48 protein-coding genes and 1 pseudogene (1 of these 49 running past the window's edge) are annotated in these 57,671 nt (G+C 33.5%); 25 read left to right on the plus strand and 24 right to left on the minus strand.

The features are described 5' to 3' along the window. Nucleotides 1-164: 164 nt before the first annotated feature. A complete protein-coding gene (locus tag E0H99_RS09415) occupies nucleotides 165-1,895 on the minus strand; it encodes a hypothetical protein (RefSeq protein ID WP_131994343.1) in 1,731 nt (576 codons plus the stop codon). Between the two features lie 285 nt (nucleotides 1,896-2,180). Here E0H99_RS09415 and dcm point away from each other — a divergent pair, with 285 nt between their 5' ends. Next, a complete protein-coding gene (dcm, locus tag E0H99_RS09420; protein ID WP_131994346.1) occupies nucleotides 2,181-3,419 on the plus strand; it encodes a DNA (cytosine-5-)-methyltransferase in 1,239 nt (412 codons plus the stop codon). Here dcm and E0H99_RS09425 read toward each other — a convergent pair. Continuing rightward, a complete protein-coding gene (locus E0H99_RS09425) occupies nucleotides 3,395-4,159 on the minus strand; it encodes an Eco47II family restriction endonuclease (protein WP_131994349.1) in 765 nt (254 codons plus the stop codon). The genes dcm and E0H99_RS09425 overlap by 25 nt on opposite strands. Nucleotides 4,160-4,362: 203 nt before the next feature. Next, nucleotides 4,363-5,406 (minus strand): site-specific tyrosine recombinase/integron integrase, encoded by a 1,044-nt coding sequence (gene xerA / locus E0H99_RS09430; protein ID WP_131994352.1) that lies wholly within the window; start codon nucleotides 5,404-5,406, stop codon nucleotides 4,363-4,365. 379 nt (nucleotides 5,407-5,785) lie between these two features. Between xerA and E0H99_RS09435 the strand changes: the two genes are divergently transcribed. Beyond that, nucleotides 5,786-6,226 (plus strand): hypothetical protein, encoded by a 441-nt coding sequence (locus E0H99_RS09435; RefSeq protein ID WP_131994355.1) that lies wholly within the window; start codon nucleotides 5,786-5,788, stop codon nucleotides 6,224-6,226. Between the two features lie 144 nt (nucleotides 6,227-6,370). Here the strand turns inward: E0H99_RS09435 and E0H99_RS09440 are convergent, their stop codons facing one another. The 7 genes from E0H99_RS09440 to E0H99_RS09470 all read right to left on the minus strand — a co-directional run bounded on the left by E0H99_RS09440 (nucleotide 6,371) and on the right by E0H99_RS09470 (nucleotide 13,889). Next, nucleotides 6,371-7,615 (minus strand): peptidylprolyl isomerase, encoded by a 1,245-nt coding sequence (locus tag E0H99_RS09440; protein ID WP_131994358.1) that lies wholly within the window; start codon nucleotides 7,613-7,615, stop codon nucleotides 6,371-6,373. A 35-nt stretch (nucleotides 7,616-7,650) separates the two neighbouring features. Further along, nucleotides 7,651-8,778 (minus strand): peptidylprolyl isomerase, encoded by a 1,128-nt coding sequence (locus E0H99_RS09445; RefSeq protein WP_131994361.1) that lies wholly within the window; start codon nucleotides 8,776-8,778, stop codon nucleotides 7,651-7,653. Between the two features lie 13 nt (nucleotides 8,779-8,791). Further along, complete coding sequence (gldI, locus tag E0H99_RS09450) at nucleotides 8,792-9,445, minus strand: gliding motility-associated peptidyl-prolyl isomerase GldI (RefSeq protein ID WP_131994364.1); 654 nt, start codon at nucleotides 9,443-9,445, stop codon at nucleotides 8,792-8,794. A gap of 3 nt (nucleotides 9,446-9,448) precedes the next feature. Then, nucleotides 9,449-10,453, minus strand: coding sequence for a DHH family phosphoesterase (locus E0H99_RS09455; RefSeq protein WP_131994367.1), 1,005 nt, complete (start codon nucleotides 10,451-10,453; stop codon nucleotides 9,449-9,451). Nucleotides 10,454-10,629: 176 nt separating this feature from the next. After that, nucleotides 10,630-12,105 carry a rhomboid family intramembrane serine protease gene (locus tag E0H99_RS09460; RefSeq protein ID WP_131994370.1) on the minus strand — a complete coding sequence of 492 codons (1,476 nt, stop codon included), beginning with the start codon at nucleotides 12,103-12,105 and terminating at the stop codon, nucleotides 10,630-10,632. Nucleotides 12,106-12,187: 82 nt separating this feature from the next. Further along, the gene (locus E0H99_RS09465) at nucleotides 12,188-13,444 is read right to left on the minus strand and encodes a voltage-gated chloride channel family protein (protein WP_131994373.1); all 1,257 of its coding nucleotides are present in this window, start codon (nucleotides 13,442-13,444) and stop codon (nucleotides 12,188-12,190) included. Between the two features lie 34 nt (nucleotides 13,445-13,478). Then, entirely contained in the window at nucleotides 13,479-13,889 is a 411-nt protein-coding gene (locus E0H99_RS09470; protein WP_131994376.1) for a RidA family protein, read from the minus strand. Nucleotides 13,890-14,174: 285 nt separating this feature from the next. On the opposite strand from E0H99_RS09470, the gene E0H99_RS09475 reads away from it, so the two are divergent. Continuing rightward, nucleotides 14,175-14,843: a hypothetical protein gene (locus E0H99_RS09475; RefSeq protein ID WP_131994379.1), complete on the plus strand. Its 669-nt coding sequence runs from the start codon at nucleotides 14,175-14,177 to the stop codon at nucleotides 14,841-14,843. A gap of 130 nt (nucleotides 14,844-14,973) precedes the next feature. Here the strand turns inward: E0H99_RS09475 and E0H99_RS09480 are convergent, their stop codons facing one another. Next, on the minus strand, nucleotides 14,974-15,501 hold the full coding sequence (locus E0H99_RS09480) for a hypothetical protein (RefSeq protein WP_131994382.1): 528 nt from the start codon (nucleotides 15,499-15,501) through the stop codon (nucleotides 14,974-14,976). Between the two features lie 186 nt (nucleotides 15,502-15,687). On the opposite strand from E0H99_RS09480, the gene guaA reads away from it, so the two are divergent. From guaA to E0H99_RS09535, 11 genes are all read left to right on the plus strand, one after another. After that, entirely contained in the window at nucleotides 15,688-17,217 is a 1,530-nt protein-coding gene (gene guaA / locus E0H99_RS09485; protein WP_131994385.1) for a glutamine-hydrolyzing GMP synthase, read from the plus strand. Nucleotides 17,218-17,350: 133 nt separating this feature from the next. Next, the gene (locus tag E0H99_RS09490) at nucleotides 17,351-19,288 is read left to right on the plus strand and encodes a LysM peptidoglycan-binding domain-containing protein (protein WP_131994388.1); all 1,938 of its coding nucleotides are present in this window, start codon (nucleotides 17,351-17,353) and stop codon (nucleotides 19,286-19,288) included. An 89-nt stretch (nucleotides 19,289-19,377) separates the two neighbouring features. Beyond that, the gene (locus E0H99_RS09495; RefSeq protein ID WP_131994391.1) at nucleotides 19,378-19,779 is read left to right on the plus strand and encodes an OsmC family protein; all 402 of its coding nucleotides are present in this window, start codon (nucleotides 19,378-19,380) and stop codon (nucleotides 19,777-19,779) included. 85 nt (nucleotides 19,780-19,864) lie between these two features. Next, complete coding sequence (locus E0H99_RS09500; protein WP_131994394.1) at nucleotides 19,865-20,095, plus strand: DUF3820 family protein; 231 nt, start codon at nucleotides 19,865-19,867, stop codon at nucleotides 20,093-20,095. Nucleotides 20,096-20,253: 158 nt separating this feature from the next. Next, entirely contained in the window at nucleotides 20,254-21,867 is a 1,614-nt protein-coding gene (locus tag E0H99_RS09505) for a CTP synthase (RefSeq protein WP_131994397.1), read from the plus strand. A 56-nt stretch (nucleotides 21,868-21,923) separates the two neighbouring features. Beyond that, nucleotides 21,924-23,828, plus strand: coding sequence for a membrane protein insertase YidC (gene yidC / locus E0H99_RS09510; RefSeq protein ID WP_131994400.1), 1,905 nt, complete (start codon nucleotides 21,924-21,926; stop codon nucleotides 23,826-23,828). A 178-nt stretch (nucleotides 23,829-24,006) separates the two neighbouring features. Next, nucleotides 24,007-24,720, plus strand: coding sequence for a toxin-antitoxin system YwqK family antitoxin (locus tag E0H99_RS09515; protein ID WP_131994403.1), 714 nt, complete (start codon nucleotides 24,007-24,009; stop codon nucleotides 24,718-24,720). 72 nt (nucleotides 24,721-24,792) lie between these two features. Beyond that, the gene (gene mnmA / locus E0H99_RS09520; protein ID WP_131994406.1) at nucleotides 24,793-25,980 is read left to right on the plus strand and encodes a tRNA 2-thiouridine(34) synthase MnmA; all 1,188 of its coding nucleotides are present in this window, start codon (nucleotides 24,793-24,795) and stop codon (nucleotides 25,978-25,980) included. A 133-nt stretch (nucleotides 25,981-26,113) separates the two neighbouring features. Then, entirely contained in the window at nucleotides 26,114-27,730 is a 1,617-nt protein-coding gene (locus tag E0H99_RS09525; protein WP_131994409.1) for a S8 family peptidase, read from the plus strand. Between the two features lie 12 nt (nucleotides 27,731-27,742). Continuing rightward, entirely contained in the window at nucleotides 27,743-28,687 is a 945-nt protein-coding gene (locus E0H99_RS09530; RefSeq protein ID WP_131994412.1) for an NAD(P)H-dependent flavin oxidoreductase, read from the plus strand. Between the two features lie 10 nt (nucleotides 28,688-28,697). Next, nucleotides 28,698-29,108 (plus strand): hypothetical protein, encoded by a 411-nt coding sequence (locus E0H99_RS09535; RefSeq protein WP_131994415.1) that lies wholly within the window; start codon nucleotides 28,698-28,700, stop codon nucleotides 29,106-29,108. A gap of 94 nt (nucleotides 29,109-29,202) precedes the next feature. On the opposite strand, the gene E0H99_RS09540 is transcribed toward E0H99_RS09535, so the two are convergent. Next, nucleotides 29,203-29,643: a DUF4268 domain-containing protein gene (locus E0H99_RS09540; RefSeq protein ID WP_131994418.1), complete on the minus strand. Its 441-nt coding sequence runs from the start codon at nucleotides 29,641-29,643 to the stop codon at nucleotides 29,203-29,205. Nucleotides 29,644-29,736: 93 nt separating this feature from the next. Here E0H99_RS09540 and E0H99_RS09545 point away from each other — a divergent pair, with 93 nt between their 5' ends. Both E0H99_RS09545 and E0H99_RS09550 read left to right on the plus strand, forming a co-directional pair. Further along, nucleotides 29,737-30,378 carry an NUDIX hydrolase gene (locus E0H99_RS09545; protein ID WP_131994421.1) on the plus strand — a complete coding sequence of 214 codons (642 nt, stop codon included), beginning with the start codon at nucleotides 29,737-29,739 and terminating at the stop codon, nucleotides 30,376-30,378. A gap of 138 nt (nucleotides 30,379-30,516) precedes the next feature. Next, nucleotides 30,517-31,326 carry a lysophospholipid acyltransferase family protein gene (locus tag E0H99_RS09550; protein ID WP_131995001.1) on the plus strand — a complete coding sequence of 270 codons (810 nt, stop codon included), beginning with the start codon at nucleotides 30,517-30,519 and terminating at the stop codon, nucleotides 31,324-31,326. 35 nt (nucleotides 31,327-31,361) lie between these two features. Here the strand turns inward: E0H99_RS09550 and E0H99_RS09555 are convergent, their stop codons facing one another. After that, on the minus strand, nucleotides 31,362-31,994 hold the full coding sequence (locus tag E0H99_RS09555) for a hypothetical protein (RefSeq protein ID WP_131994424.1): 633 nt from the start codon (nucleotides 31,992-31,994) through the stop codon (nucleotides 31,362-31,364). After that, nucleotides 31,991-32,494 (minus strand): RNA polymerase sigma factor, encoded by a 504-nt coding sequence (locus tag E0H99_RS09560; protein WP_099714727.1) that lies wholly within the window; start codon nucleotides 32,492-32,494, stop codon nucleotides 31,991-31,993. The genes E0H99_RS09555 and E0H99_RS09560 overlap by 4 nt, the downstream gene beginning before the upstream one ends. Nucleotides 32,495-32,819: 325 nt before the next feature. On the opposite strand from E0H99_RS09560, the gene E0H99_RS09565 reads away from it, so the two are divergent. Further along, entirely contained in the window at nucleotides 32,820-34,124 is a 1,305-nt protein-coding gene (locus E0H99_RS09565) for an NAD(P)/FAD-dependent oxidoreductase (protein WP_131994427.1), read from the plus strand. 272 nt (nucleotides 34,125-34,396) lie between these two features. Continuing rightward, on the plus strand, nucleotides 34,397-35,617 hold the full coding sequence (locus tag E0H99_RS09570) for a 3-oxoacyl-[acyl-carrier-protein] synthase III C-terminal domain-containing protein (RefSeq protein WP_131994430.1): 1,221 nt from the start codon (nucleotides 34,397-34,399) through the stop codon (nucleotides 35,615-35,617). 78 nt (nucleotides 35,618-35,695) lie between these two features. Here E0H99_RS09570 and E0H99_RS09575 read toward each other — a convergent pair whose 3' ends face one another. Further along, nucleotides 35,696-36,757 carry a DUF3810 domain-containing protein gene (locus tag E0H99_RS09575; RefSeq protein ID WP_131994433.1) on the minus strand — a complete coding sequence of 354 codons (1,062 nt, stop codon included), beginning with the start codon at nucleotides 36,755-36,757 and terminating at the stop codon, nucleotides 35,696-35,698. A gap of 110 nt (nucleotides 36,758-36,867) precedes the next feature. On the opposite strand from E0H99_RS09575, the gene E0H99_RS09580 reads away from it, so the two are divergent. Next, nucleotides 36,868-38,328 carry an aminoacyl-histidine dipeptidase gene (locus E0H99_RS09580; protein ID WP_131994436.1) on the plus strand — a complete coding sequence of 487 codons (1,461 nt, stop codon included), beginning with the start codon at nucleotides 36,868-36,870 and terminating at the stop codon, nucleotides 38,326-38,328. A 255-nt stretch (nucleotides 38,329-38,583) separates the two neighbouring features. Here E0H99_RS09580 and E0H99_RS09590 read toward each other — a convergent pair whose 3' ends face one another. The 5 genes and pseudogenes from E0H99_RS09590 to E0H99_RS09610 form a co-directional block, all read right to left on the minus strand. Next, entirely contained in the window at nucleotides 38,584-38,922 is a 339-nt protein-coding gene (locus E0H99_RS09590; RefSeq protein ID WP_131994439.1) for a DHCW motif cupin fold protein, read from the minus strand. A 133-nt stretch (nucleotides 38,923-39,055) separates the two neighbouring features. After that, nucleotides 39,056-39,823: a carboxypeptidase-like regulatory domain-containing protein gene (locus E0H99_RS09595; RefSeq protein ID WP_131994442.1), complete on the minus strand. Its 768-nt coding sequence runs from the start codon at nucleotides 39,821-39,823 to the stop codon at nucleotides 39,056-39,058. Nucleotides 39,824-39,911: 88 nt separating this feature from the next. Next, nucleotides 39,912-41,867 (minus strand): DEAD/DEAH box helicase, encoded by a 1,956-nt coding sequence (locus E0H99_RS09600; protein ID WP_131994445.1) that lies wholly within the window; start codon nucleotides 41,865-41,867, stop codon nucleotides 39,912-39,914. A gap of 205 nt (nucleotides 41,868-42,072) precedes the next feature. Continuing rightward, nucleotides 42,073-42,651 carry a non-canonical purine NTP diphosphatase gene (locus E0H99_RS09605; RefSeq protein ID WP_131994448.1) on the minus strand — a complete coding sequence of 193 codons (579 nt, stop codon included), beginning with the start codon at nucleotides 42,649-42,651 and terminating at the stop codon, nucleotides 42,073-42,075. Between the two features lie 1,311 nt (nucleotides 42,652-43,962). After that, a pseudogene (locus E0H99_RS09610) lies at nucleotides 43,963-44,785 on the minus strand (glutamate synthase-related protein). 200 nt (nucleotides 44,786-44,985) lie between these two features. Between E0H99_RS09610 and E0H99_RS09615 the strand changes: the two are divergent. Beyond that, the gene (locus E0H99_RS09615; RefSeq protein ID WP_240723471.1) at nucleotides 44,986-47,355 is read left to right on the plus strand and encodes a hybrid sensor histidine kinase/response regulator; all 2,370 of its coding nucleotides are present in this window, start codon (nucleotides 44,986-44,988) and stop codon (nucleotides 47,353-47,355) included. Here E0H99_RS09615 and E0H99_RS09620 read toward each other — a convergent pair. After that, a complete protein-coding gene (locus tag E0H99_RS09620; protein WP_131994454.1) occupies nucleotides 47,352-48,137 on the minus strand; it encodes an NYN domain-containing protein in 786 nt (261 codons plus the stop codon). The genes E0H99_RS09615 and E0H99_RS09620 overlap by 4 nt on opposite strands. Nucleotides 48,138-48,305: 168 nt before the next feature. Next, nucleotides 48,306-49,286, minus strand: a complete 981-nt coding sequence (locus E0H99_RS09625; protein WP_131994457.1) for a M20/M25/M40 family metallo-hydrolase — start codon at nucleotides 49,284-49,286, stop codon at nucleotides 48,306-48,308. A gap of 300 nt (nucleotides 49,287-49,586) precedes the next feature. On the opposite strand from E0H99_RS09625, the gene E0H99_RS09630 reads away from it, so the two are divergent. Together E0H99_RS09630 and E0H99_RS09635 are read left to right on the plus strand one after the other, a co-directional pair. Beyond that, nucleotides 49,587-50,849: an aminotransferase class I/II-fold pyridoxal phosphate-dependent enzyme gene (locus tag E0H99_RS09630; protein ID WP_131916893.1), complete on the plus strand. Its 1,263-nt coding sequence runs from the start codon at nucleotides 49,587-49,589 to the stop codon at nucleotides 50,847-50,849. 120 nt (nucleotides 50,850-50,969) lie between these two features. Further along, nucleotides 50,970-51,443, plus strand: a complete 474-nt coding sequence (locus E0H99_RS09635; RefSeq protein WP_131994460.1) for a hypothetical protein — start codon at nucleotides 50,970-50,972, stop codon at nucleotides 51,441-51,443. Nucleotides 51,444-51,528: 85 nt separating this feature from the next. Here E0H99_RS09635 and E0H99_RS09640 read toward each other — a convergent pair whose 3' ends face one another. Next, complete coding sequence (locus tag E0H99_RS09640; RefSeq protein WP_131994463.1) at nucleotides 51,529-52,647, minus strand: GTP cyclohydrolase; 1,119 nt, start codon at nucleotides 52,645-52,647, stop codon at nucleotides 51,529-51,531. Between the two features lie 23 nt (nucleotides 52,648-52,670). Next, nucleotides 52,671-53,606, minus strand: coding sequence for a transporter (locus E0H99_RS09645; RefSeq protein WP_131994466.1), 936 nt, complete (start codon nucleotides 53,604-53,606; stop codon nucleotides 52,671-52,673). A gap of 124 nt (nucleotides 53,607-53,730) precedes the next feature. Between E0H99_RS09645 and E0H99_RS09650 the strand changes: the two genes are divergently transcribed. From E0H99_RS09650 to E0H99_RS09660, 3 genes are all read left to right on the plus strand, one after another. Beyond that, nucleotides 53,731-54,012, plus strand: a complete 282-nt coding sequence (locus tag E0H99_RS09650) for a DUF4834 family protein (protein WP_131994469.1) — start codon at nucleotides 53,731-53,733, stop codon at nucleotides 54,010-54,012. A gap of 48 nt (nucleotides 54,013-54,060) precedes the next feature. Continuing rightward, the gene (locus tag E0H99_RS09655) at nucleotides 54,061-56,466 is read left to right on the plus strand and encodes a YfhO family protein (RefSeq protein WP_131994472.1); all 2,406 of its coding nucleotides are present in this window, start codon (nucleotides 54,061-54,063) and stop codon (nucleotides 56,464-56,466) included. A gap of 63 nt (nucleotides 56,467-56,529) precedes the next feature. Then, nucleotides 56,530-57,671, plus strand: partial view of a glycosyltransferase family 4 protein gene (locus E0H99_RS09660; protein ID WP_131994475.1) — the 5' portion only. Its footprint extends 148 nt past the window's final position; 1,142 of the gene's 1,290 nt are visible here — the first part of the coding sequence; the start codon lies at nucleotides 56,530-56,532; its stop codon lies off the right edge, out of view.

The following is a 57,671-nucleotide window of genomic DNA, read 5'->3' on the forward strand; positions in this document are numbered from 1 at the left end:
CCCCGCGGCTTTGCGCAGTGGCTTGTGATTCAAGACTGAACTCTCCAAACACAAACCCAATTTTGGCGGACAGCGTTTTTTCCGCAGGAAAAAACCAAGCCCAAGCCATTGAGCAAAACCGCTGTTAGGTGCTGGCGTTCTTATCTGTTTCTAAATATTGTTTGTTAGTTGAATACATCTCTAATCAATTTTTTAATAGTTAAGTTTTCTAATTTTGAGGCGATTGGCGAAACGTTATCTTGATTATCTTTCCAGTGCATACCTTCATTGTAAATTATTCCTAATAGATAATGGCTTTCAGGCGAAACAATTCCCATCTCTTCTGCTTTTTCTAATTTTTTTCTTGTCATATGTGTTGCAAGGAATTCATTTCGTGCTTCATCACTTTGAAGTTTATTGTATGCAATTTCTTCAATTTTAACTCTTAACGCACCACAAACAGCGAAAGGATCAAAAGGTTGATTGGCTAAGTATTTTGTTACTTCATCATTCAAATGCTGAACAAAATTGTTGGTTTCGCCCCAAAGTTCACGAATATTTAATGCTCTAAATTCTACTCGTTTGTTTATTGTTCCCAGGTCGAAATGGAGCAAGTATTTATCTACATCAGCCTCAATAGCTGGATTTTTTCGATTTTTCAAAAGATTAATCATACTTTGACTAACCTGAATAGTTGATTTGTCTAAATAATAAACTTTTTGATTACTAAATGCAAAGTTCTTAAAATAGTTTGGGTTTAAATGTGTTAGAATTAAAGGATAAATTCGTTTGCCAAGTGAATTAAACTCCTTTATAAAATTAGTTATGTAATACTGCGCTGCTGTTAAGTTTGCATCATCTAAATAATCAAAGACTTCGTCAATAATTAGAATATTGGCTGACTTCTTTAAATTTCTTTTTGCTTTAAAAAGCATTGAAATAAATGTTAGAATATCTCTTTGTCCGTTAGAAATATGGATAGCTTTTGGAAATTTCACTACAAGGCTTCCGCCTGTTTCACTTGAACGAATATTTTTCCAAGTACAGTTAAAAGTTGTTAGTGTAGCGTCAAATCGTTGTTTATCCAAACGGTAGTTGCTGTGTACACAAGCATTTTTAAAACTATTTTGGTTTTGATTGTAGAGCCAAATCAATTGTATTGCGACTAAGTAACTTTTGGTTTCGGAATTATAACCAATGTCAAATTCATTAATAAGATTTCCAATGCTACTTAGGTAATCAATTTGTTTCAAGTCGTTTAAACGATTATTAGTAATCCAATCAGTTAATACTTCTGCTGTTCCAGCTTGTGCATTAATATCAACAATAATGGCGTTTATTTTTGCTTGAATTCTATCTCCATTTGCTCTAAGTAGTGCTTGAAATAACTCACTTAATTGTTCAACCAATTTTAAGTTTGAGAATACTGCATTAGCGTTTGGTAACACTCTGGAATTTTGGCCAAATCGAGCTTGGCTAACTCTATAAGAATAGTTGAAAGATATATTGGCAGGAATTCTGTCAACCAAAACAACATCCTTTATTTCTAAAGTAGCAGTAGCTCTTCCAAATTGAGAACCTATACCTCTCGGTTTTGTAAGATTATTGATGACGAAACAATCTATTTCATCACTAATTGTGTTTGTTGTATTTGTTGCTTCAAGCGTTCCAATTGTTCCATCTTGTCTTTCATATTCAACTAAGATTCTTGGTAAATTGGCGGCATTTTCTGCGTAAAAGTCATCTTCATTTAATAAAATGCGTCTATTGTTCATTGAATTAAAAGCTGTTGCTAATGAACTTTTACCAAAACCATTGGGTGCAACTAAAAGACTTGGTTTGTTAGGTAAAATGTCTAATTCAAATCTCTTGTTTTGAATTCCTTTGATATTTTCAATTTCAATTACTCTTAGCATGAATTTGTGTTTAAGAATTCTAATTTGCTCATTTGGTATTAGCGATTTCGTGCGCTACGCTTGCACCTAACGTCCCGCCGCTTGGCGAGGTTGGGGACTAAATTAAGATTTAATTTTCGGTTAAACACAAAATTTCCAAATACAAGACCAACTTTAAATTAAGCCTAAAACCCCAATCTAGCCAAACGGCTGTTACCTGATGTTTTTTTTCTTTTCTATTCTGCTTGGTTATTCCGTTTTTTCTTTTAAATTTGTAACCATTGTGTAAGGTTAAACAATTTGGTTATGAATGAATATATGACACTTTCAGAAACTTCTGAATATATTGGTAAAAGTAAGGAAACTTTGAGACGTTGGGATAAAGAAGGTAAATTATCTGCTGTACGTGAGCCAATGAGCAATTATCGTGTTTACAGAAAAACTGATGTTGATACTTTATTTGCAGATTTTTTGGATGAAAATATTCAAGAAACAATTTCAAATTATGTTGAGCCTCAAAATGAATATACCGTTTTAGAACTTTTCGCTGGAGCTGGTGGTTTAGCTGTTGGAATGGAAAAAGCGGGTTTAAAGTGCGTAGCTTTAAATGAAATTGATAAATGGGCTTGTCAAACGTTAAGAAAAAATAGACCAAATTGGAATGTTTTGGAAGGCGACATAAAAACTCATAGTTTTACGGATTATGAAAACAAAGTTGATATTGTAACTGGTGGTTTTCCTTGTCAAGCATTTAGTTATGCTGGAAAAAAATTAGGTTTAGCAGATGCAAGAGGAACTTTGTTTTATGAGTTCGCAAGAGTTGTAAAAGAAGTAAATCCGCCAATTTGTATTGGTGAAAATGTTCGCGGTTTATTAAGCCACGAAAATGGTAAAACTTTACAAGGAATGATTTCAATTTTAGATGAAATCGGTTATAATGTCGTTCCTGTACAAGTTCTAAAAGCAATTAATTTTAATGTTCCTCAAAAGAGAGAAAGATTGATTTTAGTTGGAATTAGAAAAGATATTGATTTAAAATATGAATATCCGAAACCTTATAAGAAAATATATAATCTAAAAGATGCTTTAAAAAAAGGAGATTTGTTTGATTGTGATGTTCCAAAATCAGATGGTTCAAAATATCCAAAAAGTAAAATAGATGTTTTAGAGTTAGTTCCGCCAAAAGGTTATTGGAGAGATTTACCTATAGATATTCAAAAAGAATTTATGGGTGGAAGTTTTCATCTTGGCGGTGGGAAAACGGGAATTGCAAGAAGAATAGGGTGGGACGAACCTTGTTTAACTTTGACTTGTAGTCCTGCTCAAAAACAAACTGAAAGATGCCATCCCGATGAAACTCGACCGTTCACGGTTAGAGAATATGCAAGAATTCAAACTTTCCCTGATGAATGGAAATTTGAAGGTTCTATTGCGCAACAATATAAACAAATAGGGAATGCTGTTCCTGTTAATTTAGGTAAAGAAGTTGGCTATTCAATTATTAAATTTTTGAACAGTTATTATAATTTATCAAAACCTAAATAATAACTATAATTCTCAAAAGTGATTTGATCCAAAATAGTTCGTTTTGATGTTTTAGTTTCGTCTTTTAGTTCATCTATTGCAGAATTTGCTTTTATTGAATCACTTTTTTCAATTGAATTTAGATAATCTTTTACTACAATTGGAATGTTTTTATATAATTTCAAAAGAGCATCTTCTTCACCTGAGAGTAAAGCATAGAATTTGTCGCCTGAAATTTTAAAAACTCTACTATGAGAGTATTCTTTTCCATTAATTATACCTTCCCATTTTTGATTGAAACTTTTTTTAGCTAATATTTGTACTAAATAACAATTTGCTTTTTTATTGTCGTCAGCAAATCTGGCTAGTTTTTGAAATACAGCTTCAGCAAGTCCACTACTCATTGTATTATGTTTATTCTTTATTTCTGCAAACATTGTGTCATTGTTTGCTTTAATATCAAAACCGCTGAATTTTCCAATTTGAAAACCTTCAATACCACCTAATATTTGTTCGTGAAATGTTCCGATAGAATTGTTTATTGATTTATCTATTTGTCGCAAAATTTCAGCTTGTATTAAACTTTCTTCGTCTATTTCGTTGAATGTAGAATCAAAAGTTAGTTTAATAGTATCTACTTTGTTACTATAAAAATTCTTTTTAGTAATGTTGTTTTTAGCTTTTAAGTATGCTTTATGAAGATTTGATACGCAATCTAAAAAGTGTTCATCCGAAATAAAATCTACATACTTATTTTTCATAATTTTTTTTGAAATTGTTTTTCGTTTGCTAAATTATGAATTTAATTTGATTTTCTCAAAAGTTCTAATTTCTGCGATTTTGAGGCAAAATATCAGGTAACTTGTTTATAGGTGTGACAAAATCACACAAAGCCACCCAAATTTGGGTAGATATGTGTGATAATTATCACACAATATTTAATTTCAAATATATTGATTTTTTCTTACAAATCATCAAATGGGCTTTTTATTTGTTGAATACTTTTCGTACTAACGTGCGTGTAAATTTCGGTGGTCTTGCTACTGCTATGACCTAATAATTCTTGAATATATCTCAAATCCGTTCCGCTTTCTAAAAGATGTGTAGCATAGCTGTGACGTAACCAATGTAGTGTAACAGGTTTTGTGTTCCCTACTTTTTGAAGAGCTTGTTTTAAAACGCTTTGTAAACTATATTCAGAATACATTTCTCCCACATTTTGTCCTTCAAAAAGCCAAGTTTTAGGTTTGTAGGCTATATAATATTCACGAAGCATTTTTAATATTTTGGGAGATAATGGCGCTATTCTATCTTTTTTGCCTTTTGCGTTTTTTAGTAACACAATATTTCTTTTAGAATCAATATCTGAGAATTTTAAATTTAAAAGTTCACTTCTACGCAATCCGCAACTGTATATCATACTCAACATTGTTTTGTGTTTAATGTTAGAATGAGCGTTTAGGATTAATTTTACTTCTTCTTTACTCAAAACATTTGGTAAACTTTTGGATCTTTTTGGACGGTGAATGGCATCAACTACTATAAGTTTATTTTGGACGGTTCTATAAAATAATTTTAAAGCATTGACAATCTGATTTTGGTATGAAGCCGAAAGGTTATTTTTTAAAATATAGTCGTTATTGTAGACAATCACATCCTCGTTAGTAATATCAGCAATGGGTTTTTCTCGGTAGAAAACCAAGAATGATTTCAAAGCTTCGCTATAGGTGGTAAGGGTGCTTTCGCTATAGCGTTTAGAACGAAGCCATTGCTTGAATTTTTCTATATGAACAATTCCCTCGGGTGAAGGGAGAGAGTTTGCTAAGGATTCTATTTTAAAGCGTTCTCTGTTTTCGATTGTGTCCGGGATGTGCCAAACTGTTTTTTGCTGGCTCCATCGGGCCCCTTCTATTTGTTTTATGCGGGCAATCAGGTCCTGATTTTTTTCAAAATAAACGGCAATTCTATTTTCGCTTTTGTGTTTTATAAGTTTTGCTGCCCAAGTCATATTGTGTTGGTTTTGTAATTGAAAGATACTGATTTTTTCACAAATATTGTTTTGTTAAGTCAAAGGCTCTTATGTACTGAGGCTTTTTTGCGAGAGGGATAAAAGTGGAAATCTTCCCGATTTTTCTTCGGGAGATTACAGCGGATAGCCCGACCCGCTTTTTTAGTGGGTAACTCCCAAATTGTGAATTTTAGAATCAATAGTAGTATTTGTTATCGGTTAATTTTTAAATAAAATAAGGTAGTGGACTTTGCGAAAAACTTTGCGAACTTTGCGGTCAAATAATACGATATGAAATGAGCATAACGTTAGCTTGGAATAAACACCAATAGCGCTATGTGAATTACATATTCCTTTAAAAAATAAATATAAACTACGTATGAAAATAAATCCAAAAAACGGAATTGACAAGCTCATTTTCGGAATGAAACAAAATGATGTTACCGCTATTTACGGGAAACCAGACAGGAATTACAAGGACGAGGATGATAATGTGATTTTTGCCTACAACAAACTAAAAATGCGTTTGACTTTCTATGTGGAAGAAGAATTCAAATTGGGATATATCGTGGCTTCCAGCCCGGAAATGGAGTTGTTTGGGAATAAAATTATCAATAGAAAAATCAGCGAAGTCAAAAAAGATTTGGCTGCCAAAGGAATAACTAAATTCACTCAGGAAGAATTTGACACGTTCGAAAACTATTTCAATGAGGAATACTGGATTATTTTTCAAACGGAATTTGATGAGGTTGTGAAATTCGAAATTGGTGCTATCATCAACCAAAAAGATGAATTTGACTGGAAATTTGGTAAGAAATAATGGCTCCTAAAAATGGAACGCTGATGACGCGGATAATGGCCAATTTCTATTGGTCTAATCAGTACTTCAAGGGAAATAAATTATAAAAACAAACCCGACAGATTTTGAAGTCTGTCGGGTTTTTTATTTGTAATTTTTTGAAATTTATTGTTTTTGAGCTGCTTGTTTTTCCAGCATTTCCAATTCGAAAATAAGTGTTGTATTAGGAGGAATAACGCTTCCGGCACCTCTTTCTCCATACGCCAAATTTGACGGGATAAAAACCACTGCTTTGTCTCCAAAGGACATGTTCTCTAATCCTTCAATAAATCCTGGAATCATACCGTCTTTTTTTCCTGCTTCAAAAGGGAATGATTGGTAGCCGTTTTGAGCGGCACGGTTTGCATCAAATTTTCCGTAGCTTTTACAAACTTCTTCATAACTGCTGTCAAACAGCGTTCCATCTTCAAAATAACCGGCATAATGAAAATAAAAAGTCGTTCCGTTCGCAGGTTTTACGCCAGTTCCTTTTTGTGTTATTTTGTATGCTAATCCTGATGGAGTAATGGTCGCACTTGCTTTTGTAGTGGCTAAATACGCTTTTTTTGCAGCTACAACAGGACTGTATTTTTCAGTGTATGCTCTTTTGGCTTCAGCTTCAATTGCAGCATGTTTTGCTTTGTTTTCAGCATTAATTAAATCCTGTTTCTTTAGGTCTTCGGATTTATTATTGAAATAATCTGCGAATACTTTTGGCGCATCAAATTTTTTGGCTAAAACTCCTTTTCTAACGATAGTAATTTTAGTAATCACGTCATTTTGAGCAATCGAGTTGACCACATCCATTCCCGCTGTAACATGACCAAAAACTGTATGTTTTGGGTCTAACCAAGAGGTTTCTTTGTGGGTGATAAAAAATTGGCTTCCATTGGTAGCTGGGCCGGAATTAGCCATAGAAAGTATACCGGCTTTGTTGTGTTTTAAGTCTGTAAATTCATCTTTGAAAGCGTATCCGGGACCACCAGAACCGTTTCCGGATGGATCACCGCCTTGAATCATGAAGTCTTTAATCACACGATGAAATTTTAAACCATCAAAGAAAGGTTTTCCTTTTAGTTTTTCATCTGTTACAAAAGTATTTTTACCTTCAGCAAGCGCTATGAAGTTAGCTACGGTAACAGGAGTTTTTTTGTATTCTAATTCAAGTACAATATCTCCCTTGTTTGTGGAAACCGTTGCAAAAATCCCTTCGATTGCTGCAGGTGCTTTCACTACTGGTTTTTTTACCGCTGGTTTTGCCGCAGTTTTTACGGTTGTTGCCGGTTTTTTAACCGGAACAGTTTTCTTTGTAGTTTGAGAATGCAGGTTTAGCATTCCCAGAAATAATAAAAACAGAATTTTAAATTTCATTTTTTAATAATTTAAGGTCTAACTTTTTTAATCTGTTATTGTTGAGGCATTGTTTCCAATAATTCAATTTCAAAAATGATATTAGCGCCTGGCGGAATTACGCCTCCAGCGCCTGCTTCTCCATATCCTAATCGAGATGGAATAAAAATTACAGCTTTGTCTCCAAAAGATAATTTTTCCAGTCCTTCAATAAAACCAGAAATCATGCCATCTTTTTTCCCAGCTTGGAAAGGGATGGGCTGGTATCCGTTTTGAGCCGCTCTGTTTTCATCGTATTTTCCAAAAGTTTTAGAAACACTTGCTACACTGGCGTCAAATAATTCTCCGTCTTCCAGAAAACCGGCGTAATGTATGAAAACATGGGCGCCATTGGCAGGTTTTTTACCGCCGGCTTTCTTAGTGATTACATATTGCAATCCTGTAGGTGTTTTTGTAGCTTTGGCTTTTAAAGTGGTAAAATAAGCGATTTTTTGTTCGCGAACTTCTTTGTATTTCGCGTCGTAATTTTTTTTGTTTTCAGCAGCAATGGCGGCTTTTTTCTTTTGATTTTCAGATTCTACTGAAAAATAATCATTGAATGTTTTTACAGCATTAAACTTTTTGGCGGCTTCACCATTTCTGATGATGGTAATTTTATTGATGTAATCATTTTGTACAATCTTGTTTACAACATCCATTCCTTTTTCTATGACATGCCCAAAAATAGTATGCTTTCCGTCTAGCCAAGGTGTTGCAATATGTGTGATGAAAAACTGACTGCTGTTAGTTGTAGGTCCATTATTGGCCATAGCCAAAACGCCACTTTTATCAAATCTTAAATCTGAAAATTCGTCTTTAAACTTATAACCGGTATCTCCTGATCCTGTTCCTAAAGGATCACCCGTTTGAATCATAAATTCTGGAATTACCCTATGAAATTTTAATCCGTCAAAAAATGGTTTGCCTTTAAGGTTTTTATTAGTGACAAATTCATTTTTCCCTTCTGCTAAAGTCACATAGTTGGCAACGGTTATAGGTGCTTTTTCGAAATCTAATTGTACAATTATTTCCCCTTTATTGGTCTCTATTTTTGCATATAAACCATCAGGAAGATTGTTGTGCTCTTCTTTGCAAGAGTAAAATGAAGCAATAACTAGGAATACGAATAGGATCTTTTTTTTCATTTCTAAATTTAATTTATTGAGTTATAGTGTCTTTGGGTTTTATTACGGCTTCGGTTTCTTGTTTGGCTGGTGCAGGTATTGCTTTTAGTTTGGCTTCACTTTCTTTTTTATACACTGCTTCCGACTTAAAATCACGTAAAGTTACTGTACAAATTAAGGGCTGATTGGTGCCTATTTTTTTGTCGTCACCGTGATAACCATACCCCATATTTGATGGAAAAAGGAAACTTACTTTTTCGTTTTTTCGCATTAGTTTGATACCGTCACGCAATCCCATCATGATATTTTGTTTGTCTACATAATAGATTTGTGGTCTTAATTCTAATTCAGAATAGATAACAGTACCTTTTAAATCTTTTATTTCGTAGTCAAAAAAAGCAACATCTCCTTTTTTTGGAGTAAGGGAATCGATTTCATTTTTGGTCACATAAGTATACCAATATCCTTTTTTGGAAGCGATGTATTTTACATTCGGATTGCTTTTTATTAAAGCTTCAATTTGTGTTTCTTCGTTGGCAACCAGTTTTTTATTGCGTGCGATTGATTTCTTCATGAAGCTCCCGGAAGTCTGTGAAAGAGGCTTTCTGGCATCCTGATGCTGTTTACATCCTGAAACGAGTATGGATAAAAAGAACCCAAATACGATTAACGTACTAAATTTTGACATCTGTTATATTTTTAGCGTTGTTACTAAATCTTCAAATTTTCGGATCGTTTCTTCCATCGATACTTCTGATTTTCCACCGGCAGCATTGCGATGTCCTCCACCATTGAAATGATCTCTGGCAAATTGATTGACATCAAAATCACCTTGTGAACGAAATGAAATCTTGATGATTTTTTCTTCTTTATTTTCGATAAATATAGCAGTAAAAACGATTCCTTTTATACTTAATCCGTAGTTTACAATTCCTTCTGTATCACCTTTTACATAATCAAAAGTATTCAACTCGTCTTGAGTAAGCGTAGTGTAGGCGGTTTTATGTTCCGTAAGCACTTTCATATTTTGAAGTGCTCTTCCCAATAATTGTAATCTTCCAAAAGAGTTGTTGTCAAATAATAAGGTTGGAATCTCCGTATTCTCGACACCTAAATCAATTAATTCAGCGATAATTCGATGGGTTGTTCCTGTTGTTTTTGGAAAACGAAAAGAACCTGAATCGGTAAGGATTCCAGTGTAAATGCAAGTTCCTATAGTTTTATCAATATCTTCTTTTTTTCCAAGAAATAAAATGAAGTTATAAATCATTTCACAAGTAGATCCAAACGAGATATCTGAATAAGTAAATGTTGCATAATCATCTGGTTTTTGATGATGATCTATCATGATAAATGGCGCTTTTAGCTTGGCTAGCACCTGTTCCATTTCACCAGTACGGTGCAAAGCATTAAAATCTAAAGTGAAAATAAGTTCCGCGTCTTCCAGTATCTTAGTACAGTTTTCTTTATCTTTTTCGTATATTTTTATGGTTTCTGATCCGGGCATCCACGCCAGAAAATCAGGAAATTCATTTGGAGAAACCACCACAGGGTGATGGTTGTTTTTTAATAAAAAATGATATAATCCTAAGGTAGATCCCATAGCATCCCCGTCAGGACCGCGGTGTGGGATTATGGCAATCTTTTTTGGAGTTGATAATAACAACTGTATCGCTTGAATGTCTTGTGTTTTCATAGATTGCGAAATTACATTTTTTTAATGTAAAGTTGAAATCATTAACAGGAATTTCACGGATTATTAAAGGCATTATTTTTCTATTTCTCTTTTTTTTGAAATGGTTTCTGGGGTACAGACAATTTCAGTGGGAATCAATGTTTTAGTTTTTTAAATTAGGAATTAAATCCTGGAATCTATTTCTTAGGAGTGCTTTTTATTTTAACAATGATTTTCTGGATCTCATTATTAAGTACTGTCATGTTAGCATCATACTTATCAGTGTTTTCATTTAATTTTTTATAGGCAAGACCATAGAATTCCATCCTTAATTCGCAGTATTCAATTAAAGTTTCATTTTGAAAGTGTATTGCTTCTGGAAGATATAATTTGTCAAGTTGCTTTAGTAGAATTATGTTTTCGTTCCAATAATAAATGCCCCGGTCCTTAATTTTAGACAATGTATTTTCTTTACTGTCACCATAAAAAGACGTGTAAGATTCCAACGCCATTTTCTCCATGTCTGCAAAATCTTGTATTCCTCCTTGATATTCAATAATTTGATAGATGTATACTTTTGAGTTTTTGCTAAGTGTAAATAAACCTACAGTTAGAATTAGTGTTGCCGAAGCGACTACTGAAATTCCAGTTGTTCTGTTTTTAATTAATAAGGCTAAGATTACGCCAAATAATAATCCTGAAAGTAGCCCTCCAATATGTGCTGCTCCATCAATACCTTCTTTGAAACTGCTAGCGATATTTAAGACAATCAAAGTTCCTATTGTTATCAACAGCGAGCTATTTGCTTTTTTGTCAATGGTATTAAACAGGATGGAGACCAATAGAATGCCATACATTCCAAAAATAGCTCCTGACGCACCAGCACTAACAATATTGGTATTGTAATATAAACTGGCTAAGCTTGCTACCAGGCCACAAAAAAGATAAGTTAGCAGGAAATCTCTTTTTTTTAAGTACGATTCTAATAATAAACCAACATACGCCAGCGCATAACAATTCATTAGTAAATGAAAAATTCCTATATGTAGAAAACAAGCTGAAATCAATCGCCACCAGTGATTTCCGATTGTCAAAGGACCGTAGTTTCCACCCCAATCAACAATATCTTGTGTTTTTGGTACAAAGATATTGACTCCCGAAAAGCTCATTAAAAGAAAAATCAGAATGTTTATATTGATGAGAATCGGGGTGATGAAATAATCTTTGGTAGGTATGAATATTGAGAAAAATGAATAAAAGTGGGTGATGCTTCTTGATTCTTCGATCTCTGAATCCTGTTTTGTTGTTTCACAATTTATAAAATCCCTCAGTGAAATTTTGTCTAATGCTAAAATGGATTCCTCTTTTTTTATTTCATAAAATAAATCCAAAAAAGCATCAATGTTCTTTTGATTTCTTCCGCGGTCATAGAGTTGATTTCCATTGCTAAAGCTAGTGATCAAAGGGTCGTGATCCTCTAAAGTAATAACAATGGTTTCATTCCAGGTGTTTAAAACATTTTTTGATTGGGCTTTTAATCCGTTTTCATCTATTTGAGTTAAGTCCCACTGTAGTTTTTTAGTGACTTCAATTGCTATAAAAATAAGCTGCAACTTCGATAAGTTATTCAGAGGAATGTATTGAGAAAAAGTAGAAGGGTTTCCAAAAGCCATACTGTAAAATTAAATTGATTTAGTATTAAGAACAATACTACAAAAAAATAATTTTAAAAATTTAAAAAAAATGATTTACTCTTTACAAAAGTTCTATATTTTTTCTTCTTAATTTTTGATACACCTCGTATTTTGCCCCTTTAACTATTTGAGCATTATAAATCCCCACCGACCCCGAAGTAAAATACGCGATAATACAAGCAATACCAATAAAAATACCGCTTTCTATCCCGAAAAGTTCCATTCCCATAACCGTACACGAAATAGGAGTGTGGGTTGCTCCTGAAAAAACGGCTGCAAATCCCATTCCTGCTAAAAGCGCGATGGGTAAAGGAACTAAAAGCGATAAAGTACTTCCCAACGTAGCACCAACGAAGAATAGCGGAGTTACTTCGCCACCTTTAAATCCTGCTCCGAGCGTAAATCCGGTAAATAATATTTTTAAAATAAAATCATACGAAGCATTTGGATTAGAAAAGGAATCAACAATTGCTGGGATTCCCAAACCAACGTATTTTGTAGTTCCAATACAGTAAATTGTTACTGCAAGAATTATTCCTCCAACGAAAGGACGAAGCGGAGGAAAGGTGATGGTTTTTGAAAATAAATGACCCCAAAAATGCGTGCTCCGAGAAAATAGCATAGCGGCTAAACCAAAAAGTATACTGACTGCAATTATCCAAAATAAGGTAGTGAAATTCATTTCGGGAAGGATTGGAATGTTATAATGTGTATGTTTTACTTGCCAAAATTCAACGGTAAAATAAGCGGTATATGCTGTTAAAAAGGACAAAGGAATGCTTTTATAACTGATTTTGCTGAAATATAGAACTTCCAAAGCAAATATAGCCCCGGCCAAAGGCGTTCCAAAAACGGAAGCAAAACCAGCGCTAATTCCCAGAATGATTAGTGTCTTCCGGTCGGCATTTTCAAGTTTGAAGATTCTTGTAAATTGATCGGCGATTGCACCGCCCATTTGTACTGCTGTTCCTTCACGACCGGCTGAACCTCCAAAAAGATGCGTGATTAAGGTGCCAAAAAGTACTAATGGCGCCATTTTTAAAGGAATTGTTTTTTGAGGATTTTCGTATTCTTCCAGCAACAAGTTATTGCCTTTAACTATAGATTTCCCCCAATAGTAATATCCAAATCCAATTAGCAAACCGCCTATTGGCAAAAGCCAAATAACCCAGTTGTTGTGTTCTCTATATTGTGTAAGCCAATCCAGTGCCACTAAAAAAAATGCTGATGCCGATCCAGAAAAAATGCCTGTCAAAACACAAATGAGAATCCATTTGAGTGTGACAAGCATTATTTTTGTAGTGTTTTCTAAATTCATTACCGGAATTGAAGGAGTGTTTTTTACAAAAGTATTATAATCCCTCTTGAATTAGCGGTTTTTCAGTAGCTATAGCTGTAAATTCGATTTCAACTAAATATTCAGGTGCTACCAGTTGATTAATTCCGTAGAAACCTGTGGTTGGTTTTATGTCTTTAAAAAATTTGGCATGAGCGGTGGCAACTGCTTCAAATGTAGAAACGTCTGTAGTAAATATGCGGGTGCGAATGACATCTTTCATACCTACATTTAGGTCCTCCAAAACTTTTTCTACGCGCTCTAAAATGTTTAGTGTTTGCGCATAAGCATCGTCAGCTTTTACTTTTTCACCATCAACAATGGCGACTGTTCCTGATACTTCAATGATGTTTCCAATGCGTACTGCACGGCAATATCCCATTTTATCTTCCCATGGTGAACCTGTCAATATGTTTTCTCTTTTCATTTTAATTGTGTTTAGGTATTATTTAGCATTGTTTAAATGCAATTTTTGGTGTGGCATAATATTTGCAATTTATAAAAAAAACTGAAATTAAAAACGGTAATTTTTAATTAAAAACTTCAATTTTTGCTGAGAATTGTTAGGATATTATAAGTTCTAAAATGCAATAAATTTAAAAATTGAATGTTATAAATGAAAGTTAAATTATACTATGAATTAGTCATTATATATGATTAGTTTTTTATTTTTAAAATTTTACAAGCACAGTTAAACTAATTTAAAAAAGTTATGAAAAGGATTTTATTTTTAATGATTGCCATAAGTATGTCTTTAAGTGGATATGCTCAGAATGAATTTAGTTCAAAATTTAAACCTATTCCACTTAAAAATAATGCCCCTAAAATTAAAAAAACAACTCCGCCAAAAGCAGAGATTCCTCCTATTAAGACCCCGAATGTATTTAAAAATCCGGAACTTTTAAGCCCGAATCCAAGTCCTTCACTTTCAATAACTCCGGCTACTAATTTTTCAATGACTCCGAAAAATGAATTTATTAATCCAGGGGATGTTTATAGAGATAAATTAAACAAAAAGGAAGACAAATCTGAAGGTCTAGTTTATAGAAAAAATCAAAATTTAGGAAATTTCACAACAGGTTCGCTTACCGCCAAAGTAAGATACAGAGATGCAGCTTATGTTGATGGCGATAAAATTCGCGTGTACTTGAATGATAAAGTTGTTGAATATCAAGTGACTTTGGACAGTAATTTCCAGGGTTTTGAAATAGTTCTGGAAAAAGGATTCAACAAGATAGACTTTGAAGCCTTAAATCAAGGGAGTTCAGGTCCCAATACTGCTGAATTTCAGATTTATGATGATAATGGCGGTTTGATTTCGGCCAGTCAATGGAATCTTGGAACGGGTTTTAAGGCAACTATTATAGTTACAAAAGAATAATTTAACCCGTTGGGTGTAATTAGTTTTTAATGATAATTTTTCGTCAGATCGAGTGATTTTCCACAGAAAAACACTCGATCTGACGTTTTGAATAATTAACCCAACGGGTTGATTTAGTTGTCGTACATGCCTAAAACGGATCAGCAGTAACTTTAAATTTCATATCAGATTTTACAGTAATATCTTGTGCCAAACTTTCTTTGGTAACTACTTTAATTCGTATTTTATAGGATGAAGCTTTTATGTATTTATCTAGTTTTTCTTTAGTGCAAGTTAGATTTATGGTATTTGAAGTCGAATTGATTTCATCCAAATAAGCCAATTCTATTTCATCATTAGCATCTGTTGAGATGTACAAACGAATCGATTTTAGAAAACTGAATGACTTATTGCTAGGATCCGTGATGGTCAATTTTAATTCACTTAATTTCACATCTTTTACTAATTCAGCTTTGGTGTTATTGTTTTCAAAAGTGGAGCTTGAGTTTGTAGTAACATCAGGAGTGATTAGATTATGAGCAGTGCCAAGAGGAAATCCGCTTTCAATTTTAAAACTTGTTTGATTGTCTATTGAAAAAGTCAATAAATCATCAATCACATTGCACGAAGTAATTAAAATCAGTAATGTTATTATTGATACATAAATTTTTGTTTTCATTGTAATGTTGTTTTATTTTAAATTAATTTTTAGAATGTATAAGTTCACTTACGAAAATTATACTGTCTGGGTTTTTTATAGGATTATTTAATTTGATTTTAGAGCAATAATTGAGATTTGACAAATAAAAAGAATATTTTTCAAAAATCAATTTTTCAAATCAAAATATAAAAAGTATTTTTGCGCATGCAACACAACGTACTTATTTTAGATTTCGGATCGCAATATACTCAACTTATTGCGCGTAGAGTTCGCGAATTAAATATATTCTGCGAAATCTTCCCATACAATCATTTTCCGAGTGATTTATCAAGTTATAAAGCCGTAATTCTTGGAGGCAGCCCTTTTTCTGTTAGAGGAGAAGATGCGCCACATCCCGATTTATCTCAAATTAGAGGAAAGCTTCCTATGCTGGCCGTTTGTTACGGTGCGCAATATTTATCCCATTTTAGTGGTGGTGAGGTAGCAGCTTCAAATACAAGAGAATATGGTAGAGCCAATTTGTCTTTTATAAAAGAGAACGAAATTTTCTTTGAAGGTGTTTCTGAGAATAGTCAAGTTTGGATGAGCCATAGTGACAGTATCAAAGGATTACCGACCAATGGAGTAAAGCTTGCAAGTACTCACGACGTGGAATTTGCAGCCTATAGAATTGAAGGTGAAACAACTTATGCCATTCAATACCACCCAGAAGTTTTCCATTCAACAGATGGGTCAAAAATGCTGGAAAACTTTTTAGTAAAAATTGCTGAAGTTCCTCAAAATTTTACACCAAATGCTTTTGTTGAAGAAATGGTGGCAGAATTAAAAGAAAAATTACAAGACGACAAAGTAGTTCTTGGTCTTTCTGGTGGAGTAGATTCTACAGTAGCGGCAGTTTTATTGCATCAAGCTATCGGGAAAAACCTATACTGTATTTTTGTAAATAATGGTTTGCTTCGTAAAAACGAATTCCAAAATGTATTGGATCAATACAAAGGAATGGGGTTGAACGTAAAAGGAGTAGACTCTGGAGATCGTTTTTTATCTCAATTAGCAGGTGTAAGTGACCCGGAAACCAAACGTAAAATTATTGGACGTGTATTTATCGAAGTTTTCGATGATGAATCACACCTTATAGAAGATGTAAAATGGTTGGCGCAAGGAACTATTTATCCTGATGTTATTGAATCAGTTTCAGTAAAAGGACCTTCGGCTACTATTAAATCACACCATAATGTAGGAGGTTTACCTGATTACATGAAGTTAAAAATTGTAGAACCACTTCGCATGCTTTTCAAAGATGAAGTACGTAGAGTAGGGGCTTCATTAGGGATTGATCCAGAATTATTGGGAAGACATCCTTTCCCGGGACCAGGATTGTCAATTAGAATTCTAGGAGATATCACACCAGAAAAAGTACAAATTTTGCAAGATGTAGATAAAGTTTTTATCGACGGATTGAAATCTTGGGGGTTGTACGATAAAGTATGGCAAGCAGGAGCTATTTTACTTCCGGTAAACAGTGTAGGTGTTATGGGTGACGAGCGTACTTATGAAAAAGTGATTGCGCTTCGTGCCGTAGAATCTACTGATGGTATGACTGCTGATTGGGTACATTTACCGTATGATTTCTTGATGAAAGTATCTAATGATATCATCAATAAGGTAAAAGGAGTAAATAGAGTGGTGTATGACATTAGTTCAAAACCGCCTGCAACTATTGAGTGGGAATAATAATGTAGATTTTTGTTGATTTAATCTTTGAACATCATTATTTTTAATGTTCTCTATAAAACGGTATCAGATTTTGGAATAAAATTTGATACCGTTCTGTTATTAATGATTGAATAATTTTATAAATAAAAGGATGAAATATTTTTTTGCGATTTGTATAACGGCTTTGTTTTTTAATTACAGCGTTTTTTCACAAGAAAAAACTACTACACATAAAGTGGAGAAAGGAGAGACAATCAGTCAGATTGCAATAAAGTACAACGTTACTCCATATGATATTTACCAATTAAATCCAGATGCAATAAGTGGTTTAAAACCTAATAGTGTTTTACTGATTCCAAAAAGCGGCGGTAAACAAAAAGTAGCGGTTCAGGCTAAGTCTGCAGCGAAAACGGTAACCCATGAAGTAACGCCAAAAGAGACGCTGTATGGTATCGAAAAAAAATATGGTGTTTCTGACGATGCATTAAAACAAGCGAATCCTTTTTTGGAAAAAGACGGATTGCAAATAGGACAAATCCTTACTATTCCTTCTGGAATCAGACAAAAAAACACTACTCCAGTACAAGTAAAAGTAGTATATCATGATGTTCTTCCAAAAGAAACCAAATATTCTATTGCCAAGAAATATGGTATTACCATTGAAGAATTGGAGAGAAAAAATCCTGAAATAGTTTCGAATTTACCTGTTGGCTATAAATTAATTATCAAAGGAAATGCTCCAAAAGGGGATAAAACTACCACAGTGGTTGAATCTAAAAAAGAAATTGTAAAAGCGAATCCCGAAAAAGTTTCTACAGCAGTCAATTATTTGAATTATGTGGTAAAACCAAAAGAAACACTTTATAGTTTGTCAAAAATGGCAGGAATGAGTCAGGAAGAATTAATCGCTCTTAATCCTGCTTTGTCTCAAGGTGTTGTGGAAGGGATGATTTTGAAAGTTCCAGCAACGATTAGTATCCCGCAGGAAGCTAAAAAAGAATACGCTGTAATCTCAAAGAAAAGTAGCAGCAGAAAAAAACTAGTATTGCTTTTGCCTTTTAATATTTCAAAAATTGAAGGAGATACTGTCAATTCGACTGCAATGCGCTTGAAAAAAGACAAGTTCTTAAACATGACTTTAGATTTTTATGCAGGAGCTTTGGTTGCAATTGATTCGGCTAAACAGCTGGGACTTGCCATAGATGTGAGTGTGTTTGACTCTCAAGAAACTAAAAATACTTCTAATATTACTGCATTAATTAAAGAAAATAATCTGGAAAATTCAGATGCTATAATTGGGCCTTTCTATCAAAATAATGTTGAAAAAACAGCCGAATTATTAAATGCAAATCAAGTACCTGTGATATCACCTTTGTCAAAAGACACGGGTAATTCATTTGGCAATATGTTTCAAACGATTCCTACTACCACAGCCGTTAAAAATGCCATGTTTGATTTCATGAGAGCAAAAAACGGGAATATTGTAGCGGTAGTCGATAAGAAAAAAGAATCCGTTATACAGTTTATTAGAGAGAATCATAAAGATGTAAAATTTTCGGAGCTTAATGCAAATGGCGGTGTATCTGCTGAAAATTTAAAAAGTTTATTTGTGAAAGATAAAATAAACTATGTGGTGATGGAAACCGGAAATACGGGAATGATTAAATCAACAATAGCGACTATGTTAAGTGCTATGGCTACTTATAAAGTACAATTGGTTATTCTGGAACCAAATGAAACATTAGATACGGATGAAATCAGTTTTGTGAATTTAACAAAGTTGAGATTAATGTATCCTTCTGTTACCCGTGAAAACGAATCTCCTGAAGCTTTAGTTTTCGAAAAAGAATTCAAAAAGAAGAATAAAATTTATCCTAGTGCATTTGCCACAAGAGGTTTTGATATTACTTTTGATACCATGATGCGATTGTCACAAGACAAGAAATATCAAGAAACAGTTGACAGCACTGCTACGGAGCAAGTAGATAATAAGTTTGAATTTTACAAAAAAGAAGATGGTGGTTACATTAATAAAGGAGTGTATATCTTATATTATGACACTGATTTGACGATAAAAGAAGCGAAGTAAACTAAGTGTTCAGTGTAATGAGTGTGTTCATTTTGGGACTCCCAACCTCTAACCCCTGACTCCTAACCTATAACTTATAACTAAAAAATATGACATCAAAAGTAACTTATTTAGGGGATTTAAGAACCTCTTCAATTCATTTACAATCAGGAATTGAAATTATTTCGGATGCTCCAGTAGACAATAATGGGAAAGGGGAGGCTTTTTCTCCAACGGATACTGTTGCCAATGCTTTGGCAAGTTGTATGATGACGGTTATGGGAATAAAAGCGCGTGATTTGGAAGTTGATTTGAAAGGATCAACTGCTGAGGTTACTAAAATTATGAATGCTGAACCAAGACGCATCGGTACAATCGAAATTACTTTTGAAATGTATGGAGAAGCGGATCAAAAGAGTAAAACCATTCTTGAAAGAGTCGCCATGACATGTCCTGTTTTTCTGAGTTTAAATACCGAAATCGAAAAACGTATTATTTTTAACTGGAAATAAAGTAGAATATTGAAGAAAGAGGCAAGAAGTGCGATTTATTTAATAGTCTTACTTCTTGTCTCTTTTTTCTTTTTTCTCTAAAAAAATGGATCAAAACCAAAAACAACTCATCAAACTTGCTCATACTAAAATGCCTTTTGGTAAATACGAAGGAAAGTATCTTATTGACTTGCCTGAATATTATGTGGTTTGGTATAGCAATAAAGGATTTCCGAAAGGGGAATTAGGGCAGCAGCTTCAGCTAATTTATGAGCTAAAATTGAATGGATTAGAGGAATTGATACGAAATATTAAAAAAAGATACCCGAAACCATAGGATAGACTTTCTTAGACTTCTTAGATTTTTAGAGAATTAGATTATGCTTTTTTTAACCTAAAAGAGTCTAAAAATCTAATAGTCTAATGTTCTAATAATCCAATTAAATTTGTACTTTTGCCAAGTTTTTTACACAACTACATACAAACAACAACAGAATGAATCAAACGAAATATATTTTTGTTACAGGCGGTGTGACTTCTTCTTTAGGAAAAGGAATTATTGCAGCATCTTTGGCAAAATTGTTACAAGCAAGAGGATACAGAACAACAATTCAAAAATTTGATCCTTATCTTAATGTTGATCCGGGTACTTTGAACCCTTATGAGCATGGAGAATGTTATGTAACCGATGATGGCGCAGAAACAGATTTAGATTTAGGACACTACGAGCGTTTCTTGAATGTTCCTACTTCTCAGGCGAATAATGTTACTACGGGAAGAATTTATCTTTCGGTGATTGAAAAAGAAAGAAGAGGAGAATTTTTAGGGAAAACGGTTCAAGTGGTACCTCATATTACCAACGAAATTAAAGAAAGAATGCAATTGCTAGGTAATTCTGGCGATTTTGATATTGTTATTACCGAAATTGGGGGTACAGTAGGAGATATAGAATCATTACCTTATATAGAATCCGTTCGTCAATTGGTTTGGAACTTGGGCGAGAATAATGCTATCGTAATTCACCTTACTTTAGTACCTTATTTGGCTGCCGCAGGAGAATTGAAAACAAAACCAACACAACATTCCGTTAAAACATTGATGGAAAGTGGTATCAAAGCGGATATATTAGTTTGTAGAACAGAGCATGAACTTTCGGATGAGATTCGCAATAAATTGGCCTTATTCTGTAATGTAAAAAGAGAAGCTGTTATTCAATCTATTGATGCTTCGACGATTTATGAAGTGCCAAATTTAATGTTGGAAGAAGGACTTGATATTGTAGCTTTAAAGAAATTAGATTTGCCTAAAAAGGCTGCTCCGGACTTGAAAAACTGGAATACTTTTTTACGTAGATTGAAACATCCAAAGCATACTGTAAACATCGGTTTGATTGGTAAATATGTAGAAATGCAAGATTGTTACAAATCTATTTTGGAAGCGTTTATTCATTCAGGGGCTACAAATGAAACCAAAGTAAATGTGATTTCTATTCATTCAGAACACATTGACGCAACAAATATAAACGAGAAATTAGCCGGTTTAGACGGAATTCTTGTTGCTCCCGGTTTTGGAGAAAGAGGAATCGAAGGAAAAATCGAAGCAGTTCGTTATGCCCGTGAAAATAAAGTGCCGTTTTTCGGAATTTGTTTGGGGATGCAAATGGCAATTATCGAATATTCAAGAAATATTGTAGGATATGCTGATGCAAATTCTACTGAAATGAACGAGCATACTTCACATCCGGTTGTTAACCTTATGGAAGAGCAAAAAACGATTACTGATAAGGGTGGAACGATGCGTCTTGGTGCTTGGAAATGTGATCTTAAACAAGATTCATTGGCATACAAAATTTATGGAAAAGAGACTATTTCAGAACGTCACCGTCATCGTTATGAGTACAACAGTAATTATGTAGCGCAATTACAAAATGCGGGATTAATTGCTTCAGGTGTAAATCCAGATACAGGATTGGTTGAGATTATAGAAATAGAAGATCATCCATTTTTCATCGGGGTACAATACCATCCGGAATACAAAAGTACAGTAGCGAATCCGCATCCTATTTTTGTGAGTTTTGTGGCAGCAGCGGTTCAGGCGAAGAAAAAATAATTGGGTTGGTTCCAATAAACGGTACACTTTAAACTTTTAAACTTTTTTTAATTATAATGGAACAAAAAAAATTTGATCTCAATTCGATTATTGGTTTTGCATTAATTTTTGGTATTTTGGTTTGGATTATGTATCAAAACCAGCCTGATCCAAAAGTGGTTGCTGCTGAGAAAGCTCAAAAAGAGCTCGTAATTAAGCAGGCTAAAGCCAAAGAATTAGAAGCTAAAACTGTTGCGAAAGCTACTATTGCAGTTGCAGCAACCGGAGACTCTACACAATTGGCCCAATTGCAAAAAACGTTAGGGAATTTTGCTTATTCTGCTACGCTTCCTTCAGCTACTGCTGGTTTTACAACTATTGAAAACGAATTGGTTACATTGAAAATTGCCAATAAAGGAGGATATATTGTTGAGGCTACTTTGAAAAAGTTTGAAAAATTCAAGAAAGGTTCCGGACAATTAGTTGAATTGATAAAAGACAATAATGCCAATTTAAATGTGCAATTGCTTACTAGCGATAACCGTACTTTAAATTCTAAAGACCTGTATTTTGAGCCTACTTTGACAAAAGTTGGAGCAGATCAAGTGTTGTCCATGAAATTGAAAGCGGGAGCTAATGAATTCTTGGAATACAAATACATATTGAAACCAAACGATTACATGATTGGTTTTGACATTCGTTCCCAAGGATTGAATAAAGTTTTAAATACTTCTAAACCGTTGGATTTAGAATGGAACTTGAAAACCTACAGAAATGAGAAAAGTGTTTCTTACGAAAACCGTTACACTGAAATCTATTTCGAACACGAAGATGGAAAAATTGATTATGCAGGTTTAGGACAATCAGAAGAATCAGATCTTGAAAAAGCGACTTTTGTAGCTTTCAAACAACACTTTTTTTCAACGATACTTTTGACAAAGACTCCTTTCGGAACTGCTAAAGTGAAGTCGGATAATCTGGTTCTTGATGATAAAGTAGATACCACTTTTACGAAACAATTTAAAGCAAATATCCCATTAGCCTTTGATAATGGAGAATTAGATCATAAAATGAGTTGGTATTTTGGTCCAACAGATTACAAGACTTTAAGTCATTACGACAAAAATTTAGAAAAAATCATCTCATTAGGTTGGGGAATTTTCGGATGGATCAATAAATTTATCTTTATTCCATTATTCGGATTTTTAAGTTCTTACATCGCATACGGAATTGCTATTATTATTTTTACAATTTTAATAAAATTAGCAATGTCGCCTATTACGTTCAAATCGTTCTTGTCACAAGCCAAGATGAAAGTATTGCGACCTGAAATTACAGAATTGGGGGAGAAATTCAAAAAAGACCCAATGAAGAAGCAGCAGGAAACTATGAAATTGTACAATAAAGCAGGTGTGAATCCTATGGCGGGATGTATTCCAGCCTTGATTCAGCTTCCTTTTATGTACGCTTCCTTTCAGTTTTTCCCATCAGCTTTTGAGTTAAGACAAAAAAGCTTCCTTTGGGCAGATGATTTATCGTCTTTTGATGAAGTAATACGATTGCCTTTCTATATTCCTTTTTACGGAAATCACATCAGTTTGTTTCCAGTACTTGCCTCGATTGCTATTTTCTTCTATATGAAAATGACTTCTGGTGACCAACAAATGGCTGCTCCGCAACAAGAAGGAATGCCGGATATGGCTAAGATGATGAAAATCATGATTTATGTATCGCCAATAATGATGTTGTTTTTCTTCAATAGTTATGGTGCGGGATTGAGTTTGTATAACTTTATTTCGAATCTAATTACCATTGGAATTATGATTGTCATCAAACGATACTTTATCGATAGTGATAAGATTCATGCTCAAATTCAAGAAAACAAATTGAAAGAGCCGAAAAAACAAGGTAAATTCCAGAAAAAACTGCAAGAAGTTATGGAACAAGCTGAAGCTCAAAAAGCACAACAGAAGAAAAAATAATAAATAAAAAAATCTCGATATATTTCGGGATTTTTTTATTTACATATAATTTAAGCGACCTGAATTCGTTACTATAAAAAAGGTAATTATGAAATGAGCATGATCGTAATTAAGTCGTAAATACTAATGATGATATGTGAATTACATATGACCGATAAAAAACAATAAATGTCAACATATGAAAGCATTTTATAAAAAAGGAATATTTGTTTTGATGTTTTTGCATGTGTTTTGTCTTTATGCACAAACAGATTTCAATAAGTTAGATGAAAAAGGGAAAAAGCACGGAGTATGGAAAGGATTTTATGAGGAATCAAAAAGGCCCAGATATGAAGGGACTTTTGAGCACGGAAAAGAAGTTGGGATTTTTAATTTTTACGATGACACCAAAGCTAAATCCATAATAGCCACAAGGGAATTTAATGCCAAAGACAATTCAGCGTATACCATTTTTTATGATCAGAATAAAAATAAAGTAAGTGAAGGTAAAGTGGTCAATAAATTATTTGAAGGGCAATGGAAGTATTACCACCAAGCTTCAAAAAACATCATGACAACAGAGCATTACGTAAATGGTAAGTTAGAAGGTTTGCGTACCGTTTTTTATCTCAGTGGTAAAATAGCAGAAGAAATAAGTTACAAAAGCAATTTGAAGAATGGTTTTTATAAAAAATATACTGAAAAAGGAATTTTATTGGAAGAGTCAATGTTTAAAAATAACATTTACAGTGGTTTAGCGGTTTTTAGCGATACTAATGGGAATGTAGTTTCTAAAGGACAGTTTGTAAATGGTAAAAAATCAGGTATTTGGCAGTTTTTTGAAAAAGGAAAATTGGTAAAAGAAACGAATATGAGTTTTCCTGGAAATGCAACAAAATCCAAAAATAATTAACTTTATACTTAACAAATACTGTTGTAAATCTTTTGTAACTTTGCATCCTTGTAAAATTATAATTTTTTGAAGATGAAGCGTGTTGTTGTAGGACTTTCTGGAGGTGTAGATTCAAGTGTTGCTGCTTATTTATTGCAACAACAAGGGTATGAAGTCATAGGCCTTTTTATGAAAAATTGGCATGATGATTCCGTTACTATTTCTAATGAATGTCCGTGGCTTGAAGACAGTAACGATGCTTTATTAGTTGCTGAAAAGTTAGGAATCCCTTTCCAAACTGTTGATTTAAGTGAAGAATACAAAGAGAAAATCGTGGACTATATGTTCAACGAATATGAAAAAGGGCGTACTCCAAATCCCGATGTACTTTGTAACCGCGAAATAAAATTTGATGTTTTCATGAAAATTGCTTTAAGTCTTGGTGCTGATTATGTGGCTACCGGACATTACTGTCAGAAAAGTGAAATCGAAGTAAATGGTGAAACGGTTTATCAACTTAAAGCGGGCGCCGATACCAAAAAAGATCAATCGTATTTTCTATGTCAATTATCTCAAGAGCAATTGGCAAAATCATTGTTTCCTATCGGAGAATTGACAAAACCAGAAGTTCGTGAAATAGCGGCTCAAATGGATTTGATTACTGCCGAAAAGAAAGATTCACAAGGGTTATGCTTTATTGGAAAAGTACGTTTACCGGAGTTTTTACAACAAAAATTGCAACCAAAAGACGGAATTATAATTCAAATTGATAAAAACGATCCTGTTTACAGTTTTGAAAAAGTAGCCGAATTAACTTTGGAAGATAGTTTGCTATCTGATGCACGAAAAATTCCGTACACTCCAGATATGGGGAAAGTAGTGGGGAAACATCAAGGTGCCCATTATTTTACTATTGGACAACGTAAAGGATTAAATGTTGGAGGTACAACAGATCCATTGTTTATTATCGCCACTAATGTGGAAACCAATACCATTTACACTGGATTAACCAGTCAACATCCCGGATTATTCAAGAGCGCCTTGTTTATAGAAAAAACCGAAGTGCATTGGATTCGTAAAGATTTGGCTTTGGCCAATGGAGAAACTATGGATGTTATGGCGAGAATCCGATACAGACAACCTTTGCAAAAAGCTACCTTGCATCAATTTGAAAACGGAATGTACGTTGCTTTTGGCGAACCGCAATCTGCAATAACAGAAGGACAATTTGCTGTCTGGTATTTAGGGGAAGAATTAGTTGGTTCGGGAGTAATTTCTTAGTTTAGTACTTTATTTATAAAAAGGTCTAAAAATGAATGCCTTTCTGGAATTAAATATATCCTGAAAAGTAATGATAATGATTCAATCCTAGCAATAGTTGGAGTTTTTGTGACTTGAAAAAATAAAGTTGACTATGAAAAAAATCTACATATTTCTTTTTTTACTGATTACGTCAGCTGGTTTTTCCCAGCAAGATGCTTGGGTATATTTCAATGCTAAACCCAGTTCCCAATTTTATTTTAATACACCTTTGGAAATGCTTACCCAAAGAGCATTAGATAGAAGAAACAATCAGAGTATTGCTTTAGACTTTAAAGACATTCCAGTAGAGAAATCTCATATTAGTCAAATAAAATCAGCTGCAGGAATCACCGTCATGGCAAAATCCAAATGGATGAATGCGGTCCATGTTCGCGGATCACAGGCAAATATAAATTCATTAGCACTGCTTTCTTTTGTCAGTAAAGTCGATTTTGCGGATAAATCACTGAATAAAACCGCAAAAATAGCGAAGCTGTCAAAGATAAAGAAGTTAAATAAAACCAAGAAAACCAAAATTGATTATGCTTATGGTACTTCATCGAATCAAATCCAGATGCTTAACGGACAACAGTTGCACCAACAGGATTATACGGGTTTCGGTAAAATAATAGCGGTTTTAGATGCTGGATTTCCAGGAGTCAATACAGCTCAACCTTTTCAACGATTACGTGATAATAACAAAATTTTGGGAGGTTATAATTTTGTATTAAGAAATCCGAATTTTTATACTGGAGTTTCACACGGAACTTCGGTACTTTCCTCAATGGGCGGTTACAAAGAGAATTCGTTAGTGGGAACAGCACCAGATGCATCCTATTATTTATTCATTACCGAAGATGACACATCGGAAAATCCTGTTGAAGAATCGCTTTGGGTTGAAGCAGCAGAACGAGCAGATAGTTTAGGAGTAGATATTATCAATACTTCTTTAGGGTATTTTGATTACGATAATGAGGCGTATAGTCATACGTATAGTGAAATAAATGGTACCACTGCATTCATATCCCGTGGGGCTGAAATTGCATTTAGCAGAGGTATGATTCTAGTGACATCTGCTGGTAATTCAGGCGGTACATCAGATCCACATATTGCGGTTCCTGCAGATGCTGTTTCTGTAATTGCTGTAGGTGCAGTAAATTCTTCGGAAGTGTTGGCTTCGTTCAGTTCAGTAGGCCCTTCTTTTGACGGAAGAATAAAACCGGATGTGATGGCACAAGGACAAGCAGCGATAGTGTCAAATGCTGCGGGAAATATTGTGGCTGCTAATGGGACTTCTTTTTCATGTCCTATAATGGCAGGAATGATTGCTTGTTTATGGCAGGCATTTCCTCAAAAAACAAATCGGGAAATTAGAGAATTAGTATTAAAATCAGCTGATAAGTTTTCTGCTCCCAACAATCAATATGGATTTGGAATTCCTGATTTTGCATTGGCTTTGAGTAACCAGCTGGCTTTACAATCCTTTTCTAAAGATGATTTTATACTCTATCCCAATCCTGCCAGTGAAACTGTTTCAGTTTCTTTGCCTGCAAAATTTGATAAGGGAACAGTCTTTATTTATTCCATTTTGGGGCAAAAAGTTTTAGAACAAAAAATCACACCGCAAACATCCATTATTTCATTGAAATCGCTCCATGAAGGAGTGTATCTTTATAAAATGGAATCAGATGGTTTTTCTAAAACAGGGAAAATAATTAAAAAATTATAGCATTAACAATACATGAATAAAATCACAGACCTTTTTAAAATTAAATATCCAATTATTCAAGGAGGAATGATTTGGAATAGTGGTTATAAATTAGCAAGTGCAGTGAGTAATGCCGGAGGTTTAGGATTGATTGGAGCTGGCTCCATGTATCCTGAAGTTTTACGGGAACACATTCAAAAATGTAAAAAGGCCACCTCAAAACCTTTTGGAGTAAACGTCCCGATGTTGTATCCCAATATCGAAGAAATCATGAAAATTATCGTTGATGAAGGAGTAAAAATCGTTTTCACATCGGCTGGGAATCCAAAAACATGGACTCCTTACTTGAAAGAAAATGGCATAACTGTCGTTCATGTGGTTAGCAGTTCTGTTTTTGCATTAAAAGCACAAGACGCAGGTGTAGATGCTGTTGTTGCCGAAGGTTTCGAAGCCGGAGGACACAATGGTAGAGAGGAAACGACTACGCTTACGCTGATTCCGATGGTAAAAGAAAAGATTAGCATTCCGTTGATTGCTGCTGGAGGTATTGCTACCGGTCGTGGGATGCTTGCAACTATGATACTGGGTGCTGATGGAGTTCAGGTAGGAAGTAGATTTGCAGCATCTTTAGAATCATCAGCCCATGAGAATTTTAAGGAAACGATTATAAATGTTAAAGAAGGGGATACACAACTGACCTTGAAAGAACTCGCTCCTGTTCGGTTGATTAAAAATAAATTTTATCAGGATGTTCAGCAATTGTACGAAAAATGCCCAACCAAAGAAGAACTTATTGGTTTGCTAGGTAGAGCAAGAGCAAAACGTGGTATGTTTGAAGGCGATTTAATCGAAGGGGAATTAGAGATTGGACAAATAGCAGGATTGATTCACGAGATAAAACCAGCCGCAGCAATCATTCAGGAAATGATAACTGATTTTGAAACAGCCAGAAAAGAAATAAATAATTTTGATTTTTAATTTATAAAGAATGACGAAGACAAAAATATATATAGTATTGCTTTTTTTAGTAATGGGATTGCAACATTCTTTTGGACAAAATTACAAGTTTAAAACTTCGGGTTTTAGTGTTTTAGAAAAAACAGAAAAAGGGAAATGGGGGAAGTGGTCTGATTTAGATTTGGTCAATATTTTAGTCACATTGGATACCAATAAAAATAGAATAGTGGTTTATTCTCAAATAATTCAATTATTTGAAATCATAGATTATCAACCTATCGAAGAGAATGATACTGATATTGTTTATTCGTTTACCTGTAAGGATAATGAAGGATTAGACTGTACTGTCTCTATTATCACCAGAAAAAAACAGGATAATAGGAAGCAATTGTATATCAATTATGAAGATCGGATTATTGTGTATAATATCTTTAATATGTGATGAATTGGATGAAAAAATGCTTCAGTTTTAACAGTTAAATCGTTCAAATTGATGCATTTTTTCAAACATGAATTTTCTATATCAGGCTTGTGTTTTAAAGCTTTTCGATATCTTTTATGAAATCATCATACTCTAAATAAAACAGTTCCAGAGCATTCATTTTTTCATTGTAGAAGTCAAATATCTCATCCCAATAGTTGTGATTACTGACACCAACTCCTAGTTTTTCAACCCAAATCCTACTGATGGTTTTGCCACTCTCCAGTGTATAGTCTTTTTCGAAAACCAAGTCTTTGATGAAATCTTCTTCGAGAATATTTCTTAGCGCTTCCAATTTTTCAAAATAAGCGATTCTTTTTTCATCACTTCGGTGTTCAATATCGATTAAAACTTGAGCTTTTTTATTGTCTACATAAAATTTAAAAGAGAAATCCTTGATTTTAGTATCATATAATACCCATTTTCGGGGATATTTTTCTGCGAATGCAATCCAGAACTCTCGCTTTAATCTTTGTGTTTCTTCTTTGCTGTACATTTGTAATGACTTTTTGGTTATAGAAAACTTGTGCAATTGTATTTTCTAAACTATATTTATATGCTGTTTTATATGCAAAAATAGACTTTGATTATGGATTTTCAAGAATTTTTACGGTATGTTCCTAAATTAATTGAAGCAAGGCTTCCTGCTTTTGATGCACATGTGAAAATGGCCCCTTTAGAGCGATTAGAAAGCTTGAAAAACATTAATATTGAAGATAAAAAACCAAGAATAGCAGCAGTAATGATGCTTTTTTATCCTAAAAATGACACAACACATTTGGTGTTGATTGTCCGAAATTCCTATAAAGGAGTACATTCTGCTCAAATTGCATTTCCTGGAGGCAAATACGAATTGGATGATGAAAATTTTGCTAAAACGGCTCTTCGGGAAACGCATGAAGAGGTAGGAATTCATCCGGATAAAATTGAAATTCTGAAGCCATTTACAGAACTGTATATTCCGCCAAGTAACTTTATGGTACATCCTTTTTTAGGGATTAGTAAAGAAGAATTGATGTTTATACCCCAACCTTCGGAAGTGGCAAATATTATCGAATTACCTTTGTCAGTTTTTTTAGACGATGCACTTGTAGTGGATACAAATTTGTCAACTTCCTACGCTGATAATATCAATATTCCAGCTTTCAAAATTGAAGAGCATATTGTTTGGGGAGCTACAGCGATGATGTTAAGTGAGTTAAAAGAAGTTTTGAAAGAGGTTCTTGGATAATAAATGGAATTTTTAGTATTAGAAAAATGCGGATTAATTGGTTGTAGTTTTCAATTAGTTCAATTGAATTCAGCAACAAACTTCAAATATAAATTTCGTAAGTTTGTAGTCCAAATTCACAAAAAAAATACAAATTTTATGGGATTGTTGAAGAGAAATCCTTTCGGACACATATTATTTATAAAAAAATGGTTAATCCGAATCTTTGGAGCCATGACGCATAGACGCTACAGAGGATTTAACGAATTACAGATTGAAGGTTCAGAAATCATTAGAAATTTACCGGACAACAACGTACTTTTTATTTCCAATCATCAAACGTATTTCGCGGATGTCGTTGCTATGTTTCATGTTTTTAATGCGAGTTTGAGCGGACGTGATGATAGCATTAAAAATGTTTGCTATCTCTGGCAACCTAAAATGAATATTTATTACGTTGCTGCCAAGGAAACCATGCAGGCAGGTTTGTTACCAAGAATTTTATCGTATGTAGGCGCAATAACTGTTGAAAGAACTTGGCGTGCCAAAGGCGTTGATGTAACCGAAAAACGAGAAGTAAATCCTAACGATACTGAGAATATTAAAATTGCGCTAGCCGATGGCTGGGTAATCACTTTTCCGCAAGGAACCACAAAATCTTTCAAACCGGTTCGTAAAGGAACAGCACATATTATTAAACAACACAGGCCTATTGTAGTGCCTATTGTTATAGATGGTTTTCGTCGTTCGTTTGACAAAAAAGGATTCCGTATGAAGAAAAAAGGAATCCTGCAGTCCTTTATTATCAAAGAACCTCTGGATATTGATTATGATAATGATACAATCGAGGAAATTGTTGAAAAAGTAGAATATGCAATCGAGCAACATCCTTCATTCCTAAAAGTTATTCCTGCTGAAGAAATTAAAGAGCAGGAAGAATTGAATCGATTACGAAAATGGGAATATTAAAATAAAAAAAGAGTTCGCCGCGGCGAACTCTTTTTTTATAAATCTATCTTTTTTAATTCTTTATAATTAGCATACAATCTTCTAAGCAGTATGCCATAGAGTACTCTGTAAAATAACCAAAAAGCTCCTAAAAACACTAAAGTTGTAAGTGTCAAGATTCCTATTGTTATTGCCATCACTTTTCCGTTAGTGGCAATTTTATCTTTTAGAACACTCATTTCGGGATTATATACAAAAGCAATTATAAACCCTATGATTAAACTCACTACTAACATTGCCAGATTATACCAAACATAATATTGAACCGTTTTTCGGGTTTTTAAAATGTCAGACATTAATTGTTTTGTAGAAGCAGTGGTCGAAATCGTGATGTAATTATTATAAAATAAATAGATAAAAAACAGTATCACACCATAATTAAAATAAGCAAACACTTCAAAGTATTGAATTAACTCAGGATGTTTCATTTTAATTAAATAATCATCCGAATTAAAGCAAACACTTAAACACGTCCACAATAAAACTTCCAAAATACTAATTATCAAAATCCACTTCACAATCGAAGATGATTTTTTATGAATCATTTTATAAATTTCGATTTCTGATACTTGCTCAAAAGAATTAGTATTCTTCTGCCAGTCTTTTTTTAATAAATCCAACTCTTTCATACGCCTAATGGATTTAATATTTTTTTTAATTTCCCTTTTATTCTATTCATTTTTACCCTTGCATTTACCTCGCTAATTCCCAATGTTTCTGATATTTCCTGATAATCCTTGTCTTCAAGATACATAAATATCAACGCTTTCTCAATGTCATTCAGCTGGTAAACCGCTTTATACATTAGCTTTAATTGTTCTTCTTCCTCATAATCATATTCCACATCATTCAGGAAATGTTGCCGCCCTTCAAATTCAATAGTGTTTATGGATCGTTTTGTTTTACGGTACAAAGTAATCGCCGTATTCAGCGCGACTCGATAGGCCCAAGTAGAAAATTTACTATCGCCCCTGAATTTTGGAAAAGCCTTCCATAACTGAATCGTGATTTCTTGGAATAAATCTTTATGTGCATCATCGCCATTAGTATACAACCTACAAATCTTGTGGATTATATTCTGATTTTCTTGCAATTGCTTTACAAAAGAATGTTCTAGATTATCACTCATATATACGTTAGTAATTGAAAAGTAGATTTTGTTACAAATTAAGGAATAAAATAATAATTTTCAAATTTGTCATTGCGAGGTACGAAGCAATCAGTAGCACAACAATATTCATTTCATAATTAATACTCGTCCCGCTGTACATTACAATCTTTATTTTCTGAAAAAATCAGAAAATAAAGGATTTCCATTACCATCGGGGCTAATTTACACGTTTAGTATTCTGAAGACCTTTCCCCAAAAACAAAAATTTCGATACTATTTGATGAAATTCAACATTAAAAAACATTGTATCTTTGAGTATCAACAATTCAGAACTTTTTAAAACATGAACATCCCAAATTCAACTTTACCCAGAATAGTAATCATAGGTGGAGGTTTTGCCGGAATCGCATTAGCCAAAAAACTAAAAAATAAAAAAGTACAGGTTGTTCTTTTAGACAAACACAATTACCATACGTTTCAACCCTTATTGTATCAAGTAGCTACAGGAGGCCTCGAAGCCGGTTCTATAGCGTACCCAATCCGAAAAGTAATTCAGGAATACGATGACGTCTACTTTAGGCTGACCAATGTCCAAGAAATCGACACTAAAAACCAAAAAATAATTGCTGAGATTGGCGAATTAAAGTATGATTATTTGGTAATTGCCACCGGTTCCAAAACCAATTATTTTGGCAACAAAGAAATTGAGCGCAACAGTATGGCCATGAAAACCATACCGCAATCACTCAACATCCGAAGTCTGATTTTGGAGAATTTTGAGCAGGCAGTACTCACCACTGATGTAGCCGAACAAAATAGCTTGATTAATTTTGTACTCGTTGGTGGTGGACCAACAGGAGTAGAACTTTCCGGTGCTTTGGCCGAAATGAAAAAAGCCATTCTGCAAAAAGATTATCCTGATCTTGATATTGCCAAAATGGAAATCAATCTGATTCAAAGTGGGGATAGAATCCTTAATACCATGAGTGAAAAATCCTCTCAAGCAGCCGAAAAATTTCTAACCAGCTTGGGTGTGAAAATCTGGAAAAATGTGCGTGTTACCAATTACGATGGACGTACCATAACAACAAATTCCGATTTAACTTTTGAGACTGCCACCGTAATTTGGACAGCAGGAGTTCAAGGTGCTCTTGTTGCAGGATTGGATGGTAAATCGTTGGTTGAAAAAGTAGAACGCATTCGAGTAAATGAATACAATCAAGTTGTAGGATATGATAATATTTTTGCCGTAGGTGATATTGCCTCCATGGAATCTGAAACCTATCCGCAAGGGCATCCCATGATGGCGCAACCCGCAATGCAACAAGGTGAATTGTTGGGTGAAAACTTAGTGAAATTAATTCAAAAGCAATCCATGGAAGCTTTTGAATACAATGATAAAGGCTCTATGGCAACCATAGGAAGAAATAAAGCGGTAGTTGATTTGCCTAAATACCATTTCAATGGAGTTTTCGCATGGTTTGTATGGATGTTTGTTCACTTGTTTTCACTTATTGGATTCAAAAATAAAGCCGTAGTTTTCTTGAATTGGGTATACAATTACATTCGTTTTGATCGTGAAGGGCGTTTGATTATCAGACCCTATAAAAAGAAAAGTTTCACGACGTTTACGAGTGATGAAGTTTAAAAAAAACTTTTAAAATCTGGAATAAATATACTTAAGAATAACAATTTTAAAAAACATGTTTTTTATTTTTATATACTTGATAATCAGCGATTAATAAATATGTAGAGTAATTCTTATAACTTACTGATATTCAGCTTTTTAATAAAATTATAATATTTATAACTAACTGTATGTCAATGTTTTATAAAAATAAAAAACACAACTTAATTAATTTGATTTTTTTTGAATGATTTTTGATTTAATTTTATATTTCAATTAAAATTTAAAAGTTAATGAAAAGCATTATACTTTCCAATTTTCATCCAATTTTAGTGGGTAAATTGGTAGATCAAAAAAAGCTCAATCAGTACACAAAATTCCTGTATTATCATTTTCAAAATCTTCCAAAATCTGGTGTAACTGGAAATGGAGCTTTTGATGATGAACCTATAACTTTTGAGTTTATATCAGATCAGGTGGATAAGTATGCCGTTTCTTCCGAAAATATTAATAGCAGGCAAATTATTATTTTTGAGGATATTGAGGATTTTATTGAAAATATAATGGAAGTTACTTCTCCTTCAGGGTATCATTTTCCTGCTGGTTTTGAAGTCAAATCCGGAAATCTTTATGGACCAAAAATAGAGGTTCGTATGGAATGGTTCAAAAGAAAAATGGGATATGTTTTTGATCAATTTTATTCAAAAACAAATATAAGTCCAGAAAATCTAATACACGTTACTTGTTCTGGATATTCTTCTCCAAGTGTTGCTCAGGAAGCGGTCATAGATAGGAACTGGGAAACGGTGCAAGTTACGCATTCCTATCACATGGGGTGTTATGGTGCATTTCCGGCAATTCGTACGGGAAATAGCTTACTGTGTGCCAGTGAAACTAAAGGTAGAGTAGATGTAGTTCATACAGAATTATTATCCGCACATTTAAATCTGACCGAATTTTCGAATTCAAACATTATGATCTGCTCCCTTTTCGCAGATGGATTTATTGGCTATTCCTTATTTGATGAAGAATCTTTCCTGATTGATGATGCGTTTCCTGAGAAAAAAGGACTTCGGATTTTAGCGGCACATGAAGTTATCATACCAGATTCATTAGAGGATATGTCTTGGGATTTAGGAGAATATAATTTTTTAATGACATTGTCTAAGCGAGTGCCTGTTTTTATTCGTAAAAATATCAAACCTTTTTTGACTACACTTTGTAAAAAAGGGAATGTTGATCTTGAAGAGCAAAAAGCGAATATGCATTTCGCTATACATCCTGGTGGACCTAAAATCATTGATTATGTTATAGATGCAATTGGATTGACTAAAGAACAGGCGAATTGGTCTTATGAAATTTTACGCCGTCAGGGGAACATGTCCTCAGCCACTATTCCTCATATTCTTAACGAAATTGTAAACGATCCAAATATTGAGTCAGGTAAAAAAATTATGGCTATGGCATTTGGACCAGGGCTTACAGCTACAGGTTTACTATTGGAAAAAATATAATTTTTAAGCGCTAAGTTAGAAGCTATGGGTTAGACGTTATATGTATGGAAGTCTTTAACGTTAACCTCACTGCATCACTCATAACCCTATTTCCTTATAATAATTCACCATCAAATTCACAAATTTACTATAACCTTCTAAACCGTCTTTTTGCTGGTTTATTTTCAGAAATCTATCGTAAAAAGCATGAAAAGCAGTTTCAAGAGGAGTTTCATATTGTTTCCAAAAGTGTTCGCTTTCTTTGTAGTTTTTCAAAATTCCGGGATGAACGGTTTTTAGTAATTCTTTAAAAATTTTTTTGTCTCGAACTTGCCAATTGCTTAAGCAATAACGTAAAGCCATGCTGTAGCCTGAATATTGAATGTATAAATTTTCATTTTTTATGGATGCCAAAAAACCAATAAAGTTGCATTCACTTTCGCTGGCATAGCCCATTTGATGTGCCATTTCATGATTGGTAGTCATCGGGAAACTATACATTGGACCAAGATAATTTACCTGTGCTTCATTGGTAAACGGATTTAAGTAGCCGCCAAAACCCATATAAGTCAATGGCAAACTGATAAGTGATTTCTTGGTGCTTAAATTGTTATAAGCGAAATACGAATGTTCTTCAGCTAGTTTTTTGTATCCATTCAAATTCATCTTGAAAACTTGATTTTGTGAGTATGGAAATACTACTTTTAAACTATCATTTTTTGTAATCTGCTTTTGAATTGCATTTGTTTTAGTGATTAATTTTTTGGTGAAAGCCAATAAATCAGCATCTGAATAGTCTTTTTTAATTTCCATTTTTTCAAAAAGCGGTTGGCGGTAATAATTAAACGCCCAAAGTGAATGAAACAAGAAATAAAATACCGAAACAAAACTTACTATAGATAATATATTACTTTTCCATTTTAATTTCCAAGATTTTCGTTGGTTCCAAAACCATTTCAAAATAAAACCAATAACAATAATATAAATTAAATCCCCCAAAGAAAATGGAATTCTGCCTAATGCTAATCTTGAAAATTTTGAAAGTATCGGATAGAAACCATTACTGTAAAATTGTTCCACTTGTAGCGGAAAATAGGGAAGAACCTGCAAAATTAGTATTTGGACAAAAAGAAAGAAAGAAAGAAAATATTTTGTTCGCACAGGATAAATTTTAATACTGTAAATATAATTACAATATCAATTAGTATCGATAAAGAATTTAAACTTTGTAACTTTGGGCTTTGTAAATGTTAAACCTCAAACAAAAATAAATGAGTCAAGAAATAAGAAATCTGGAACCAAAAGTAATTTGGAATAAGTTTGCCGATTTAAACGCTGTACCTCGTCCTTCTAAAAAAGAAGAGCGTGTGATTGAGTTTATGAAAAACTTCGGAAACAGTCTTGGATTGGAAACTTTTGAAGATGATATTAGGAATGTAATCATTCGTAAGCCAGCTACTCCAGGAATGGAAAATCGCAAAGCAATCGTGCTTCAAGGCCATTTAGACATGGTGCATCAAAAAAATTCGGATACCGTTTTTGATTTTGAGACACAAGGAATCGATATGTATGTGGATGGAGATTGGGTTCGTGCTCGAGGAACAACTCTTGGTGCTGATAACGGTCTTGGAGTTGCTACAATCATGGCGATTTTAGAAAGTAAAGACATTCCGCATCCCGCTATAGAAGCCTTGTTTACTATTGACGAAGAAACCGGAATGACTGGTGCTTTGAATTTAAAAGGAGGCATTTTACAAGGTCAAATTCTTTTGAATTTAGATACTGAAGAAGATGATGAAATAGATATTGGTTGCGCTGGTGGAATTGATGTAACAGCTACAAGAAGTTACCATGAAGAGGAAGTTCCAGAAGGTTCTGTGGGGCATATTATCACCGTAAAAGGATTGAAAGGCGGTCACTCAGGAATGGATATTCATAAAGGATTGGGTAATGCCAATAAAATTATGAATCGTTTGTTGTTTGATGCTTTTGAAAACTTTGGTTTGCAAGTTGCTGAAATCAATGGAGGGAGTTTGCGTAACGCCATTCCTAGAGAAAGTGTGGCCAAAGTGATTATTTCCGAAATGTTTGATGAAGCCTATATTTTTGATATGCAGGAAATCATCAACGACATCAAAACAGAATATAAAACGACTGAACCCAACTTAACTATCGAAATCGTAAAATGCGATACTCCGAAAAAAGTTATGGATTTAGGTGTTCAGGAAGGAATCATCAGAGCGATTTATGCCGCACACAATGGGGTGTATCGCATGAGTGCCGACATGGAAGATTTGGTGGAAACATCGAATAATGTTGCCAGAGTAATCGTCAAAGATGGTGAAATTTCAATCGGTTGTTTGACGCGCTCTTCTGTAGAAACATCTAAGTATGATTTAGCCAATGCTTTGCGTTCCGCTTTCGAATTGGTTGGTTGCGAGGTGGTGCTATCGGGTTCTTATCCCGGTTGGACTCCAAATGTAAAATCAGAAATTTTAGATGTTTTAGTTCCAATTTACGAAAAACAAAATGGCGAAAAACCAAAAGTAGTGGCTTGTCACGCAGGATTAGAATGTGGGATTCTGGGAACTAATTATCCGGATATGGATATGATTTCTTTTGGGCCAACGATTCACGGTGCACATTCACCCGATGAAAGAGCGAGTATTTCCTCTTCTCAAAAATTCTGGAAATTTGTATTGGAGATTTTAGCTAATATTCCGGTGAAATAATCTTGAACTTCAATAAAATATAAAACCCTCGTTTAGCAATAAACGAGGGTTTGTTTTTATAAAAAAGAATTAGTCTCTTTTAGGACTATTTTTCTTATCTCTTTTTTCTTCTTTCTTTTCTTTAGCCGTTTTTAGTGGCTCTTTCTTTTGTGTTTTCTTAGCGTCTTGACTTTTTGCCATGATATAGGTGTTTAGATTGTGTTTTTATTTTATGGTTTGAGTAAATGTATATAATATTTTGATTTGTTTTAAATATTATTTCAAAAAATCCCCATCTATAATTAATAATTCAACTCCATTAGCAGTTATAGAGCGATGGGAACTTACATCATCTGAAACCACATAGGTCATTCCTTTAGAAAGTTGGACTTGCTCTCCAGATTGTAATTCACTAATAAAATTTCCTTCAAGACAATGGACAATATGTCCTTTTTGACACCAGTGATCTGCCATATAATCTTTGGAATACGTTACTTTGCGAATTCTAAGTCCGCCTAATTGTATCGTTTGCCAATGCGCTATTCCTGTTGTTCCGATATGTTCGGTTTTTTCTATTGAATCCCAATTAATAGTTTGGAAAGGTATATTAGACATAGATTTTACTTTTATAGTATTGAATCTCAAATTTAAGTGCTTTAAAATAATAATCCCCAACTACTTTCGTAATTAAGGATTTAATTATTTTTTATTTCAAAAAATTAACAGTTTGAGTAATGGAATGTTAGGTTTATTTTTTCTTCAGGACTTTATATTCCTCATAACAGCCGCTAATAGCATCCATGATTTGTAAATCATTAGCTGTTTTTATAAACGATTCGGAGTAGTTACAACGTTGCAGAATTTCGGCTATTTCATTTTTGTCAACACCTAAAAGAACAGCTATAGTTTCTCTGTCAAATTTAGATTCCAAAAGATTTCGTACCGTATCATCTTTCTTCATTTCTTTCAGTTTCTTGAGCTCTTTTGGATTGTTACCAAAGAAATTATAGAGCATATCCGCTGGATTGAATATCGAACCCAGCACTCTTCCAAAAGCATTTGGAGAATATTCCCCTGCTTCATATCCTTGCGTTAAGCCGGAAATACTATAACGATAGTTTTCTTTTACAGGGATAATTTTGGTATCGACTTCAAGATATCCGGTTAAATTAAAAGGTCTTATTACCACTTCTTCAAGAGCAATGGCTTTTTCAGTAAGTTGTATTTTGGTGCTTTTATTTTTTATCCAGTCATTGGTCACTCGAACGCGAAGTGATTGAAATCCTAAACTAGTAATGTGAAGCGTGTCGTTCAGTTGTACATCTATTTCAAAATATCCTCCTGAATCAGTAGTTGCACCTCTCACTTTATTGATATTAATGATGTTTACACTAGATAAGACTTGTCTAGTAGTATTGCTGATGATGATACCATTAACTTTTTGGGAGGGTTCTTTAACTTGCGCAAAAGCAGTTGCGGATAGTACTAAAAAAAAGAAAACTACAAAATATTTCATAAACTGATTTAAGACTTTAAAAGTAATAAAACAGGATTAAATATTTTGTAGTTCCAGTATATAATTATAAGAAAATTAACAATGAATGTTAATCTTTTCTTGGTCTTCTTGGTCTTGGTGTATCACCAAAGCTTTCAGAACGTCTAGGTGCTCTATCAGATGAACCTTCAGTTCTAGGTCTGTCAGATGAAAAACCACCTTCTCTTCTTGGAGCTGCGCTTCTAGAATCGCTTCTTCCGCCAAATCCACCTTCTCTTGGAGCTGAACTTCTATCGCTTCTGAATCCACCGCCTGAACCTTCTCTTCTTGGAGCAAAGCTGCCTTCTCTTCTTGGAGCTGAACTTCTTTCGCCACCTGAGCGACCTCCGCCAAAACTTCCACCAGAACTTCTTCCATTATGGTCACGTCTTCCGCCACCATCATTTTTAGAAATTTCAACATTGATTCTACGTCCTTCTAATTGTACGTTGTTCAATACTTCCATTACTTTATCAGTATGTTCCGGATCAGTGTTAAAGAAAGAGAAACCTTCTTTTACATCTACTTTGAAAACGTCATCACGACCTAAGTCTAATGTTTCTTTCAAGTAATCTTTCAATGACATCCAATCAAAATTATCTCTAGAACCTATGTTTACGAAATATCTTGTTGCACCACCATTGTTATTTTCTCTTGGAGCACCATCTCTATCATCACGATCACGTCTTTCAGAACCTGAAGCTTGATTAGAAATATCTCTAGTTTTCTTGTAATAATTGATAAAACGATTAAATTCAACCGATACCATTTTCTTGATTAATTCCTCTTTCGATAAATCTTCAAGTACGCTGTTTATTGCAGGAAGATAGTTGTCAATTTCGTGATCAACTTCTACATCTTTAATTTTATTAGCTAAGTGTAACAATTGGATTTCGCAGATTTCAATTCCAGAAGGGATTGTTTTTTCTTCAAATTTTTGTTTGATGATTCTTTCGATTGAAGAAATCTTACGCAATTCACTTTTAGTAACGATTACAATTGAAGTTCCTAATTTACCAGCACGACCAGTACGACCTGAACGGTGGTTATAAGTTTCAATTTCGTCAGGTAATTGATAATTCACTACGTGAGTAATGCTGTCAACGTCAATTCCACGAGCAGCAACATCAGTAGCTACAAGCATTTGGATTTGTCTTCCTCTAAAAGATTTCATTACACCATCACGTTGCGCTTGAGATAAATCTCCGTGCAATGCAGCAGCGCTGTATCCGTCTTCAACTAATTTTTCAGCAACAGCTTGCGTATCTCTTTTGGTACGACAAAAAACTACTGAGAAAATGTCTGGATTAGCATCCGCTAAACGTTTCAGAGCTTCGTAACGGTCACGTGCATTTACAAGGTAAAATTCGTGAGAAACTGTAGCAGAACCTGAGTTTTTAGCTCCAACTGTAATTTCAATTGGATCAGTCATGAATTGTTTTCCAATACGTGCTACTTCAGCAGGCATTGTTGCAGAGAATAACCATGTGTTTTTTTCGTCTGGCGTAGTAGAAAGGATGTTTACGATATCTTCGTAGAAACCCATGTTCAACATTTCGTCAGCTTCGTCAAGAATACAATAGTTAATTTGAGAAATGTTTACCAAACCTCTATTAATCATGTCTTGCATTCTTCCTGGAGTTGCCACAATAATTTGTGCGCCTCTCTTTATGTCTCTCGCTTGTTCTGTAATGCTAGCTCCACCGTAAACTGCTACCACATTAATACCTTTTTCGTATTTAGAGTAGTTTTTAATTTCGTTGGTAATCTGCAAACAAAGTTCGCGTGTTGGAGATAAAATTAATGCTTGTGTGTTTCTGTTGTTGGCATCAATTTTCTGAATAACTGGAAAACCAAAAGCTGCCGTTTTCCCTGTCCCTGTCTGAGCCAACGCAACCATATCTGTGTCTTTTTCCAATAATAGGGGAATCGCTTTCTCCTGTACTTCGGTCGGATTTTCAAATCCTAGATCTAAAATCGCCTTCAGTAACGATTCACTCAATCCTAATTGTTCAAATTTATTCATATGTATTTTTAAAATAGGGTGCAAAATTACTGTTAATAATTCATATAAACTAATGCTATTCCAAGATTTAATGATTTATTATAATTTGATAATCAGAAAGTTATGTTTTTTATTTGCGAATTATGGATTTTGATTTAGGATTTCAGTGTGAGATTACGACTTTAAGTATGTTTTTTTGTTATAAAAATGTTGTATTTCAGAGCATTTATTTATTCAATTTCAAAAAATCAATTAGTTGTTGTGTGGCTTTTCCTCTGTGGCTGATTTTATTTTTTATGTCCAATGATAATTGGGCAAAAGTTTCTTGGTATTCTTCAGGTTTGAAAATAGGGTCGTAGCCAAATCCTTGATTTCCTGATTTTTCTAAAGTAATTTCGCCTCGGGCAATTCCTGTAAAAAGATCCTGTTTCCCATTTAAATTCAATGCAATCACTGTTTTGAATTGTGCTTTTCTATTGCTTTTATTGGATAAGCACTCTAATAATTTATTCATATTGTCATCAGAATTGCGTTGCTCTCCTGCATACCTTGCGGAGTAAACACCAGGTTCGCCATTCAGGGAATCCACTTCCAGTCCAGTATCATCAGCAAAGCAGTTGTAACCGTATTTTTGGGTAACATAATTGGCTTTTAGAATTGCATTGCCTTCAATTGTTTCAGCGGTTTCAGGAATATCTTCATAACAACCAATACTTTCTAAGCTTAGAATTTCAATCGTGTCTGGAAGTATACTTTGTATCTCAAGTATTTTATTTTTGTTATTGGAAGCGAAAACAAGTTGCATATTATTGGTTTTAATTTTACACTCCAAAGATACATTTTTTTAGATATCTCGTCGGGATGATGGCAATAGTAGTCCGAACTGCCTGTTAATTATAGCGATCTCTATATTGTTTGGAATTCAAAGAATGCATTTAAATGTAATTAATTAAAAATCAACATGTTAATTTAGGGTTAAAGTGCTGTTTTTTAAAAATTTAACTAACATAAGTTGTATCTTTGAGTGTGGTTTTGATTAATCACTTGAGTAAAAACCATCTGCAAGGAGAAGAGTATTCAAATTGTCATTTCATACTGAACGGTATGTTTGATAAATGGTAAATCAAAATCTACATTCGGAGGCCCTTTAAAAGGCCTCCTTTTTTTATGGTTCAATTCTAATGATTTTATTTTTTGAAAGGGATTTCAGAAACTTTTCTATAAGATTTAGAGAGACGAATTTTATAAGGCTAAAATTAATATTTGACAGTATTTCAATATTATTAATTAACGCGTTAATAATTAGTTAAAGGTCTGATTTGCAGTTTGTTTTGTAAAAGTAAATTGTATCTTTGAGTGTGGTTTTGATTAATCACTTGAGTAAAACTATCTGCAAAGAAAAGCTAATTCAAATAGTCATTTCATACTGAAAGGTATGTTTGATAAATGGTAAATCAAAATCTACATTCGGAGGCCCTTTAAAAAGGCCTCCTTTTTTGTGGCTATATACAAGAGCAGTAATAATTTCCTGTTTGCTTTTTTTCTAAAGCAATTTTAATGCTGTAAATTGACACGTTAATTATTGGTTAAAGTGTTGGTTATTAGCTGTGTTATTTGATTAAAAATAATATCTTTGATATGTGATTCTGATTGAATACCTGAGAATATTAATCTTATAATGAGATTAATAACTCACAATCGACTATACCAGTAACGGTAACAGTTATATCGGTAATTCAGAATCACATAGGAGGCCCTTTAAAAAGGCCTCCTTTTTTTATGGTTCAATTCCAAGGATTTTAATTTTAAAAGGAATTTTAATGATTTTTCCATAGCAATTAGAAGGACGAATTTTATAAGCATAAAATCACTATTTGAATGCAATTCCTATACTATGAATTAGTGCGTTAATGATTCGTTAAACATTTGATTTTTAGTTTCTTTAGTGAAAGTAAATTGTATCTTTGAGTGTGGTTTTGATTAATTACTTGAGTATGTCAGTCTTGCAATAAGATATGATAATTCAATAGTCAGCTATACTAATATAATTGTATGAGTTGATAATGGTAAATCAGAACAGACAACTGGAGGGCTATAAACGCCCTCCTTTTTTGTTTTAATGTTTTCGGACACTTTTTAAATTATCTGGGAAATACAAATCAGATAAATGGGCAAATTCATCACCACGCATGAAAATGCTAATATCAGCATCGGCAAAACTTTTTTTACCTGCAGCAGCAAGAAGTTCGTTAGCTACGTGTAAAGTATTTTTTATGAAAATGATATACTCGCTCCGATTTGTCAGTCACAACCAATCCTCTCATCAGCATTTTATTTTGTGTAGCATCATCCCAGTAGGACATTGATTATTATTACAACGCAACGCTTGAATACAACCTAATGAAAACATAAATCCACGTGCGCTGTTACACATATCAGCCCCATGGGCTACCGCTCGAAGGACTCATCACAGATATGTTTAATAATGAAGCGTGATAGGGTTGTGTGCAGTCTCGTTCGCCAACTAAAACTCGCGGTAGTACTTCGTTAACAACTGTAGGGAAAATAGAATGTTTAATGCCCTCGTAGCTTGATTGATTTAGATTTAAATGCGTTCCAAAAGGAGTTGTAGAATCAATTTTTTGGCTCTTTGATATACAAGAGAGTGTTGATTTCTTGAGAAAGGCTTTCCATCAGTGGAACGTTCTATAAAATATTGCTGAATTTCAGGAGCTATCATTTCAAATAAATATCTAAAATAACCCAAAACCGGAAAATTTCTTAAAATAGCATGTTTGGTTTGAATACTATTTGCAAAACCAATTAATAATTAGGACAAATATAAATCCCATCAAAAACAGACCAGTTTTAAAATACAAATAAACAATTAGAGTGATTATAAATGCGGTAATTCCTAAAAAGAAAAATTTTTGTCTTATGATAAAAGTTATTTCAATGACTAAATTAGTAAGAATATTAAATATTTTCTTCTTTTGATGTTATTATTTGTAATGAATTGTTTTATTTCACAAAACGAAAGATTGAGAATGAAAAAAATGATATACGTAAAAACTAAAAGGTTATTTTTTTACGTATATCGTTTAGGTAGGTCATAATTTATTAGATAATGGGTCAAAAAATGCATAAACAATTTTACATTGCTTTAAGATTAGTACTATTTATGTTGTTTTTTTCAAACACATATTCACAATATGTTTTTAGAGGTGATATGCTTACTAAAGATATTTCCCTTCATAAGTATACTACAATTACGGATGTAGGTCAAAGAAATTTAGATATTAAATATGTAATTAATAATTATAACACATTAAATCCTAAAAAGCTTGAAACCGAAAATGATGACTTAGGTTTTACTCAAAGTAATTTTTGGGCAAAAACAGAACTTAAAAACCCGACAGATTTAGTATTGAACTATTATTTAGAAACGGCGCGTCCCATAACTGATTTAGTCGAGTTGTTTATTGTGGATGGAGTTTCAGGAGAAATAACTAAAAAAGTCAGTGGAGATAATATGGATTATTCTAAACGTAGCTTTGATAACCGTAAAACCATTTTTAAAATTGAAATTACTCCAAGATCTAGCTTGAAATTATTTTTACATCTCAAAAGTGATGGAGAAGTTATAAAAATGCCAGTAATGCTTCATTCATCAGAAAACTTTATTAAGACTATTTCTAATGAGCAATTGGTGTTTGGTATTTTCTATGGTATTCTGACAACTGTCTCTATTATTTACTTCTTTTTCTTTTTTGCTTTACGCACAAAAACATTTCTATACTATAGTTTATATGTTGTTTTTATTGGTTTAATGCAATTTTCTTTAGATGGTTATTTTTATGAGTTGATTACACCTGGAGGCGGTTGGTTTTCAAATCATGCTGTATTGTTTTTTGCGATGATGGCTGGCTTTTTATTGGGAAAATACAGTGAAGTTTTTTTGAATATAAAAAAACACAATAAAACGATTTACTTTCTTTTTAACGTAGTTTATTTTTTAGCTTTTGTTTTGATATTGTGTATTCTTTTTATCCCTGCAGCCTTGGCGATATCTTATCCATTAGCCAATGTACTTGGTTTACTGATTCTGATCTTGATTATTAGTTCTGTTTTTTATCTATATTATAAAAAATTGGCCGTTGATTCCTTTTTTACTGCAGGTATCCTCTTTTTGATTCTAGGTTTTGGTATTTTTATTCTTAATAATTTTGGTCAGGTTCCTAATTCTTTTTTAACACAAAACAGTTCGAAATTAGGTACTGGTTTAGAAATTATATTCCTTTCGCTTTCTATGGCAAATTTGATCAGGAATCTTAAAAACGAAAAAAATGAACTGAATCGACTTGCTTTAGTTCGATCTGAGGAAATGAATGATTTGAAATCTTATTTTTTATCGAATATCAGCCATGAATTAAGAACGCCTTTGAATGCAATTATGAATATGATTGATTCTATATCTGTTGAGGTTACGGATGATAAAATTAGAAAAAATTGTCAAATTATAAAGCACTCTTCACATAGTTTATTGAGTTCTGTTAATGATATTTTAGATTTCTCTAAAATTGAGAAAAAAGAATTAAGACTCGAGTCTGTGCAGTTTAACCCCGATGAAATTCTAGAGAATTTAAAAAACAATGCCGTCAATAGAGCTAAAGACCAAGGACTAGAATTTCAATTTTTAAAATCAGATGCGATTCCTAATCTTGTGATTGGTGATGTGACCAGGTTGGTTCAAGTTGTGAATAATGTATTAAATAATGCCATTAAATTTACATCTAAAGGTTTTGTGAAATTTGATGTAGACTGTAAGATTAAGGAAAATAATCGAGCAAGTTTGAAATTGACAGTTTCAGACTCTGGCGTAGGAATTCCTCAAGAAAAAATAAATAGTATTTTTGATTCCTTTTCTCAAAATAGCATTGATAATAAGAGAAAGTTTGGAGGACTTGGATTAGGGCTTTATATCGTAAAGACTTTAGTGGATATGCAAAACGGTAGCATTGAATTGGACAGTAAAGTCAATGAAGGCACTACCTGTATAATTACTCTTGATTTTGATATAGTACCGCAACAAGAAAAGGCAGAAGTTTTGGACAAGCCTACAGTTTACGATTTAGAAGGCAAATCAGTTTTAGTTGTAGAAGACAACCCGATTAATCAGATGGTTGTTAAAATGATCACTAAAAAATGGCTGAACACAACCGTAGTTTATGCAAATAACGGTCAGGAATGCTTGGATGCTTTTAAAACTAACCATTTTGATATTGTACTAATGGATCTTCAAATGCCGGTGATGGATGGATATGAAGCAACAATAGCTATCAGAAATGGGGAAGCAGGAGCAGCTAATGCTTCTGTCCCCATTATTGCAGTAACCGCTGACGTGATGGAAAGTACTAAATTACGTGTGGCAGAAATTGGGATGAATCATTATTTATCTAAACCGATTAAAAATGATACTTTATATCGTGCGATAAAAAAATTAGTTTAACTAAAACGTAATCTAACATAAACGTGTTTGATGCCTTTTTTATCAGAATCTCTTTCGTCAATTTCAAGTATATCGGTTAGGGATTTTAACATTGGAGTTAATTTGGCAAAACCATAGTTTCTTGGGTCGAATTCAGGTTTTCTCTTTACAATTAGGTTTCCTACATCGCCAAGAAATGCCCAGCCATCATCATCACAAATATCTTCTATTGTAGTTTCGATAAGTTCTATGGTATGTAAATCTATTTTGCTTAGTGATTTTTCAACAGTTTTTTCAACGGGTTTTCCAATTGGTTTTTTAGTATCTGAGGAACGTTTCGGTTGTTTTTTCTTTATGGCTCCGTCTAATACTTCGATATAGATAAAACGATCGCAGGCAACTATAAAAGAGTTGGGCGTTTTTTTCTCTCCAATTCCAATGACTTTCATTCCTGATTCTCTCAGTCTGATGGCCAAACGTGTAAAATCGCTGTCACTTGATACGATGCAAAATCCATCCACTTTGTCTGAATATAATAAATCCATGGCATCGATTATCATAGCAGAATCTGAAGAGTTTTTGCCTACGGTATAACTGTATTGTTGAATAGGAGTAATAGCGTGTTCCAGTAAAACTGATTTCCAGCCGTTAGCATTGGGTTTAGTCCAATCAGCATAAATACGTTTGGTGGTTGGTGTTCCAAACTTAGCGATTTCTTCCATCATTCCTTTTACATTGCTGTAAGGAACGTTGTCAGCATCAATGAGAACGGCCAGTTTTAATTCTTTTGTATCTTGAGACATATAGTATTGTTTTAATTGGTATTAGTCTATGCAATGCTTTTCAAATATACAAATTTTTGCCTAAATTGTTCCTAAGTCAGTTTATCGTGCCTATATTTAGACTCACTGTTGTTGACGCTAAATCAAATTAGTTTGTACAGTTTTATTTTGCAGACTAGGCTATCTTTTTTAATCCTGTTTAATAAAATACAAAGGTTGGTCGTAGTTGGCTATCGTTACTAATGCATTATAAATGTACTTGGAAACTAAAACAGCACCTTCTTGGTTGATTAAATGTGCATCATCTTCCGGGGTATGGTATTGAGGATGTCCTCCGGTGTGAAACCCAAGAACTGAAATGTTTTTTTTGTAAAAAGAAACATGATCAGATCCTCCTACGTCGCCAGCAATGACAATAGGATTGAGCCCGCTGCCTTCACCTAATTTTTTCATTAATGTTACTCCGTCAGGAAAGGTTCCAGCACCTCCCATGGATAAATGTTTTTCTTTGTTCAATCGGCCTACCATATCCATGTTAATCATCAATTTGATAGCATTATTGGCAACCGGTGGATGGTTAATAAAATATTTTGAACCCAGTAATCCTCCTTCTTCTCCGCTGAATCCTATAAAAATGATACTTCTGAGAGGGCGGTTATTCGTTTTTGATACTTCTTTTAAAATAGACAGCAAAGCCGAAACTCCCGAAGCATTGTCGTCAGCGCCATTGTGAACAGCGATAGTGTCTTTCTTTTTGCTTCCCGTTCCTTTTCCTCCCCATCCCAAATGGTCATAATGCGCACCAATTACAATGAATTCATTTTTTAAAGTTTCATCCGATCCTTCTATATATCCGACCACATTTTGAGTGGTTACACTATCTGATTTTGCATGGTTTGTTTCCGGTTTTACAAATAATTTAAAAGATTGCATATAACTGTTGCCAAATTTTTGCAGTCCATATTTTTTAAAATACTTTGCTATATATGTTGCCGCATCATTATTGCCTTTTGTTCCCGGAAAGCGACCTTGTAATTCATCGGAAGCTAAATATTTTTCATGCTTATAAAAAGTACGGGTATTAATGGTATGTTGAGCAATTAAATTTTTGTTGAGCAATAGTGTGAAAACAAGGGTAAGAACGAATTTGTAATTGTAATGAAATGGCATAATATTTAAAATTTAAAAAATATATTGTTATATTGATATTAAAAATGCGCACCAAATATACAAAGTTTATAATTTGGAATCTATTTTAGCTCCGATCGAAATGACATCCTTTTGTACCGTCATTGCGAGGGACGAAGCAATCTTTCTTGACGGCACAAAAGATACAGTGGAGAGCAGGACATCGAAGATTCAGCGTAGCTAAATAGCTCCTGAAAAATAAATTTACTTTCAATACCATTATAAAATTTAAATAATTATTTTTGCAACTTCTTAAAATTAAAATTATTACTTCAATATATTATGGTAAAAGATTTATTCGAAAGAATTCAAAACAATAAAGGACCGTTAGGTAAATGGGCTTCACAAGCAGAAGGATATTTTGTATTTCCAAAATTAGAAGGAGATTTAGGTCCAAGAATGAAATTTCAAGGAAAAGAGGTTTTGAATTGGAGTTTGAATGACTATTTAGGTCTTGCCAATCATCCGGAAGTGCGTAAAGCAGATGCGGATGCAGCGTTAGAATTTGGTGCAGCTGCTCCAATGGGTGCTCGTATGATGAGTGGTCATACTAAATATCACGAACAATTAGAGAATGAATTAGCTGCTTTTGTAATGAAAGAATCGGCTTATTTATTGAATTTTGGTTACCAAGGAATGGTTTCTATAATTGATGCTTTGGTGACTAGAAATGATGTGATTGTATATGATGTTGATGGGCACGCTTGTATTATTGACGGAGTTCGTTTGCATAGTGGAAAACGTTTTACTTACAAACATAACGATATCGAAAGTATGGAGAAAAACCTGCAACGTGCTACCAAAATAGCTACGGAAACAGGTGGAGGAATCCTTTTTATTACTGAAGGTGTTTTTGGAATGCGTGGACAACAAGGAAAGTTGAAAGAGATTGTAGAAATGAAAAAGAAATACAATTTCCGTCTTTTGGTTGATGATGCTCATGGTTTTGGTACTCTTGGTAAAACAGGCGCCGGAGCAGGTGAGGAGCAAGGTTGCCAAGATGGAATTGATGTTTATTTTTCTACTTTTGCAAAATCGATGGCTAATATTGGCGCTTTTGTAGCGGCTGATAAAGACATTATCGATTACCTGAAATACAACTTACGTTCGCAAATGTTTGCTAAAGCATTACCGATGATTCAAACAGTTGGTTCTTTGAAACGTTTGCAATTGTTGCGTGATAACCCAGGATTGAAAGACAAACTTTGGGAGAATGTAAATGCTTTGCAAAATGGTTTGAGAAGCAAAGGATTTAATATTGGTGATACTAATACTTGCGTTACACCAGTTTATTTGGAAGGAAGTGTACCAGAAGCGATGGTAATGGTAAATGACTTAAGAGAGAATTATGGTATTTTCTTGTCAATAGTAATTTATCCAGTCATTCCAAAAGGAATGATTTTATTGCGTGTTATTCCTACTGCTCCTCATACATTGGATGATATTGACGAAACACTAACGGCTTTTGAAGCTATTCGTGAGAAATTAGTAAACGGAACTTACAAAGAAATTGCAGCTAAAACTACAGTTGATTTAGACGCTTAGTTTCTAAAATTATTACAATTTTAAGTTTATAAAAAATCCATCAGCTTTTGTTGATGGATTTTTTTTTAAATAAATTTAGCTAATAAATGGTATATTTATGCAACTTAAAATTTAAAGTTTATGAAAAAAGTAATTTTATTGAGTGTCGTTTTTATGAGTGTTTTTGTCTCTTGTAAAAAAGAAAAAGAAATAGAAGAAGCACCAGTTACATCAGAAGAAATAGTTGTAGAAGAACCTGTTTCAGAAGAATGCTATAGTGCGATTATTAAAAAAGATACTGTTTCTATGTCTTTGAATATAAAAGGAAATCAAATAGCTTCAGGAAAATTGAGTTATAACTTTTTTGAAAAAGATAAAAATGAAGGGACTTTAGTTGGGGAAATAAAAGGAGATACGCTTTTTGCAGAATATACTTTTATGTCCGAAGGAGTTTCGTCAATCCGTCAAGTTGCCTTTTTGAAAAAGGGAAATACGTATGTTGAAGGTTATGGAGATGTTGTAGATGACAACAAAGGAAAAGTGATGTTTAAAGATACAAAACAGCTAAAATTTGAAGGAAATGTCGTTTTGTCAAAAGTAGATTGCAAAATGTAATTTGCGCGATAAAGCAAGATTATTTAAAACAAAAAATCCATCAGTTTTGATGGATTTTTTGTTTTAAATAGTACAATCTAAATTGCTACAAATTCTTTAGGAAAGTACATCTTCGTTTGTGAACAACAGGATTGAAATGTTTCCATAAGTTATGAATGGCAAGGTTGTCCGCTAATTCAGGAGTTCTGAAACAGTTGATAACTCCTTTTTCTTTGAAAGTATGATAATATTCATTGAAAATTATCGCTGTAACCGCTTTGTTCTGGTAGTCAGGATGAACGCCTATCAAATAGAAAATCATATCCTTACTTTGGTTTTTTGCTTTTAGCAAATGAAGGAATCCAAATGGGAATAATTTTCCTTTTGATTTTTGCAACGCTTCAGAAAAGGAAGGCATTACAATACTAAAAGCAACAATATTATGGTCTTTATCTTCCACAAATTTGATGAATTCAGGATTGATAAAACTGATGTATTTTTTCTTGAAATATTCTTTTTGAACGTCTGAAATAGCTACAAAAGACGATAAAGAAGCATAGGATTCGTTGAACAAATCAAACATTTTATCTACGTGTGGCATCACTTCTTTGGTAGTTTTAAAATTAAGCGGACTTAGTTGGTATCTTCTTTTTACCAATTCATTCGCCTTTTCAAAAAACTCTGGTTTTACGTTTTCGAAAGGAAATTTACTTTCTAAGTATTCTTTTTCTACGCGATAGCCCAATTGCTCAAAATGAGTGGTATAATACGGATGATTGTACCACGTAATCATGGTTCCGATTTCGTCAAAACCTTCCGTTAAGACGCCAACTTTATCTAAATTTGAAAATCCCATTGGACCTTCAACGTGTTCTAAATTATTTTTTCGACCTAATTCATACACTTTCTCCAAAAGTGCTTTCGTTACTTCAATATCATCAATCACATCAAACCAACCAAAACGGACTTTCTTTTTTTGTTGATCATTTACCTCGCTCCAATTGATGATTGCCGCAATTCTACCTACAATTTCATTGTTTTTGTAGGCAATATAAAAATAGGCTTCGGCATTTTCAAAAGCTGGGTTTTTTGTTTTGTCAAAGGTTTCCAGTTCATCAGCAATGATTGGCGGAACCCAATATTTATTGTTTTTGTATAGGGAAAAAGGGAATTTGATATAATCCATTAATTCACTTTTTGTTGTAGCTTCTTTTATTGTAATCATTATGTTTTTTGAGATTCTATAAATTATCCTTTTTTTGTCTTTTTTGCTCTTCTCAATGCTTTTTTGTCAGAATCCTTATTGTCAATGTTTATTCTGACTTCTTGGTAATTGGCATCATAACGCCAAGAAAAACCAATACCGCCATAAAGTGCAGAAGGAGTATCTTTAAGACTTGTACTTATTGATGCATCAATTTGCATGTCTTTATTCAATAAATATGCTGCGCCACCACGAACAATGGCATCGCTGTAAAAATCGCTTTTAAATCCTTGATTTTCTACAAAACCAGACCATTTGTCATTAAATCCTCTTGTTAGAGTCAACACATACCCATAACTTGGATAATCAGTTGTTACATAATCGGCTATGATATTGGTTACAAAAACCCATTTTCCGTCGCCTAAGTGGTTTTGAGTAATCAACATAATTTTTGGTGATATGCTGGATTCTGAAGAAAAAGAATAGGGATTGTCAGCCATAGTAAAATTAGCTCCTGCAAACACTGAAACAGCAGGAATTAATTGGCGCCAACTAAATGCTCGATTGGCTTTCCAACTGTATATATTTACCTTTTTTTCGTAATTTTTGAAAGGATCATAAATCAAATATTTGGCTCCTAAAACAGTTTGTTTAAAATCTGCTCGATTTGTGCTGTTAAATAAGGTGGTGTATTTTTCATTTTGGTATTGTATATCGGCTATCAATTCCAGTTTTTCCATGAATAATCCCCAACGTAATGTGGCATCAATTCCAAAACCATTGGCGTCATAATTCAATAAACTATGATTTTGTTTTATTCCGTAAACACCTGTTTCTATTTGAATTACTGATTTTCCAACTGAATAAGCCGACATGGTTTCTCCTGGTCTGTTAGAATTTATTTGATCAGTATGTTGGCCATAATGAATACTTGGAATCATTGAAATAGCGGCGATAAATAAGATTTTGATTTTGAACATATTATTTTTTTTGAGTTAAAAAGTAATAACGCTTTTCAAATGTACTATATTTTATTATTTATTTAAGAGAGATATTTTAATTTTGAACGGTTGATTTATTAATTTTGGAAAAAATTAAACTTATATGCAAACAGCTTCTTTCATTGGTTTTATAAAAGCGCTTTTTTACATGATCGCTTTCTATTATATTTTTAGATTTTTAGCAAAATTATTTTTGCCATTATTAGTTAAAAAAGTAGTGGAAAAAGCAGGCGAAAATATGCAGAAGCAGCAACAGTATACACAAGATAATACTTGGAAAAAAACACAAAGTAAAGATGAAGTAATATACAATACGGCAAATGCTAAAAATCCACGCGAAACCAAAAAAGTGGGGGATTATGTTGATTACGAAGAAATAGATTAAATTTGTCGTTTTTAACACCGTTTTTACTCTAATCCAAACCATTTTACATTGAAAATAATTAATAAGTTCTATCCACACGCTTTAGCCATATTTGGTTTTGTTGTAATTTCTCTCCTATATTTTTATCCTGTCTTGCAAGGAAAACAAATTTTCCAATCTGATATCGTGCAGTATACAGGAATGGCCAAAGAACAAAATGACTTTAGAGTCACGGATGATGTTGAACCGTATTGGACTAATTCAGCATTTGGTGGAATGCCAACCTATCAATTAGGAGCCAAATATCCGCACGATTATATTGGAGCGATAGACGATGCACTGCGATTTTTACCACGCCCTGCGGATTATTTATTTTTATATTTTCTTGGGTTTTATGGCTTGATGCTGGTATTAAAAGTCGATCCTTTGAAAGCTTTTTTTGGTGCCTTAGCCTTTGGTTTATCTACCTATTTGATTATTATTCTTGGAGTTGGCCATAATGCCAAAGCGCATGCCATTGCTTATATGCCGTTGGTTATTGCCGGATTTATTCTGGTTTTTCAAAAGAAATATATTCTGGGAGGTTTGATTACGCTTTTTGCGACAGCATTAGAAATCAATGCGAATCACTTCCAAATGACCTATTACTTATTGATTTTCCTATTGATACTTTCTGCTTATTTTATCTATCAGCAAGTAAAAGAGAAGGAATATAAATCACTGTTGTATTCGGTTGGGATATTAGCAGGGGCAGGAATTTTAGCGATTGGTGCCAATGCTACGAATCTATTAGCAACTTCTGAATATGCTGATTTTAGTATTCGTGGTAAAAGCGAACTTACGTTCAATCCAAACGGTTCAAAAAATGAGACTACTTCTTCAATGTCGAAAGACTATATCACGGAGTACAGTTATGGAGTAATGGAAAGCTTTAATCTTATTGCACCCCGACTTTTTGGTGGTTCTAATAATGAGGCAGTTGGCAAAGACAGTAATATGTACGAATTTATGATAGGTCAGGGAGTTCCAGAGGATCAGGCAACTGATTTTGTTTCGGGAATGCCAACGTATTGGGGAGATCAACCTATTGTGGCTGCTCCTGCATATATTGGAATTGTAGTATTCTTTTTGGCTATTTTGGCTTTGTTTATTGATAAAAGAAAGATTAAATATGTATTTCTCTCCGGTTCAATAGTTGCATTAGTTCTCTCATGGGGTAAAAATTTCCCTATTTTGACGGACTTTTTTATTGATTATGTTCCAATGTACGATAAATTCAGAGCGGTATCCTCCATCCAAGTTGTTTTGGAATTGTGTTTTCCAGTTTTGGCTATTATGGGATTACAGTCTTTCTTCAAATTAGACAAAAAACTGCAATGGAAAGCATTGTATGAAACGACAATATTAGGTTTAGGAATTATTTTGATTTTATTTTTAAGTAAAAGCATGTTCAGCTTTTCAGGAGGAAACGATGCTTATTTTCAAGAAAGTTACGGTCCTGAGTTTGTAAACGCCCTTAAGCTGGATCGAATGAGCTTATATAGTGCTGATTTATTGCGTTCAGGCTTTTTTATCGTGTTAACAGCCGGAGTTTTATGGTTGTTTATTAAAGATAGATTTGCTCATAATACGGCCATTATAATTGTAGGTTTATTGATGGTTTCCGATTTGTTTTTTGTGGATAAAAAATATGTTTCCGGAAAAGATTTTGTAAGCGGAAGTCAAGTTGAAGTGCCTTTTCAAGAGTCGCCTTCTGATACTGAGATTCTAAAAGACACGGCTAATTACCGTGTTTTTGAAGTAGGTGATATCATGGGTGCAAGAGCTTCATATTTCCATAAATCTATTGGTGGTTACAGCGCGGTAAGACCTAGAAGAATGCAGCAATTAATTGATTATCAGATTTCCAAAAATAATATTGAGGTTCTTAATATGCTTAATGTGAAGTATGTTATCCAAAAAGACAAAGAAGGAAAAGAATTTCCAGTATCAAATCCAGCTGTAAATGGGAATGCATGGTTTGTGAGCCAGGTAAAATTGGTGAATTCTGCTGATGAAGAGATGAAAGCGTTGGATAGTTTGGATTCTAAAAATGTGGCGGTTGTAAATAGTAAAGATTTTGAAATTAAAAATAAGGCTTTTGCCAAAGACAGTTCAGCGACTATAATTTTAGAAAATTACAAACCTAATTATTTGAAATATGTGTCTAATAATTCAAATGAAGGTTTAGCTGTTTTCTCCGAAATGTATTATGGAAAAGGTTGGAATGCCTATATTGATGGAAAAAGTGTGTCTCACATTAGAGTTGATTATGTTTTAAGAGCTTTAGATATTCCAACAGGAAAACACACCATTGAATTTAAATTTGAGCCTCAAGTTATAAAAACCGGAAGCACGATAACGTTGATAAGTTCAATAGGAATGTTGTTGCTTTTAGTTGGTGGGATTTATTTCGAAAGGAAAAAATTCGTGTAATTAGGTAGAGACGCACTGTAGAGACGCACTGCAGTGCGTCTCTACTAACATAAAAAAATTAAATTGAAACCAGAACCCAAGAAAATTTTAATAATTACCTATTATTGGCCACCGGCTGGAGGTCCAGGTGTACAGCGTTGGCTTAAGTTTGTTAAGTACTTGCCTGATTTCGGTATTCAGCCTATTGTTTATATTCCGGAAAATCCAACCTATCCTATTGTTGATGAAAATTTGGTTAAAGAAGTTTCAGATAAAGCGATTATTCTGAAACATAAAATTTTTGAACCGTATCAACTGGCTTCATTTCTTTCGAAAAACAAAACAAAAAAAATCAGTTCAGGAATTATTCCAAATAAGAAAAAGCAATCTTTTCTTGATAAAACCTTTCTTTGGATTCGCGGGAATCTTTTTATTCCGGATGCACGTGTTTTTTGGGTAAAACCATCGGTTGCTTATTTGGAGAAATACATTGTTGAAAATAATATTGATGCGATTGTTACTTCGGGACCGCCACACAGTCTGCATCTTATTGGATTAGAATTAAAACAAAAATTAAATTTGAAATGGTTTGCCGATTTTCGGGATCCGTGGACCACTATTGGCTATCATAAATCATTGCGATTGTCTAGTTTTGCTGCCAAAAAACACAAAACATTAGAGCATCAGGTTTTGAATACAGCCGATACAATTATAGTAACCAGTAAGACTACTAAAACGGAATTTCAAGCGATTACAAACAAACCAATTGCGGTAATAACCAATGGTTATGACACGGAAGAAGTTGAAAAACAAACCTTGGATACGAAATTCAGTTTGGCGCATATTGGTTCTTTTCTTTCCGAGAGAAATCCTCTGATTTTATGGGAGAGTTTGGTTGAATTGATTCATGAGATTCCAGATTTTAAATCGCATTTGGAAATAAAACTAATTGGAGCTGTGAGTCAGGAAGTTTTGGAAACGATTACTCAATTCGGGCTAAATTCCTATTTGAATAATTTGGGTTATGTTTCGCATGCAGAAGCGATTGCACACCAAAGAAAATCACAGGTTTTGTTGCTTATAGAAATTGATTCTGAGGATACTAAAAGCATTATCCCTGGGAAATTATTTGAATATATGGTTTCTAACAGGCCTATTATTGCAATTGGTCCCAACGGTTCTGATTTTGCCGAAATCATAAAAGAAACCAATACAGGTGTATTTTT

Source organism: Flavobacterium sp. GT3P67, assembly GCF_004349155.1.
Lineage (GTDB): Bacteria > Bacteroidota > Bacteroidia > Flavobacteriales > Flavobacteriaceae > Flavobacterium > Flavobacterium ranwuense.

What these genes read in the sequence shown, in the direction of transcription:
- E0H99_RS09615 (WP_240723471.1), top strand. Translation starts at nt 44,986, where the DNA reads ATGCATAAACAATTTTACATTGCTTTAAGATTAGTACTATTTATGTTG.
- xerA (WP_131994352.1), bottom strand. Translation starts at nt 5,406, where the DNA reads ATGACTTGGGCAGCAAAACTTATAAAACACAAAAGCGAAAATAGAATT.
- E0H99_RS09435 (WP_131994355.1), top strand. Translation starts at nt 5,786, where the DNA reads ATGAAAATAAATCCAAAAAACGGAATTGACAAGCTCATTTTCGGAATG.
- E0H99_RS09470 (WP_131994376.1), bottom strand. Translation starts at nt 13,889, where the DNA reads ATGAAAAGAGAAAACATATTGACAGGTTCACCATGGGAAGATAAAATG.
- E0H99_RS09440 (WP_131994358.1), bottom strand. Translation starts at nt 7,615, where the DNA reads ATGAAATTTAAAATTCTGTTTTTATTATTTCTGGGAATGCTAAACCTG.
- E0H99_RS09555 (WP_131994424.1), bottom strand. Translation starts at nt 31,994, where the DNA reads ATGAAAGAGTTGGATTTATTAAAAAAAGACTGGCAGAAGAATACTAAT.
- E0H99_RS09465 (WP_131994373.1), bottom strand. Translation starts at nt 13,444, where the DNA reads ATGAATTTAGAAAACACTACAAAAATAATGCTTGTCACACTCAAATGG.
- E0H99_RS09625 (WP_131994457.1), bottom strand. Translation starts at nt 49,286, where the DNA reads ATGCCATTTCATTACAATTACAAATTCGTTCTTACCCTTGTTTTCACA.
- E0H99_RS09635 (WP_131994460.1), top strand. Translation starts at nt 50,970, where the DNA reads ATGAAAAAAGTAATTTTATTGAGTGTCGTTTTTATGAGTGTTTTTGTC.
- E0H99_RS09545 (WP_131994421.1), top strand. Translation starts at nt 29,737, where the DNA reads ATGGATTTTCAAGAATTTTTACGGTATGTTCCTAAATTAATTGAAGCA.
- E0H99_RS09645 (WP_131994466.1), bottom strand. Translation starts at nt 53,606, where the DNA reads ATGTTCAAAATCAAAATCTTATTTATCGCCGCTATTTCAATGATTCCA.
- E0H99_RS09600 (WP_131994445.1), bottom strand. Translation starts at nt 41,867, where the DNA reads ATGAATAAATTTGAACAATTAGGATTGAGTGAATCGTTACTGAAGGCG.
- E0H99_RS09525 (WP_131994409.1), top strand. Translation starts at nt 26,114, where the DNA reads ATGAAAAAAATCTACATATTTCTTTTTTTACTGATTACGTCAGCTGGT.
- E0H99_RS09495 (WP_131994391.1), top strand. Translation starts at nt 19,378, where the DNA reads ATGACATCAAAAGTAACTTATTTAGGGGATTTAAGAACCTCTTCAATT.
- E0H99_RS09550 (WP_131995001.1), top strand. Translation starts at nt 30,517, where the DNA reads ATGGGATTGTTGAAGAGAAATCCTTTCGGACACATATTATTTATAAAA.
- E0H99_RS09480 (WP_131994382.1), bottom strand. Translation starts at nt 15,501, where the DNA reads ATGAAAACAAAAATTTATGTATCAATAATAACATTACTGATTTTAATT.
- E0H99_RS09500 (WP_131994394.1), top strand. Translation starts at nt 19,865, where the DNA reads ATGGATCAAAACCAAAAACAACTCATCAAACTTGCTCATACTAAAATG.
- E0H99_RS09640 (WP_131994463.1), bottom strand. Translation starts at nt 52,647, where the DNA reads ATGATTACAATAAAAGAAGCTACAACAAAAAGTGAATTAATGGATTAT.
- E0H99_RS09595 (WP_131994442.1), bottom strand. Translation starts at nt 39,823, where the DNA reads ATGAAATATTTTGTAGTTTTCTTTTTTTTAGTACTATCCGCAACTGCT.
- E0H99_RS09475 (WP_131994379.1), top strand. Translation starts at nt 14,175, where the DNA reads ATGAAAAGGATTTTATTTTTAATGATTGCCATAAGTATGTCTTTAAGT.
- guaA (WP_131994385.1), top strand. Translation starts at nt 15,688, where the DNA reads ATGCAACACAACGTACTTATTTTAGATTTCGGATCGCAATATACTCAA.
- E0H99_RS09460 (WP_131994370.1), bottom strand. Translation starts at nt 12,105, where the DNA reads ATGGCTTTTGGAAACCCTTCTACTTTTTCTCAATACATTCCTCTGAAT.
- E0H99_RS09570 (WP_131994430.1), top strand. Translation starts at nt 34,397, where the DNA reads ATGAAAAGCATTATACTTTCCAATTTTCATCCAATTTTAGTGGGTAAA.
- E0H99_RS09425 (WP_131994349.1), bottom strand. Translation starts at nt 4,159, where the DNA reads ATGAAAAATAAGTATGTAGATTTTATTTCGGATGAACACTTTTTAGAT.
- E0H99_RS09650 (WP_131994469.1), top strand. Translation starts at nt 53,731, where the DNA reads ATGCAAACAGCTTCTTTCATTGGTTTTATAAAAGCGCTTTTTTACATG.
- E0H99_RS09630 (WP_131916893.1), top strand. Translation starts at nt 49,587, where the DNA reads ATGGTAAAAGATTTATTCGAAAGAATTCAAAACAATAAAGGACCGTTA.
- E0H99_RS09490 (WP_131994388.1), top strand. Translation starts at nt 17,351, where the DNA reads ATGAAATATTTTTTTGCGATTTGTATAACGGCTTTGTTTTTTAATTAC.
- E0H99_RS09560 (WP_099714727.1), bottom strand. Translation starts at nt 32,494, where the DNA reads ATGAGTGATAATCTAGAACATTCTTTTGTAAAGCAATTGCAAGAAAAT.
- E0H99_RS09445 (WP_131994361.1), bottom strand. Translation starts at nt 8,778, where the DNA reads ATGAAAAAAAAGATCCTATTCGTATTCCTAGTTATTGCTTCATTTTAC.
- yidC (WP_131994400.1), top strand. Translation starts at nt 21,924, where the DNA reads ATGGAACAAAAAAAATTTGATCTCAATTCGATTATTGGTTTTGCATTA.
- E0H99_RS09580 (WP_131994436.1), top strand. Translation starts at nt 36,868, where the DNA reads ATGAGTCAAGAAATAAGAAATCTGGAACCAAAAGTAATTTGGAATAAG.
- E0H99_RS09605 (WP_131994448.1), bottom strand. Translation starts at nt 42,651, where the DNA reads ATGCAACTTGTTTTCGCTTCCAATAACAAAAATAAAATACTTGAGATA.
- E0H99_RS09530 (WP_131994412.1), top strand. Translation starts at nt 27,743, where the DNA reads ATGAATAAAATCACAGACCTTTTTAAAATTAAATATCCAATTATTCAA.
- E0H99_RS09540 (WP_131994418.1), bottom strand. Translation starts at nt 29,643, where the DNA reads ATGTACAGCAAAGAAGAAACACAAAGATTAAAGCGAGAGTTCTGGATT.
- gldI (WP_131994364.1), bottom strand. Translation starts at nt 9,445, where the DNA reads ATGTCAAAATTTAGTACGTTAATCGTATTTGGGTTCTTTTTATCCATA.
- E0H99_RS09505 (WP_131994397.1), top strand. Translation starts at nt 20,254, where the DNA reads ATGAATCAAACGAAATATATTTTTGTTACAGGCGGTGTGACTTCTTCT.
- dcm (WP_131994346.1), top strand. Translation starts at nt 2,181, where the DNA reads ATGAATGAATATATGACACTTTCAGAAACTTCTGAATATATTGGTAAA.
- E0H99_RS09620 (WP_131994454.1), bottom strand. Translation starts at nt 48,137, where the DNA reads ATGTCTCAAGATACAAAAGAATTAAAACTGGCCGTTCTCATTGATGCT.
- E0H99_RS09515 (WP_131994403.1), top strand. Translation starts at nt 24,007, where the DNA reads ATGAAAGCATTTTATAAAAAAGGAATATTTGTTTTGATGTTTTTGCAT.
- E0H99_RS09535 (WP_131994415.1), top strand. Translation starts at nt 28,698, where the DNA reads ATGACGAAGACAAAAATATATATAGTATTGCTTTTTTTAGTAATGGGA.
- E0H99_RS09565 (WP_131994427.1), top strand. Translation starts at nt 32,820, where the DNA reads ATGAACATCCCAAATTCAACTTTACCCAGAATAGTAATCATAGGTGGA.
- E0H99_RS09415 (WP_131994343.1), bottom strand. Translation starts at nt 1,895, where the DNA reads ATGCTAAGAGTAATTGAAATTGAAAATATCAAAGGAATTCAAAACAAG.
- E0H99_RS09590 (WP_131994439.1), bottom strand. Translation starts at nt 38,922, where the DNA reads ATGTCTAATATACCTTTCCAAACTATTAATTGGGATTCAATAGAAAAA.
- mnmA (WP_131994406.1), top strand. Translation starts at nt 24,793, where the DNA reads ATGAAGCGTGTTGTTGTAGGACTTTCTGGAGGTGTAGATTCAAGTGTT.
- E0H99_RS09455 (WP_131994367.1), bottom strand. Translation starts at nt 10,453, where the DNA reads ATGAAAACACAAGACATTCAAGCGATACAGTTGTTATTATCAACTCCA.